Annotated in this window: 42 protein-coding genes and 1 tRNA gene (1 of these 43 running past the window's edge); 15 read left to right on the top strand and 28 right to left on the bottom strand. The window is 63.6% G+C overall.

Annotated features, from left to right (window positions below; all coding sequences use genetic code 11):
• Nucleotides 1–157 precede the first annotated feature (157 nt).
• The 7 genes from Q0877_RS01450 to Q0877_RS01420 all read right to left on the bottom strand — a co-directional run bounded on the left by Q0877_RS01450 (nt 158) and on the right by Q0877_RS01420 (nt 7069).
• A complete protein-coding gene (locus Q0877_RS01450) occupies nt 158–409 on the bottom strand; it encodes a hypothetical protein (protein WP_299165242.1) in 252 nt (83 codons plus the stop codon).
• A gap of 417 nt (nt 410–826) precedes the next feature.
• Nucleotides 827–910: transfer RNA gene (locus Q0877_RS01445), tRNA-Leu, on the bottom strand.
• A 72-nt stretch (nt 911–982) separates the two neighbouring features.
• Nucleotides 983–2221 (bottom strand): kynureninase, encoded by a 1239-nt coding sequence (locus Q0877_RS01440; protein ID WP_299165241.1) that lies wholly within the window; start codon nt 2219–2221, stop codon nt 983–985.
• A gap of 104 nt (nt 2222–2325) precedes the next feature.
• Nucleotides 2326–3291, bottom strand: a complete 966-nt coding sequence (locus tag Q0877_RS01435) for a serine protease (RefSeq protein ID WP_299165239.1) — start codon at nt 3289–3291, stop codon at nt 2326–2328.
• A 156-nt stretch (nt 3292–3447) separates the two neighbouring features.
• Complete coding sequence (locus Q0877_RS01430) at nt 3448–4383, bottom strand: MaoC/PaaZ C-terminal domain-containing protein (protein WP_299165237.1); 936 nt, start codon at nt 4381–4383, stop codon at nt 3448–3450.
• Nucleotides 4383–5723, bottom strand: coding sequence for a 3-oxoacyl-ACP reductase (locus Q0877_RS01425; protein WP_299165235.1), 1341 nt, complete (start codon nt 5721–5723; stop codon nt 4383–4385). Before Q0877_RS01425 ends, Q0877_RS01430 begins: the two co-directional genes overlap by 1 nt.
• Nucleotides 5724–5725: 2 nt before the next feature.
• On the bottom strand, nt 5726–7069 hold the full coding sequence (locus Q0877_RS01420) for an acetyl-CoA C-acetyltransferase (protein ID WP_299165265.1): 1344 nt from the start codon (nt 7067–7069) through the stop codon (nt 5726–5728).
• Between the two features lie 170 nt (nt 7070–7239).
• On the opposite strand from Q0877_RS01420, the gene Q0877_RS01415 reads away from it, so the two are divergent.
• Nucleotides 7240–7962, top strand: a complete 723-nt coding sequence (locus tag Q0877_RS01415) for a TetR/AcrR family transcriptional regulator (RefSeq protein WP_299165234.1) — start codon at nt 7240–7242, stop codon at nt 7960–7962.
• On the top strand, nt 7959–10046 hold the full coding sequence (locus Q0877_RS01410; protein ID WP_299165233.1) for an acyl-CoA dehydrogenase: 2088 nt from the start codon (nt 7959–7961) through the stop codon (nt 10044–10046). The genes Q0877_RS01415 and Q0877_RS01410 overlap by 4 nt, the downstream gene beginning before the upstream one ends.
• Here Q0877_RS01410 and glgA read toward each other — a convergent pair.
• On the bottom strand, nt 10043–11236 hold the full coding sequence (gene glgA / locus Q0877_RS01405; protein WP_299165232.1) for a glycogen synthase: 1194 nt from the start codon (nt 11234–11236) through the stop codon (nt 10043–10045). The two genes, Q0877_RS01410 and glgA, sit on opposite strands and share 4 nt — an antisense overlap.
• 85 nt (nt 11237–11321) lie before the next feature.
• Between glgA and glgC the strand changes: the two genes are divergently transcribed.
• Complete coding sequence (gene glgC / locus Q0877_RS01400; protein WP_299165231.1) at nt 11322–12563, top strand: glucose-1-phosphate adenylyltransferase; 1242 nt, start codon at nt 11322–11324, stop codon at nt 12561–12563.
• 54 nt (nt 12564–12617) lie between these two features.
• On the opposite strand, the gene Q0877_RS01395 is transcribed toward glgC, so the two are convergent.
• The 3 genes from Q0877_RS01395 to Q0877_RS01385 are packed head-to-tail and all read right to left on the bottom strand — an operon-like array spanning nt 12618 to nt 15971.
• Nucleotides 12618–13469 carry a transglutaminase family protein gene (locus tag Q0877_RS01395; protein WP_299165230.1) on the bottom strand — a complete coding sequence of 284 codons (852 nt, stop codon included), beginning with the start codon at nt 13467–13469 and terminating at the stop codon, nt 12618–12620.
• A complete protein-coding gene (locus Q0877_RS01390; RefSeq protein ID WP_299165229.1) occupies nt 13466–14392 on the bottom strand; it encodes an alpha-E domain-containing protein in 927 nt (308 codons plus the stop codon). Before Q0877_RS01390 ends, Q0877_RS01395 begins: the two co-directional genes overlap by 4 nt.
• Nucleotides 14385–15971 carry a circularly permuted type 2 ATP-grasp protein gene (locus Q0877_RS01385; protein WP_299165228.1) on the bottom strand — a complete coding sequence of 529 codons (1587 nt, stop codon included), beginning with the start codon at nt 15969–15971 and terminating at the stop codon, nt 14385–14387. The genes Q0877_RS01390 and Q0877_RS01385 overlap by 8 nt, the downstream gene beginning before the upstream one ends.
• Nucleotides 15972–16031: 60 nt before the next feature.
• Here Q0877_RS01385 and pepN point away from each other — a divergent pair, with 60 nt between their 5' ends.
• The gene (gene pepN / locus Q0877_RS01380) at nt 16032–18704 is read left to right on the top strand and encodes an aminopeptidase N (RefSeq protein WP_299165226.1); all 2673 of its coding nucleotides are present in this window, start codon (nt 16032–16034) and stop codon (nt 18702–18704) included.
• Here pepN and Q0877_RS01375 read toward each other — a convergent pair.
• The 5 genes from Q0877_RS01375 to Q0877_RS01355 form a co-directional block, all read right to left on the bottom strand.
• Nucleotides 18639–19712 (bottom strand): biotin/lipoate A/B protein ligase family protein, encoded by a 1074-nt coding sequence (locus Q0877_RS01375; protein WP_299165225.1) that lies wholly within the window; start codon nt 19710–19712, stop codon nt 18639–18641. The two genes, pepN and Q0877_RS01375, sit on opposite strands and share 66 nt — an antisense overlap.
• Before the next feature lie 121 nt (nt 19713–19833).
• Nucleotides 19834–20088, bottom strand: coding sequence for a type B 50S ribosomal protein L31 (locus Q0877_RS01370; protein WP_299165224.1), 255 nt, complete (start codon nt 20086–20088; stop codon nt 19834–19836).
• Between the two features lie 122 nt (nt 20089–20210).
• Nucleotides 20211–21023 (bottom strand): RNA methyltransferase, encoded by an 813-nt coding sequence (locus Q0877_RS01365; protein WP_299165223.1) that lies wholly within the window; start codon nt 21021–21023, stop codon nt 20211–20213.
• A 1-nt stretch (nt 21024) separates the two neighbouring features.
• Nucleotides 21025–21801, bottom strand: coding sequence for a sulfite exporter TauE/SafE family protein (locus Q0877_RS01360; RefSeq protein ID WP_299165222.1), 777 nt, complete (start codon nt 21799–21801; stop codon nt 21025–21027).
• An 18-nt stretch (nt 21802–21819) separates the two neighbouring features.
• Nucleotides 21820–22605, bottom strand: a complete 786-nt coding sequence (locus Q0877_RS01355; protein ID WP_299165220.1) for an ABC transporter ATP-binding protein — start codon at nt 22603–22605, stop codon at nt 21820–21822.
• A 125-nt stretch (nt 22606–22730) separates the two neighbouring features.
• Between Q0877_RS01355 and serB the strand changes: the two genes are divergently transcribed.
• Entirely contained in the window at nt 22731–23654 is a 924-nt protein-coding gene (serB, locus tag Q0877_RS01350; protein WP_299165218.1) for a phosphoserine phosphatase SerB, read from the top strand.
• Nucleotides 23655–23728: 74 nt separating this feature from the next.
• On the opposite strand, the gene Q0877_RS01345 is transcribed toward serB, so the two are convergent.
• Both Q0877_RS01345 and Q0877_RS01340 read right to left on the bottom strand, forming a co-directional pair.
• Nucleotides 23729–24472, bottom strand: coding sequence for an SDR family oxidoreductase (locus tag Q0877_RS01345; RefSeq protein WP_299165217.1), 744 nt, complete (start codon nt 24470–24472; stop codon nt 23729–23731).
• Between the two features lie 88 nt (nt 24473–24560).
• Nucleotides 24561–25304 carry a beta-ketoacyl-ACP reductase gene (locus Q0877_RS01340; RefSeq protein ID WP_299165216.1) on the bottom strand — a complete coding sequence of 248 codons (744 nt, stop codon included), beginning with the start codon at nt 25302–25304 and terminating at the stop codon, nt 24561–24563.
• A 116-nt stretch (nt 25305–25420) separates the two neighbouring features.
• On the opposite strand from Q0877_RS01340, the gene Q0877_RS01335 reads away from it, so the two are divergent.
• From Q0877_RS01335 to Q0877_RS01325, 3 genes are read left to right on the top strand one after another with little or no spacing between them, the layout of a single operon-like run.
• Entirely contained in the window at nt 25421–25867 is a 447-nt protein-coding gene (locus Q0877_RS01335; protein WP_299165214.1) for a DUF3099 domain-containing protein, read from the top strand.
• A complete protein-coding gene (locus tag Q0877_RS01330; protein WP_299165213.1) occupies nt 25864–26118 on the top strand; it encodes a hypothetical protein in 255 nt (84 codons plus the stop codon). Before Q0877_RS01335 ends, Q0877_RS01330 begins: the two co-directional genes overlap by 4 nt.
• A 14-nt stretch (nt 26119–26132) precedes the next feature.
• The gene (locus Q0877_RS01325) at nt 26133–26948 is read left to right on the top strand and encodes an SURF1 family protein (protein WP_299165264.1); all 816 of its coding nucleotides are present in this window, start codon (nt 26133–26135) and stop codon (nt 26946–26948) included.
• Here the strand turns inward: Q0877_RS01325 and Q0877_RS01320 are convergent.
• Nucleotides 26945–28543 carry an ABC-F family ATP-binding cassette domain-containing protein gene (locus tag Q0877_RS01320; RefSeq protein WP_299165212.1) on the bottom strand — a complete coding sequence of 533 codons (1599 nt, stop codon included), beginning with the start codon at nt 28541–28543 and terminating at the stop codon, nt 26945–26947. The genes Q0877_RS01325 and Q0877_RS01320 overlap by 4 nt on opposite strands.
• Nucleotides 28544–28683: 140 nt before the next feature.
• Between Q0877_RS01320 and Q0877_RS01315 the strand changes: the two genes are divergently transcribed.
• Genes Q0877_RS01315 through Q0877_RS01305 form a run of 3 tightly spaced genes read left to right on the top strand, consistent with a single transcriptional unit; the run spans nt 28684 to nt 30684 of the window.
• The gene (locus tag Q0877_RS01315) at nt 28684–29328 is read left to right on the top strand and encodes a biotin transporter BioY (RefSeq protein WP_299165211.1); all 645 of its coding nucleotides are present in this window, start codon (nt 28684–28686) and stop codon (nt 29326–29328) included.
• Nucleotides 29329–29335: 7 nt separating this feature from the next.
• Nucleotides 29336–30046, top strand: a complete 711-nt coding sequence (locus Q0877_RS01310) for an energy-coupling factor ABC transporter ATP-binding protein (RefSeq protein ID WP_299165209.1) — start codon at nt 29336–29338, stop codon at nt 30044–30046.
• A complete protein-coding gene (locus Q0877_RS01305) occupies nt 30043–30684 on the top strand; it encodes an energy-coupling factor transporter transmembrane protein EcfT (protein ID WP_299165208.1) in 642 nt (213 codons plus the stop codon). The genes Q0877_RS01310 and Q0877_RS01305 overlap by 4 nt, the downstream gene beginning before the upstream one ends.
• A gap of 5 nt (nt 30685–30689) precedes the next feature.
• Here the strand turns inward: Q0877_RS01305 and Q0877_RS01300 are convergent, their stop codons facing one another.
• Together Q0877_RS01300 and Q0877_RS01295 are read right to left on the bottom strand one after the other, a co-directional pair.
• A complete protein-coding gene (locus tag Q0877_RS01300; protein WP_299165207.1) occupies nt 30690–31877 on the bottom strand; it encodes a thiolase family protein in 1188 nt (395 codons plus the stop codon).
• Nucleotides 31855–33282: a class I adenylate-forming enzyme family protein gene (locus Q0877_RS01295; RefSeq protein WP_299165206.1), complete on the bottom strand. Its 1428-nt coding sequence runs from the start codon at nt 33280–33282 to the stop codon at nt 31855–31857. The genes Q0877_RS01300 and Q0877_RS01295 overlap by 23 nt, the downstream gene beginning before the upstream one ends.
• Nucleotides 33283–33391: 109 nt before the next feature.
• On the opposite strand from Q0877_RS01295, the gene Q0877_RS01290 reads away from it, so the two are divergent.
• A complete protein-coding gene (locus Q0877_RS01290) occupies nt 33392–33931 on the top strand; it encodes an O-acetyl-ADP-ribose deacetylase (protein WP_299165205.1) in 540 nt (179 codons plus the stop codon).
• 63 nt (nt 33932–33994) lie between these two features.
• Here the strand turns inward: Q0877_RS01290 and Q0877_RS01285 are convergent, their stop codons facing one another.
• The 6 genes from Q0877_RS01285 to Q0877_RS01260 all read right to left on the bottom strand — a co-directional run bounded on the left by Q0877_RS01285 (nt 33995) and on the right by Q0877_RS01260 (nt 39170).
• Nucleotides 33995–34324, bottom strand: coding sequence for a metal-sulfur cluster assembly factor (locus tag Q0877_RS01285; protein ID WP_026543625.1), 330 nt, complete (start codon nt 34322–34324; stop codon nt 33995–33997).
• Nucleotides 34325–34355: 31 nt separating this feature from the next.
• Nucleotides 34356–35129 carry a Fe-S cluster assembly ATPase SufC gene (sufC, locus tag Q0877_RS01280; protein WP_299165203.1) on the bottom strand — a complete coding sequence of 258 codons (774 nt, stop codon included), beginning with the start codon at nt 35127–35129 and terminating at the stop codon, nt 34356–34358.
• Between the two features lie 72 nt (nt 35130–35201).
• Nucleotides 35202–35579, bottom strand: a complete 378-nt coding sequence (locus Q0877_RS01275) for a non-heme iron oxygenase ferredoxin subunit (RefSeq protein ID WP_299165202.1) — start codon at nt 35577–35579, stop codon at nt 35202–35204.
• Entirely contained in the window at nt 35579–36859 is a 1281-nt protein-coding gene (gene sufD / locus Q0877_RS01270) for a Fe-S cluster assembly protein SufD (protein ID WP_299165201.1), read from the bottom strand. The genes Q0877_RS01275 and sufD overlap by 1 nt, the downstream gene beginning before the upstream one ends.
• Nucleotides 36859–38334 (bottom strand): Fe-S cluster assembly protein SufB, encoded by a 1476-nt coding sequence (gene sufB / locus Q0877_RS01265; protein WP_299165200.1) that lies wholly within the window; start codon nt 38332–38334, stop codon nt 36859–36861. The genes sufD and sufB overlap by 1 nt, the downstream gene beginning before the upstream one ends.
• Nucleotides 38334–39170: a metalloregulator ArsR/SmtB family transcription factor gene (locus Q0877_RS01260; protein WP_299165199.1), complete on the bottom strand. Its 837-nt coding sequence runs from the start codon at nt 39168–39170 to the stop codon at nt 38334–38336. The genes sufB and Q0877_RS01260 overlap by 1 nt, the downstream gene beginning before the upstream one ends.
• A 177-nt stretch (nt 39171–39347) precedes the next feature.
• On the opposite strand from Q0877_RS01260, the gene Q0877_RS01255 reads away from it, so the two are divergent.
• From Q0877_RS01255 to Q0877_RS01245, 3 genes are read left to right on the top strand one after another with little or no spacing between them, the layout of a single operon-like run.
• Nucleotides 39348–40295 (top strand): ABC transporter ATP-binding protein, encoded by a 948-nt coding sequence (locus tag Q0877_RS01255; RefSeq protein ID WP_299165198.1) that lies wholly within the window; start codon nt 39348–39350, stop codon nt 40293–40295.
• A complete protein-coding gene (locus Q0877_RS01250; protein ID WP_299165197.1) occupies nt 40292–41032 on the top strand; it encodes an ABC transporter permease in 741 nt (246 codons plus the stop codon). Before Q0877_RS01255 ends, Q0877_RS01250 begins: the two co-directional genes overlap by 4 nt.
• Before the next feature lie 4 nt (nt 41033–41036).
• A complete protein-coding gene (locus Q0877_RS01245; protein ID WP_299165196.1) occupies nt 41037–41993 on the top strand; it encodes a heme A synthase in 957 nt (318 codons plus the stop codon).
• Between the two features lie 3 nt (nt 41994–41996).
• On the opposite strand, the gene Q0877_RS01240 is transcribed toward Q0877_RS01245, so the two are convergent.
• Nucleotides 41997–42194, bottom strand: the final stretch of a protein-coding gene (locus Q0877_RS01240; RefSeq protein WP_299165195.1) for a dihydrodipicolinate synthase family protein. The gene runs 708 nt beyond the window's last position; 198 of the gene's 906 nt are visible here — the last part of the coding sequence; the start codon falls outside the window, past its right edge; its stop codon occupies nt 41997–41999.

Below are 42194 nucleotides of genomic sequence, written 5' to 3'. Positions count from 1 at the left end.
AACACGCCGGCGTCAACGCCGGCCTACTAACTACGATTTCCAACTAAAAATCTCTCCACCAAACCCGGGGCTTGACAATGCTTGCCGCCGTTGGTCAAAACCACTGCCGCGAACGGTCAATCAGTTTTGCCGTCTCCGGTCAGTTTAAAGTTGCCGCTTACACGCAGTCGAACACTCCTCGTTCCAGGTCAGAAGCGAGGCGCTTGGATCGTTCCTCCCGAGCTGGTCGTAGGAGGAGGTAAGCGGTTGTGAGGAAGATCAGCAGAGCGATACCTATGCTTCCCCAGAATCCGCAGCCAAGGCTTCGCAAGATGCTTGTGACGATGTAGCTGGGGAAGATGACACCGAGGAAGGGCCAATACCCAATCTTCTCCCACCTGCTGACCTTGGCCCGCTCGATGTCCCCCATCTGCTCAGCTTATCCAGACTCGGACAGCCTGATGAGACTATCCCTGTTCGCATCCTTTCACCGGTGCAATACTGACACTCCATACCGAAGTTGAATCAGAGCGCAGGGGGGGTCCTTGGTGGACCTGTTTCGCCGTGGCCGGAGCAGTATGGCAACGATGACTCCCGCCATTCCGAGTGCGAATAAGAAAATGGCTCCTGCGATGCGCCACCAGACGACCGGCTGCCTGGGCTGGCTTTGGGCAACAAACTGGTAGGCCACAAGAGGGCCAAGTGCACCCGGGCGACTGCCAAACAGACCCGGAATTTGTGCGAGCTGTTGCTGGCCAGCAGGTGCACCTCGGTGACCGCGTGGTCGAGAACGCATCCCGTGTGGCTGAGGGCACAAAAAAACCCCGGTCTCCCGGGGTTTTTGTTGTGCGCGGAGGGGGACTTGAACCCCCACCCTCAATAAGAGGACTAGCACCTCAAGCTAGCGCGTCTGCCATTCCGCCACCCGCGCAGGTGGTGATTTCGGGGTTCAAAACCCTCGAAAGCAGCGAGAAAAACTCTAACACGATCATGGCCCAAGAGTTTAATCGGGCGCTTTCGAGGGCAGCTTCTCGGCTATCGCTCGGATACCGATGAGGGTCTCCTCATATGAGGTGGACAGTGGCGACAGTCCGAGGCGCAGCCCGTCCGGATTCCGGAAGTCTGGAATGACACCGTCCTCCCAAAGATCCGGCAGAACGGTTCTGAACGACGGATGATCTATGGTGATGTGGCTTCCGCGCTGCTCGGAATCGCGGGGCGATGCGACCTTGACTCCGGCCGGACCCATCAGTTCATCGACGGTATCGATTGCGAATGAGGTCAGCTTCACCGACTTGGCTCGAACGGCCTCCATACCGACCTGCTCAAGGACATCAAGCATGTCCTGCAGGGCAAGCATTCCGAGGATCGGAGGCGTGCCGGAGACCATGCGTCGGATACCTTCCGCCGGTTGGTATCCAGAACCCATTCCGAAGGGATCGGCGCTTCCCAACCAGCCCTGTATGGGTTGCGCCAGGTCCGGTAGATGCCGCCGCGCGACGTATGCCCATGCCGGGGCACCCGGGCCGCCGTTGAGGTATTTGTAGCTGCAGCCCACCGCGAAATCCGCGCCGCTTGCGTCCAACTCCACCGGCACCGATCCTACGGAATGGCTAAGGTCCCATACCGCGAGCGCTCCGGCGTCGTGAACCAGCCGGGTGATTGTCTTCATGTCCGCAATGTGGGCGGAACGGTAGGCAACATGGCTGAGGACGACGACGGCGGTGTCCGGACCGAGTGCTCCGGCAACCTCGTCAGGGGTGGGACCGGCGTCGTACGCTGCCTCCACCCAGCGCACCGACAATCCGCGGTCCGCTGCAATTCCCTCCACTATGAAGCGGTCGGTAGGAAAGTTGTCGCGTTCGATGACAATTTCAGAGCGGTCGGGCCGCGCTGCCAGGGCGGCGCGGATGGCTTTGTACAGCAGGACGCTGGTGGAGTCGGCCACCACGCACTGACCGGCGCCCGCTCCGAGCGCGACAGCGCCGATCCTGTCCCCCACGCTTTGCGGGAGCTGCAGCCAGTCCTCATCCCAACCGCGGATCAGGCGGCCTCCCCATTGGTCGCGGACAAATTCGGTGAGGCGCCCGACGGTTGCCTTTAGCGGCCGTCCGAGGGAATTGCCGTCGAGGTAGGCCCTGATTGCAGCGTTGTCATGCGCTTCGAAGAGCAAGCGGTAGGACGCCAGAGGGTCCTCCGCGTCGAGGTCGCGGGCGAGGGCAAGCCGGGAGTCGGAATTCATGTGATCAGTGTAGGTCGGTCCGGCACCGGCGCTTCGAAGACGCGAAGGGCCGGCCCCCGCCCGATGCGGGGAAGCCGGCCCTCAAGGTTGACAGGCGTTGTGCGTCAGCGGTTCGACGCGTTGGTGTACGCGCTCTGGATGGAGCTGCCGAAGTAGGGGCCGTACATGACATTCTTCTGGATGTTGTACCCGAAGCTGTTCACTGAGTTCTGGGTGCCGCCTGAGCCGGATCCGATGAACCAGGGGCCGCCGGACGAGCCGCCGGTCATGTCACACGGGATCCCCTGGGACTGTGTGCCGCCGATGCGGTCCCGTGAGGCGGTGCCGTAGCAGTTCTTCAGGGTTTCCCCGTTGAACGGAGCGGCTGCCGGATAGCCGTAGGCGGTGTAGGTGAGTCCGCGGGCCAGGTTGAAGCCGATTTTCGATGCTCCCACTGTCGCGGCAAGGGTGCGGCCGTTCAGCGGCGCCACAACGGCAAAAGCGCCGTCGTAGCTGATGTCATTACGGGAGATCCATTCGCTGGTGGAGTGCAGTGACGTTGCCGACCACATGCCGTACGGAGCTGAACCGTTGTTGTAGGCGGGAACGAACACGAACTTGGTGGCCCAACCCGCGTTGATGTCATAGGTGCAATGCCCGGCTGTGGCAACCGTACTCTGGTTGGCGCTCTGGACGGAGTTGGCCGAGCACACGTAGTTTTGTCCGCCGAGCGTGAAGAAGACCTTCCCGATGTGCGACACCGGAGCAGGGCTCCCTGCTCGCTTGACCGGTGCTGCCTTCGGTTGTGGTGCAGCCAGGGCTTTCGCGCCGGCCTTCGGCATGATGGAGCGCCCTTGCTCCCCCCACCCCTGCGAGTTGATGGTGTTACCGGGCTTTGCGTTCTTCATCCGTTCCGGCGTCCAGTACGCCTCAAGCGCCGCCTGGGACTCGACCTGTGCGTGAGAGACGGTAGCTGCGGACGCCTTCATTGGCGCGTGCGGCGCTGCCTGGGCGGCTCCGCCGGTCATCAGTGCCGTAGCCATCAGCGTCGATGCTGCGAAAACGGCTGCCTTCAAACCTCGTGAGTTCACGAAATTCCTCATTTCGATCAGTGGTGAACCGTCAGCGGTAGCTGACAACTGGAGTCTGCACTGTTCGGAACGCCGATTACAGGTCAAGGGACCATCTGGGTTGAAACTGATGGTGAATCAGCAGGTGACTCTGGACTTTATGGAACGGTCGTGCAATTATTTCGCGCCCGCGTCAACAGTTAGCCTTTCCAGGCGTCCGGAGAAGTGCGTACGACGACGGCGCGGATCCCAGGCGACCACTTCTGCCCCGCGCCACTGGGCGGTGGAAGACGCGTCCACCTCGGCCGAGAGGAGCACCCTGGACGGCAGGAGGACGGGCGCCCGGAATTCAACGGTCCATTTGAACGGCGTCGACTCGTCCGGACCGGCTGCTGCAACCATCCGTGACGCGAGGTACATGCCGTGTGCGATGGGCCGCTTCATTCCCAGAGCCCGTGCGGACAGGACGCTTAGGTGAATGGGATTGTAGTCGCCGGACACCGCTGCGTAACGCCGCCCGGTGTCCCCGCCCAGCGACCATTCTGCCGTGGGGCAACCGGGCAGCTCCTCCGCCGCCGGGCTGGCATCAGCGGCTACTGCTGTTGCCACGTCGGCGTCGCTAGTGCCGGTCAGATGGATGCCCTTCGCGAGGTAGGTTGACCGGCCCATCCAAACCATCTCAGGACCGCTGTGGACGTGGACAACCACATCGACCTGGCTTCCGCTGCGGTGAGGCGTGAGGTTTTCCACCCAGGCGGTGACGGCCAAACGTTCATCCAGCCTTATCGGGCGCAGGTGATGGATTTCGTTGCGGAGATGGATCATGCCCAGCAGCGGCAGGGGGAAATCAGGACGGGAGAGCACGCTTACAGCCACCGGGAACACAAGGATATGGACATAGCCGGACGGCACGAAGTCCCCGCGCGCCCGGCCCATCAACCTCTGGAATCCTTCGACTTCGTCCGGGGCAGCCAGAAGACCGTCCAGCCGGTGCCGGTCCAGCGGCAGCGCGGAAGGTCGTTGTCTCCGACGCAGGCCGGCCCGGGCGGAAACCGCGAGCGCGCCGGCGTAAAGGCTCGTAAGCTCTGGCGGGTCTGCAAGCACGCGGTCCATCAGGCTCCGACCAGATTCTGTCCGCACACACGCAACGCCTGGCCGCTGATTCCAGCGGCGCCGGGAGAAGCGAGGAAGGAGACTACTTCGGCAACATCGAGCGGCAGCCCGCCCTGCTGCAGGCTGCTGAGACGACGTGCAACCTCACGAGTGGCGAAAGGCATCTTCGCCGTCATGTCTGTTTCGATGAAACCGGGCGCGACGGCGTTGATCGTGCGTCCTGAGCCTGCAAGGGCCTCGGCTGTTGCACGCACCATACCGATCACTCCGGCCTTGGAGGCCGCATAGTTCGTCTGCCCGCGATTGCCCGCGATGCCGCTGGTGGAGGCAAGGCACACGATGCTGCCGTCCGCACTGAAGTCGGGCGAGCCGAGCAGCTGCACGTTGATGCGCAACTGCGATTCGAGGTTCACAGCCATGACAGAGTTCCAGCGTGCAGCATCCATGTTGGCCAGTAGCCTGTCCCGGGTGATGCCGGCGTTGTGCACCATGATGTCCAGTCCCCCGTAGCGGGTGGCAGCGTGGTGGAGAATCCGCTCGGCGGCGTCAGGCGCCGTTACATCCACCTGTAGAGCAGTGCCACCGACGTCATTCGCCACGCGCGCGAGGTGTTCACCCGCCGCGGGCACATCGACGGCGATGATCTGTGCCCCGTCCCGTCGCAGCACCTGAACTATCTCCGCACCGATTCCGCGGGCGGCCCCGGTGACTACTGCGGTGCGGCCTGAGAGGGGTGTCGCCGAATCAGTTGGGCCGACCCCCTCCGAGTGCCCGACCGTAATGAACTGCCCATCCACGTAGGCGCTCTTCCCGGACAGCAAAAACTCAAGTGCAGCGCTCACACTGTGTCCAGTCACATCCACGCCGGCGTCGAGGAGGATCCCATTTGCCGTGGCACCCCCGCGAAGTTCCTTGGCCAGGCTGCGCAGCATCCCTTCAACGGCCCGCTGCGCCGCGGCAGTCTCCGGTGGTGTCCCGTGTGCAGGCGGCCGGGAGATTGTGACGACTCGCCCGCCGGGGAGGAGCTCCCGCAGCAGGCCGCCAAGCTCGAGGAAGATATCGGACAACTGAGCCGGGTGCGTAAGGTCATCGAGGATGACGACGGCGGCGCCGAGTTTTTCCTTGGGCCTCATATGACGGCGGACGTCGAGGTCCCATTGAAGCAGCGTCGACGAGACGGCCTGTGTGCCGGATGATCGGCCCAGTACGAGAACGGGGCCAGGAACGATCGGTTCGCCCTGCATGTATCGGCGAAGCGGAACAGGGCGTGGTAGGCCGGCGGCTTTCGCCACTCTGGTGAAAGGCTGGGCGTTGACGAACTTCAGGTAGGTGTCCGCCATGATCAGCGAGCCTCCAGAATCGCAACGACGCCTTGACCGCCAGCAGCGCACACCGAAATGAGGCCGCGTCCGGAACCCTTCTCAGCGAGCGACTTCGCCAGCGAGGCCACAATGCGCGCACCAGTTGCTGCGAACGGATGCCCCGCGGCCAGCGACGAGCCGTTGACATTGAGCTTGTTCCGGTGCACGGTTCCAAGCGCACCGGACAGGCCCAATTGCGTACGACAAAAATCCTCGTCTTCCCAGGCGGCGAGACTGGTCAGCACGGTGCTGGCGAAAGCTTCGTGGATCTCGAAGAAGTCGAAGTCCGCGAACGTCATGTTGTTGCGCTGCAGCAGGCGCGGCATGGCATAGACCGGAGCCATCAGAAGCCCTTCCTTTCCGTGCACGAAGTCGACTGCAGCTGCCTCAGCGTCCACGACATTCGCCAACATCGGCAGGCTGTGCTTTCGGGCATAGTCCTCGGAACCCAGCAGCACCACTGCTGCGCCGTCCGTCAGCGGAGTGGAATTGCCGGCGGTCATCGTGGCCTGGGCCGTCAGATCGCGCCCGAATACGGGTTTGAGCGATGCCAGCTTCTCGAGCGAGGTATCTGCGCGCAGATTCGCATCCCTTGACACCCCCCGGAAGGGCGTAACGAGATCGTCGAAGAATCCCCGGTCATATGCAGCCGCCATGTTGGTATGGCTGGCCAACGCCAGTTCGTCCTGTGCCTGACGGCTGATGTCCCAGCGCGCCGTCGTAATCGCCTGGTGCTCCCCCATTGACAGCCCTGTCCGCGGCTCAGCCGTGGTCGGGGCATTCGGTTTGAGATCGGCAGGCCGAAGGTTGCGGAGTGCGGCGAGCTTCTGCGGCGTTGTGCGCGCCCGTGAAAGATCGAGCAACACGCGCCGCAGGCCTTCACTGACTGCAACGGGAGCGTCTGACGCTGAGTCGGCTCCCCCTGCGATGCCCGAATCGATCTGGCCTAGCTTGATCTTGTTCGACAGCCCGACCACAGTTTCAAGGCCGGTGGCACAGGCCTGCTGTAGATCATACGCAGGCGTGTCCGCTGCGAGCGCGGACCCCAGCACTGCCTCCCGGGTCAGGTTGAAGTCCCGGGAGTGCTTGAGGACCGCACCGGCTGCAACTTCACCGATTCGCTCACCCTGCAGCCCGAACCGCGCGACAAGACCGTCGAGTGCCGCGGTCAGCATGTCCTGGTTCGATGCGTAGGCGTATGGTCCACCGGAGCGGGCAAACGGGATGCGGTTCCCTCCGATGACGACGGCGGCGCGCGGCTTGGCGCCGCCGCGGTAGCTCTCTGTGGTGCCGTCGCTCTCTGCGGTGCGGTTGCTCTCGGACATGCCATTGCTCTCTGACATGGAGTTCGGTTCGGTTGGAAGGTTGTTCATGCTGCTCCTTGGCTGGCGCGTACGCGTGGGATCGGCAGTTTGGATGCTCGGCCGCCCGCTGCCTCCGGCGCAGACCGATGCACTAGTTATCGATACCCAGCGTACCTGATACGCTGGGTATCGTGAATCAGCTCATCGCGCCACCGGTGCCCGCCGTTACCGACGGGCGCTCAAGCAGGTGGTCAAAACACCGTGAAGCCCGCCGGGCAGCACTGATAAAAACGGCTCGCAAGGCAGTGCACAGAATCGGTCCCGGTGCCTCAATGGAGGAAATTGCCTCCGCCGCGGATACCTCCAAATCGGTTTTTTACCGGTATTTCGGTGACAAAGCGGGGCTCCAGCGTGCAGTGGGCGAGGTCGTGATAGCCCGCATGCAGGAGCAACTGATCGAAGCCGCCAGGAAAGCCAGTACATCGCGGGAGGGGTTGCGGGCAATGGTGTCGGCATACCTGCAGATGGCCGAGTCCTCCCCCAACGTCTATGTCTTCGTTACCCAGCCTGCACCCGATTCCGGAGCCGCGTTGGAAGCATCTCCCTCGCTCAGCTCTTTCTTCGACGCCATCTCTGCGATGCTCGCCAGCCCCATGCAGGACTACCTGGCTGAAGAGCCGGCGAAGGTGACAGTTCCGCAGCCTCTCGCGCTCTGGCCGCGCGCCGCTATCGGCATGGTCCGCGCCGCCGGTGAGCAGTGGCTCAACATGCCTCCTGGCCCTGACCGCCCCAACGGTTCCGACCTTGCGGACTCCATTACCGCCTGGCTTTTCGATGGCATCGCAGCAGCAGTGCCGCAGAATTCACTCGCCCGTACATCCCTCCGCATCCCCCGTTCGAAGGACGAATCATGACCCAGACCGCCACCCGTCCCGAATTTTCGGTACCCGCGACCCTCCCGATTCACGACGACGATGCCGCCGTTGTGAACGTTGCCATCCTGGGCGAGCAGCTGCTTGGCCGCTGGGCCGACTCCCGCCGCGCTGCCCGTGCGTTGGCCGCCGATCCTGCCCTTCACAAGGTCGAGGGCGCGCCCTTCGCCGAGCAGCGCGCCCGCTGCCTTGACCAGCTTCACCATCTGGTGCAGAGCAAAGCGGTACACCGCGCGTTCCCCACTGAGCTGGGTGGTTCAGATGACCACGGCGGCAATGTAGCCGGCTTCGAGGAACTGGTCGTCGCCGACCCTTCGCTCCAGATCAAGGCAGGTGTGCAGTGGGGGCTGTTCGGAGCCGCCGTGCTGCATCTGGGCACCGCGGAACACCACCGCGAATGGCTCCCGGGCATCATGAACATGGAAATTCCCGGCTGTTTTGCAATGACCGAAACCGGACACGGGTCAGACGTCTCCAGTATTGCAACGACTGCGACCTTCGACCCTGAAAGGGACGAATTCGTCCTTCACACGCCGTTCCGCGCCGCCTGGAAGGACTACATCGGCAACGCTGCCAACGATGGGAAGGCCGCGGTCGTATTTGCCCAGCTGATCACGCGCGGCGTCAATCATGGCGTTCACGCGCTCTATGTGCCGCTGCGGAATGAGCAGGGGGACTTCCTCGAGGGAATCGGCGGCGAGGATGACGGGCACAAGGGCGGGCTGAACGGCATTGACAATGGCCGCCTGCATTTCACGCAGGTGCGGGTCCCACGGTCAAACCTGCTCAACCGTTACGGACACGTCAGCGAAGACGGAACCTACACCTCACCGATCGAGTCCCCCGGCCGGCGCTTCTTCACGATGCTCGGAACTCTCGTGCAGGGTCGCGTGTCCCTTGACGGTGCGGCCGTCGCAGCGAGCAAGCTGGCTCTGAAGGCCGCGATCCAGTATTCCGTGGAGCGCCGACAGTTCACAACTTCCTCCGAATTGTCCGAAGAGGTACTGCTCGACTATCAACTCCATCAGCGCCGGCTCCTTCCCCGCCTCGCAACCACGTACGCGGCCTCGTTCGCGCATGAGGAGCTGCTTGAGAAGTTCGATGGGGTGTTCTCCGGTGACCGTGACACCGACGAGGACCGTCAGGACCTCGAGACCCTCGCGGCGGCGCTGAAGCCGCTGTCCACCTGGCACGCTCTCGATACCCTTCAGGAGTGCCGTGAAGCCAGCGGAGGCGCCGGCTTCCTCACAGAGAACCGTTACACCAGCCTGCGCGCCGACCTTGACGTCTACACCACCTTCGAGGGCGATAACAACGTCCTGCTCCAACTGGTGGCCAAGCGGCTCCTCGCCGACTACGCCAAGGAATTCCAGGGCGTTGATTTCGGGGTCCTCGCTCGCTTCGTTGCCACCCAGGCCGCGGACCGCACCCTCCACCGGACGGGGTTGCGGCGGGTGCTGCAGACCGTCGTTGACACAGGGTCTGAACGCAAATCGGCGATAGCGCTGCGGGATGAGGGAACCCAGCACGAACTTTTGTGCGGCCGCGTCGACACCATGGTGGGCGAGTTGGCGGGAGCGCTGCGCGGCGCACGCCGGCTGCCGCCGGCCCAGGCGGCAGCAGTGTTCAACCAACATCAGCAGGAACTGATCCAGGCGGCCCGCGCCCACGCCGAACTGCTGCAGTGGGAGGCATTCACGGCAGCACTGGCCAAGACCGAGGACGCCGGTACGCGTCAGGTTCTTACCTGGCTCCGGGATCTGTTCGGGCTGTGCCTGATCGAGGACAATTTGGGGTGGTACCTGATGAACGGCAGGCTTTCAGCCCAGCGCGCCCGTACCCTTGGCCCATACATCAACCGTCTGCTCCTGAAACTGCGGCCGCACGCCGTCGACCTGGTCGACGCGTTCGGCTACGGTCCGGAGCACGTGCGTGCGGCCATTGCAACCGGCGCGGAGTGGAAGCGCCAGGAGGAGTCCCGCGAGTACGCCCGGATTCTGCGGGCCAGCCCTGACGCACCGCTGGACGAGAAGATCCTCATCGCACGCAAAGCTGGAAAACGCTAGAGCACCGAACGATAGACATCCAGAGTGGACTCCGCAATGGAGTCCCAGGAGAAGTGCTGCTCCGCCCGGATGCGCCCGCGCTCGCCCATAGCGCGGGCGCGTGCGGGGTCAGCAACCAGCGCATTGAGGGCCGCTGAGAAGTCATTCACGAACTTTTCCGGGTCGAGTGGGGTGCCCGTTCCATCCTGGACCTGTTCGAGCGGTACCAGGGTGCCGGTGACACCGTCGTCGATTACTTCCGGGATGCCGCCGGTGGCACTTGCAACCACCGCAGCTCCGCATGCCATGGCTTCAAGGTTAACAATTCCGAGCGGCTCATAGATCGAGGGGCAGGCGAAGACAGTGGCGTGGCTGAGTACCTGAATGACTTCGTTGCGTGGGAGCATTCGTTCGATCAGGATCACTGAGCCGCGCTGCGCCCGCAGATCGTCGATCAGTCGCGCTGTCTCCGCTGCGAGCTCCGGGGTATCTGCAGCTCCCAGGCACAGGACCAGCTGAACGTCCGAAGGGAGTTTCGCCGCTGCTCGCAACAGATACGGCACGCCCTTCTGGCGGGTGTTCCTGCCCACGAAGACCACGCTGGGGCGATCCGGATCGATTCCCAGGGTACGGACGGCGTCGTCATTGCGGTCCGCAGCCCAGGCCTCGGTGTCGATACCGTTGTGGACAACCTGCACGCGAGCCGGATCAACGTCCGGGTAGCACCGCAGGATGTCCTGCCGCATGCCGTCCGAGACTGCAATGACCGCCGCAGCAGCCTCATACGCCGTCTTCTCAACCCAGGACGAGAGGGCATAACCTCCGCCGAGCTGCTCGGCCTTCCAGGGACGCAGCGGCTCCAGGCTGTGCGCGCTCAGCACATGCGGTATGCCGTGCAGAAGCGAAGCCAGGTGGCCGGCCATATTGGCGTACCACGTGTGCGAATGCACCAGGTCCGACCCGCTGATGCCCTGCAGGATGGACAGGTCCGTTCCCAGGGTCTGGACCGCGGCATTCGCAGCAGCCAGTCCATCAGGAACGCCGTAGGTGCTCACGCGGGCGCCGTGATAGTCCGCGGGGCGTTCTCCGCCGAAACAGTGCACTGCGAGATCGACGCGCCCGGCGAGCACACGGGTCAGTTCCGCCACATGAACGCCTGCGCCGCCGTAGATCTCGGGCGGGAACTCTTTAGTCACAATGTCTATTCGCACGTTCCCAACGTAGTGCAGGCCGGGCGGGTCCTCTAGTGTGAGTCGAACGAGGTCATACTCAAGGACGAGCGGAAGGGGTTTAACCGTGGCAGTCAAAAAAGTGCTCGCGGTGGTACTGGCAGGCGGCGAAGGAAAACGGCTCATGCCGCTTACAGCGGACCGCGCAAAGCCTGCGGTTCCATTCGCGGGAAGCTACCGGCTGATCGATTTCGCGCTGTCCAACGTGGTCAATTCCGGGTACCTCCAGATCGTGGTGCTCACCCAGTACAAGTCCCACAGCCTGGACAGGCATATCTCCGAGACCTGGCGGATGTCCACCCAGCTGCAGCAGTACATCGCTTCGGTGCCCGCCCAGCAGCGACGGGGCAAGAGCTGGTTCCTGGGCAGCGCCAACGCCATCTACCAATCCCTGAACCTGATCCATGATGCGCGGCCGGACATCGTCGTCGTCATCGGGGCGGACCACGTCTATCGCATGGACTTCGAGCAGATGGTTCACGCGCATCAGCAAAGCGGGGCGTCAGTCAGCGTAGCGGCGGTGCGGCAGCCGCTGCATCTCGCCGACCAGTTCGGCGTCATCGAGGTCGATTCCAGCGATCCCGGGCGAATTTCGGCCTTCGTCGAGAAACCCGCAACCACGCCGGGGCTTCCGGATGACCCCGACAACTTCCTGGCCTCCATGGGCAATTACGTTTTCAACACAGATGCGCTGATCGAAGCGCTCGAAATCGACGCCGCACGGCTGAACACAAAACACGACATGGGCGGGGACATCATTCCGCACTTCGTGGAGCGCGGAGACGCGGCAGTGTATGACTTCACCACCAACGAGATTCCCGGCTCCACCGATCGGGACAACCAGTACTGGCGCGACGTCGGCACGCTCGACTCCTATTACGACGCCAACATGGACCTCATCACCCCGCTGCCGCTGTTCAACCTGTACAACCTTGAGTGGCCGATCTACACCCGGCAGAGCATCTCCCCGCCCGCCAAGTTCGTGCGCAGCGCCACCGGCGTTTCAGGTGTGGCCCACGACTCCATCGTGTCCAACGGCGTCGTGATTTCCGGCGGTGCGGTTCAGGGATCGGTGCTGGCAACGGACGTTTTCGTCGACGAAGGCGCCGACGTGACGGGCTCTGTCCTGCTCGACCACGTCACGATCGGTTCCGGAGCGGTGGTCCGGAAGGCGATCATCGACAAGAACGTTCACATTCCGCCAGGTGCGAAGATCGGCGTGGACCGGGAACTGGACCTCAGCCGTGGGTTCACCGTCACGGACTCGGGACTGACGATCCTCAGCAAGGGTCAAACAGTCGAGGGTTAGCGGGAATCTTTCAATCTGCGCGCTGGGCAGGGGGCCGTGGCTGCCTGCCCAGCGTCAGGCGACGCGGGTGATCTCGACCGTCACATTGAGCGTCGATCCGCCGCCGCCGGAAAGAATTCCCTTAAGCGGCGAGACGTCCCGATAGTCTCTGCCACGCGCTACGGAGACGTGGAAGTCGCTCACCGGGCCACTGTTGGTCGGGTCCCACCCTCGCCATTCGCCGTCCCACCACTCAACCCAGGCGTGCGACTGACCGGCCACTGCCTCACCGACAGCCGCCGTCCTGCGCGGATGCAGGTAGCCGGAGATATACCGTGCTGGAATGCCGAGACTGCGCAGCGCTCCGATAGCTACGTGTGCCAGGTCCTGGCAGACGCCCTGGCGCTCCGCCCAGGCTTCCCGCGCGTTTGACTGCACCCCGGTTACCCCCTGGACGTACCGCATCTCATCCCGGAGCCAGTCAAAAATCAGGTGTGCGGCCGCGTGCGGATCCCGACCATCGGCCAGGTCCGTGACAAGCGCACGGATTTCGGCGTCCGGCTCCGTCAGATGAGTGTCCGGCAGCCAATCGGCGTAATCGTTCCGGACGTCGTCGGACTTCAACTCATCCCAGCTCACCACTTCTCCCGCAGAGGGAATGCGCTCGGTGCGGCTAACCTCCACGAGGGTCCGAGCCGACACTTCCAGCCGGTCGTGTGGAACCTGTACGTCGAACGAGGTCACACGCGTCCCCCAGTAGTCGCGGTAGGTTGCCATCGCGGCGGTGGACGGATTGAGAGTGATAGTGGATTCCAGGACCACCTGCTGGGAGTCGGTGAGGGGTGTCATGCGCGCTTCGTTATAGGACAGCGATACGCGGCGCAGGTAGTCGTAGCCGGTGCGGTGCTCGATCAGCAAGCGGGTCATGAGACCTCCCCAACCCAGGACAGCTCCGCTGCCTGCGAGAAGTAGGTGCGTGAGACGGCGTCGGAGGCCCGCGCGCACGCTTTCTGGACTCTTTCCATATGCTCCGGCAGCTCCAGCATGAGGTCGTCCGTCTGGTGGAATTCGAGGAAGGTGCGGGCCTGCCCTACGATCCGGCTGGCGTCATTGATGAAACCGACCCGCTGGTAGGCGGGGTTCAGGTTCGCCAGGCACTTCTCGGCGTCGCTCAGGGCATAGACGATCGAGCGCGGGAAAAGCCGGTCCAGGAGCAGGAACTGTGCCGCATGCTGCTCCCCGAAAGACGCGCGCCGGGTTCGGAGGAAGGACTCATACGCGCCTGCGCAGCGCAGCATGTTCACCCATGACAGACCGGATGCATGGACGTCGCGGGTCGAAAGCATCCGGGCAGTCATGTCTGCCCGTTCGAGGCTCCTTCCGAGCACCAGGAACTGCCAGCTCTCATCATGGCTCATGGTGGTGTCCGAGAGGCCACGAACCATGGCGGTGCGCTCGATGACCCAGTGACAGAAGCGATAGGTGCCGACGACGTCTTTCCGGTGCTGCGTCAGCCCGTACCAGGTGGTGTTCAGACCCTCCCATACGCTGCCCGACACGGTCTCCCTGGCCCGTCGGGCGTTCTCCCGTGCCGCGCCGAGAGCGCCGGCAATCGACGTGGCGCTGCTGCGGTCGAAGGCGAGCGCTTCGATGAGCTCCGGCAGACCGAAATCGTCCGATTCGGGCCTGCTGCCCATGACTCCGAGCAGCTGGCGGGAAACATCCCGCTGGACCGGGCGGGGCATCTGGTTCAGCCGTTCCAGGTGGACATCGAGGATTCTCGCTGTGCCGTCGGCCCGCTCGACGTACCGGCCTATCCAGAACAGGGATTCCGCTATCCGGCTAAGCATCGGCCTGCCCCTTCCCGTCATCACTTTGCTGTTGCTGTTGTTCCGGCTGCCTGTCGCGCCAACCGGTCTCGACGGGCCATACGCTGACGCGCTCCCGCAAGCGTGCCTCGTCGGGAAGGACAGGTGTGCTGTCCGACTGGCCGTCTACTACCCAGGTGTCCTTGGATCCACCGCCCTGGCTGGAGTTCACGATCAGAGAGCCCTCCTTCATGGCCACCCGCGTCAATCCGCCGGGCAGGACCCAGACATTCTCGCCGTCGTTCACCGCGAACGGACGCAGGTCGACGTGACGCGGGCCGAACTGGCCGCCGGACATGGTGGGCACCGTGGAAAGCTGCAGCACGGGCTGCGCGATCCAGCCACGCGGATCCGCGAGGATACGGCCGCGGAGAGCAGCCAGCTCAGCCGCCGACGCGTCAGGGCCGATCACCAGGCCTTTGCCGCCTGACCCGTCCACGGGCTTCACCACCAGTTCGTCCAACCGGTCCAGGACCTCTTCCCTCGCCTGGGGCTCCTCAAGGCGAAACGTATCGACATTGGCGATTATCGGTTCCTCGTTGAGGTAATAGCGGATCAGGTCCGGCACGTAGGTGTAGACCAGCTTGTCATCGGCGACGCCGTTGCCCACCGCATTCGCGATGGTCACCATCCCTGCACGGGCCGCATTGACGATCCCCGGACAACCAAGAACCGAATCGGCCCTGAACTGCAGGGGGTCAAGGAATTCATCATCGATGCGCTTATAGATCACATCGACGCGCTGCTCACCCGCCGTAGTGCGCATGTAGACCCGGTTGCCACGGCAAATGAGGTCACGCCCCTCGACCAACTCGACGCCCATCAGACCGGCCAACAGCGTGTGTTCGAAGTAAGCGGAGTTGAAGACCCCCGGAGTAAGGACGACTACGGTCGGATCCTCAACACCGGGCGGCGCAGTGTTCCTCAGGGCGGCGAGCAACCGGCGCGGGTACTCCTCGACCGGGCGGATGTGCTGCTGGCCGAAGGCCTCCGGCAGTCCTTTGGCCATGGCCCGACGGTTCTCCAGCACGTAGCTGACGCCGCTGGGGACCCTTACGTTGTCTTCGAGGACGCGGAAGGTTCCCTCGTCGTCGCGCACCACATCAATCCCCGAGATATGCACCCGTACCCCACCGGCGGGATCGAATCCTGCCACTTCCCGGTGAAAATGCGCCGAAGAGGTGATCAGCCGGCGGGGAATGACGCCGTCGCTGACCACGGTCATCCGGTCGTACACGTCGTTGAGGAAAGCTTCGAGGGCATGCACACGCTGCGCGACTCCGCGCTCGAGGACATCCCAGTCGGAACCGGCGATGACGCGCGGAACGATATCCAGCGGAAACGGCCGCTCCTCCCCCGCGAAGTCGAAGGTCACGCCACGGTCGAGGAACGTCCGCGCCATCGAGTCCGCCCTCGCCGTGACATCAGTCAGGTTGAGCTCCTCAAGGGCAGCTGCAACCGGCCCATACTCCGCGCGCGGCTGGTTAGCGCCGTCGAACATTTCGTCATAGGCGACGGTGCGTCGGGCGACAGTTGCGTAGTCTTCAAAGAGCTCGGACATGGCTACACACTGCCATGTCCAGTGCTCGTTCACCTACCGACACCGTGATTGAATGGGCCGGTGCATAACGAGAATCTGCGCCGCGATGAAGCGGCAGCCCGCTCAGCGATCCTCAACCTCTCCAGTTACGACATCACACTGGACCTGCGTACGGCCGAAGACAGCTCAAGCGCTGGGTTCCCCTCCCGGACGGTCGTTACATTTGCCTGTTCCGCTCCGGGCTCCGAGACTTTCCTCGATTTCATCTCCTCCGGAGTCGAGGCCGTCACCCTCAACGGGAAGAACCTGGATCCGACGCAAGTTGTTGACGGCGCCCGTGTCAAACTCCCCCAGCTCGCCGAACAAAACACCGTAATCGTTGAGGGCACTGCCCTCTACAGCCGCAGCGGCGAGGGACTGCACCGCTTCGAGGACCCGGCCGACGGCGCCACCTATCTGTACACCCAGTACGAACCGGCCGACGCCCGCCGCGTCTTCGCCTGCTTCGAACAACCCGATCTCAAGGCGCCCTTCCGCTTTCACGTCCGCGCGCCCGAATCCTGGACCGTCGCTTCCAACGGGGCCGAAAGCAACAGGGACCGGCACGACGACGACTCCGCCACCTGGCACTTCGAACCCACTGAGCGCATCTCCACCTACATCACCACCGTGCTGGCCGGCCCGTACGCGTCCGTTACGGATGAATGGACCGGAATCGTCGGTGAAGGACAGATGCTGAGTATTCCGATGTCCCTCTATTGCCGCCGATCGCTTGAGCAGCACCTCGACCCCGAGCGCATCTTCGACACCACCCGGCGCGGACTGACCTACTTCCACGATCTGTTTCGTTATCCCTACCCTTTCGGCAAGTACGACCAGGCGTTTGTGCCCGAGTACAACCTCGGCGCCATGGAGAATCCCGGCCTGGTCACCTTCACCGAATCCTATGTGTTTCAGTCGAGGGCGACGCACACTCAGTACGAGGCACGCGACAACACGATCATGCACGAAATGGCGCACATGTGGTTCGGCGATCTGGTGACCATGACCTGGTGGGACGATCTCTGGCTGAAGGAATCCTTCGCCGATTTCATGGGTGCGCTCGCCGTAGCCGAAGCCCTCGATTCGGCCACGTCGTGGGTCACCTTCGCCACACGCCGGAAGGCATGGGCCTATCTGCAGGACCAGCTGCCTTCCACCCACCCGATCGTCGCTGACATCGTTGACCTGGAGGCCGCAAAACTTAACTTCGACGGCATCACCTATGCCAAGGGTGCCTCGGTCCTGAAGCAGCTTGTGGCGTATGCAGGCTTCGACGCATTCACCTCAGCTGCGCGGTCCTATTTCCGCGAGCACGCTTTCTCGAATACAACCCTTGATGACCTGTTGGCCGCGTTGAGCACGGCGTCGGGCATGGACATGTCAGACTGGGCGCGGCGCTGGCTGCAGACCTCCGGAGTGCCCCAGTTGACCGCTGAGGTGGAAACCGACGACGACGGCGTCTACACCTCCGTTGTGATTTCCCAGCAGGCGCTTGATCCTGTTACATCCAAGCCGGCCCTTCGGCCCCACAGCGTCCGCTTGGGACTCTATTCGCTCGACTTGAACGGCAGGCTGCTTCGCACAGGCTCGCACAGTGCCTTGCTCGACGGAGAACACACCAACATCCCCGAGCTTGTCGGCGTTGAGCAGGCCGACCTGCTGCTCATCAACGATGACGACCTCACCTACGCAAAGCTGGTATTCGACGAGCGGTCCCTCGCAACGCTCCTGTCGTCCGCTGATCGCCTCGAGGAACCTCTGACGCGGGCGGTTTGTCTGGGTGCGCTCTGGTCCTCCACGCGCGATGCCCTTCTCAGTGCTGCCGATTACGTGCACGCCGTGGAACACACCGCGTCGGTCGAGGAGGGTGTTGGCATCCTCCAGCAACTCCTGCAGAACGCCCGACACGCGATCGAATACTTCGCTCCGGCAGCGATGCGCGCGGATTTGCGAGAGCGCTTCGCTGCCTTTCTCCTGGAGGGGCTGAGGGCTGCTGAGCCGGGCTCGGACCATCAGCTCGTCTGGGCACGCGCTGTGGCAGCGACCGCCCGGAAGACGCCCACCCACGCTTCCCTCCTGCGCGGTTTGCTGCAAGGAACGGAGCGTCTTGACGGCCTGATCATTGATGACGAACTGGCCTGGCAGCTGTGGCATGCGCTCGCGGCACAGAACCTGGCCACCGTCGATGAGCTCGAATCCGCGCTGCGCAAGGACCACACAGCGTCGGGACGGACCGGATTCACGACGGCATGCACGTCATTCCCAGACGCTTCTGTCAAGGCGAAGGCCTGGAACGAGATCGTTTTCGGAAACCGGCTGTCCAACGAGTTGCTCAGCGCGACCATCGCCGGCTTCCAGGAGGGACGCGCGGAGCTGCATGAGCCGTACACCGACACTTACTTCCGGGAGATCGACAGACTCTGGCGCGAGCTTCCGATCGAGATGTCAACCAGGATTGTGCGCGGACTGTACCCCGGCAACCAGGACCTCCCTGCGGGCAGCGCACCGGAAGATCACCCCGTAATCAGGCAGACAGACTCCTGGCTGGAACTGCACGAGAAGGCGCCGCAGTCGCTGCGACGGATTGTGCTGGAGGAACGGGACCATCTGTTGCGGGCACTGCGCGCCCAGGCGGCCGCCGACGTGTCAAGGCACCCGGTAGAGCCATTCATTAGTGCCGAACTTCTCTTCCACCAACGCCTGCGCGGCTGACAGCTCAGCCTCGCTGAGCGTCCCGTCCACCGCCTGATAACGCTCCCGGAACGTGTCGCTGAGAACCCGGATGATCTCCTCACGCGCCAGTCCGGTCTGTCTGCGGAGCGGGTCAACCCGCTTCTTTGCGCTCTTGATTCCCTTATCTGAGAGTTTCTCGCGTCCGATCCGCAGAACCTCGAGCATCTTGTCTGCGTCAATGTCGTACGACATCGTCACATGGTGAAGCATGCCGCCGTTACTCAGCCGCTTCTGCGCCGCGCCCCCGATTTTGCCGACGTCTGTAGCGATGTCGTTGAGCGGCTGGTACCAGGCGGATATTCCCAGTTTTTTCAATCCCTCCATCACCCAGTCGTCGAGAAAGGGATAGGAATCAGCAAAGCTCAGACCGTCCACCAGGGACTGCGGGATATAAAGGGAGTAGGTGATGGCATTGCCGTGTTCCATGAACATCGCTCCCCCGCCGCTGATGCGCCGGACTACGCTCACACCGTGCCGGCGGACGGCGTCGTCGTCGACCTCGTTGCGCATGGATTGAAAACTGCCGATGACCACCGAGGGGCTTTCCCACTCCCAGAACCGCAGGGTCGGATTCCTCGCACCGGAACCAACCCCGCGGGTGAGAACCTCGTCCATAGCTACGTGCATGGCCGTTGAGAGCGGGGTGGGGCCAATGATCTCCCACTGATGGTCAGCCCACGCCGACGCTTTTCCGAGGGCCCGACGGACGGCAGTGGCAACTGCCTCGGGCGAGAAGCCAAACAGCTCAGCGTCGGGGCGTAACTGCCGCCGGATGGCTGCCGCGAGATCACCATGGGAAGTCCCCGCGGGCAGGTCCTCGAGAGCCGCGTTGATGTCGCCGAGTGCCTCATCCGGCTCCAGGAAGAAATCCCCGTTGATCGACACATCGCTGAGCTTGCCTGCAAGAAGCCCGAGGTCGGCTACTACCAGCTTGCCCCGCGGCACCTTGTACTCGCCGTGGTATTCCCGCATTGCCGCCTGCTCCATGATTCTCCTACTGCCTCAGCGAGTTAAATCCGTACCTACGTTTGCAGCACTGGACCGATTAAAGCACTGGACCCGAACCGGAAATTCCGGTTCAGGTCCAGTGGCGAACGTCCAGGATGGACTACTTCTTGCCGAAGCCCTTGAAGCGCTGGTTGAAGCGCTCGACGCGGCCGGCGGAGTCCATGATGCGCTGCTTGCCCGTGTAGAACGGGTGGGACTCGGAGGAGATTTCCACCTCAACCAGCGGGTAGGTGTTGCCGTCTTCCCATTCGACCGTCTTGTCAGAGGTGACAGTGGAGCGGGTCAGGAAAGACTTCTCGGAAGCGAGGTCGCGGAAGACAACCGTTGAGTACTTGGGGTGAATATCAGACTTCATTGGGGTACCTTCTGTAGTTGCCTGGATTTTGCCAGACACCGGAGATGTGAAAGTTGATCGGCCCGTGGGCCAGCAACCAACTCTACCGCACGCACGCCCAATCGGAGAAAGGACCCGGCGCGTCAGTTGGTACGCGGCCGGCACTCCCAGAACGCGACGGCGCCCGCGGCCGCCACATTCAACGAGTCCACCGCTGGGCTCATCGGAATACGGACAGTAAGGTCGGCGTGTTCGAGGGTCGAGGGCGACAGACCCTCGCCCTCGGTCCCGAGGACAAGCGCCAGCCGGTCGGGGTTGCGCTGGGAAAGCGTCTGCAGTTCCACTGATTCCGGTCCGAGGGCGAGTGCTGCGACAAGGAAGCCGCATTCGCGGAGGGTTTCGATGCTATCCGGCCACGATTCCAGCCTCACCCACGGAACCTGGAAGACGGTGCCCATGCTCACCCGTACAGCCCTGCGGTACAGGGGATCAGCGCAGCGTGGCGTTACCAGGACAGCGTCCACTCCCAGCGCCGCAGCTGACCGGAAGACCGCGCCGAGATTGGTGTGGTCCACGATGTCCTCAAGGACGGCCACGCGGCGCGCGTTGTGCAGCACGTCCTTCAGGACAAGCGGCGCCGGCCGGTTCATAGCGGCAAGCGCTCCCCGGTGCAGATGGAACCCGGTGATGTCCTCCAGTACCGCCTCGGATCCGACATAGGCGGGTACATCCGGGAAGCGGGCGAGAATGTCCCCGAGATCCGGCAGCCACTTGTCAGTCAGGAAGAAGGAGCGCGGTGTATGGCCGGCGTCGATTGCCCGCCGAAGCACCTTTGTACTCTCGGCGATGTAAAGGCCCTCTGCCGGCTCGCGACGTCGACGCAATTGCGTGTCCGTCAGGCCGGTGTAATCCGTAATCCGGGGGTCTGTAGCATCGGTGAGCCGTTCCAGCGTCACGCTAGCTCACCAGGCGCGCAATCATCACGTAGAGCGCGACCAGACCGAGCACTACGATGACGCTTCTGAGGACAATCGGTGAGAGCCGCCGCCCGACCTTCGAACCGATGACGCCGCCGATCAGGGAACCTACGGCAATGAGCAGGACTACCCACCACTCGATGCGGTCGAAGGCAAAGATCATGTAGGAAACGGCGGCAATCAGATTCACGCCCAGCACCAGGACGTTCTTCATGGCATTCGCTGTCTGCATGGTGCCGGAAAGGAAGATACCGAGGATGCCCACCAGCAGGATTCCCTGGGCGGCGACGAAGTACCCTCCATAAACTCCGGCCAGGAAAACAAGAACTGTCAGCGCAAGCGGATGGGAGCGTGTCGGCGGTTTAGTCTCGGCCCGGCGGCGCACCCAACGCTGCAGCTTGGGCTGAAAGATCACGAAGCCGAGCGCCACCACGATGAGAACTGGCGCTACCAGTCCGAAGACGGTCTCGGGCAGGTTGAGCAGCAGCGCCGCACCAGTGATGCCGCCCAGCAGAGAAGCGGGCAACAGCTTTACCAGTGTGCGGCCGTTGCCCTTCAACTCTTCCCGGTAGCCCCACGCGCCGGACACGTTGCCCGCTACAAGGCCCATGGCATTGCTGATGGTGGCCGTAACGGGTGCGTATCCGAGGGCAACCAGAATGGGAAAGGTCACCAGCGTGCCGGAGCCGACGATGGTGTTGATAGTTCCGGCCCATAAGCCGCCGAGCAGGATCAGCGCATCGCGCAGCAGGTCCACGAAGTTGCTACCTTTGCGCTAGGTTCGCGCGACGGCGCTGTAGCGGCCATCCCGCTGGGTGACCTCTAGGGGCAGGTCGAACGCACGGCTGAGCTGTTCGGCCACCAGCACCTCGTCGATCGGCCCTGCCGCCACCACCGAGCCTTCGCGCAACAGCATCGCGTGAGTGAAACCGGGCGGCACTTCCTCCAGATGGTGGGTTACCAGGACGATCGCCGGGGAATCCTCGTCTGCGGCCAGTTCGCTGAGACGGGCGACCAGGTCCTCGCGCCCTGCGAGGTCCAGGCCGGCGGCAGGTTCATCGAGGAGCAAAAGCTCGGGGTCGGCCATGAGGGCCCGTGCAATCTGTACGCGCTTGCGTTCACCCTCGCTCAATGACGCGAAGGGGCGATTCATGAGGGTGGACACGCCCCAGGTGTCGAGCAGTCCAAAAGCCCGGCGCTCGTCGAGCCGCTCGTACTGTTCACGCCAGCGCCCAGTCACCCCGTAGGAGGCTGTGACGACGACGTTGAGAACCGTTTCGTGCTCCGGAATCTGCGCTGCGAGCGCAGCGGAAGCCAGGCCGATCCGCGGCCGCAGCTCGAACACGTCGACAGCGCCCAGGACCTCATCCAAAATTCCGGCCACTCCGCGGGTGGGATGGATCCGTGCCCCTGCAATCTGCAGCAGGGTGGTCTTGCCCGCGCCGTTGGGGCCCATGACCACCCAGCGCTCGCCTTCCCGTACCTGCCAGTCGACATCGTCCAGGAGCGCTTTTCCTCCGCGGACAAGGCTCACCCCGGAGAGTTCCAGAACATCACTCATGACAGTAGACACTAGGCCAAGAGGGGCCGCGGGCGTTAAACCAACCTCGAACAGATCCCGGACAGATGACGGCCCCGGGCGGGTGGCCACTTTCGTTTTTCACGCCTGCCGGGTCGGGCATCATAATGACAGGTGAGAGTCGGATCGACGAAAGGCCGTTGGCGCACGTGACGGAGATGTTCAGGGTGGTCAGCTTCGGCACCCGGCTGGAGGATTCACACCGTTCGAAGGTGCGCCGCGCCCTGCAGGAAAGCGGCGGCGTCGTTGTCGGTGAAAGCAGGAACGACGCCGGCAGCTACCAGGTGGCCTGCCTTACGGTCAGTTCCGACGATGGCATCGATGCATTGCGGACGGCAGTTGCGCCGCTGGTGTCGGACGAGACCGGCATCGCCGTAGTGCCCCCGGCGCTTCTGGGCGAGGGAGCGAAGCTGCTCATTATGGATGTGGATTCGACCCTCATTAAGCAGGAGGTCATTGAGCTCCTCGCGGCGCATGCCGGCCGTGAGGCGGAGGTTGCTGCCGTCACTGAATCCGCGATGCGTGGAGAACTTGATTTCGCGCAGAGCCTGCATGCGAGGGTAGCTGTACTGGCGGGTCTGCGTGAAGGCGTGATCGATGACGTCGGAACGCGCATCGAGCTGAGTGAGGGAGCTGAGCTGCTGGTGGAGGCGTTTGCGGATGCCGGTCACCTGGTGGCGGTTGTTTCCGGTGGATTCAGCCAGATCCTTGAACCGCTGGCCGCGCGGCTGAAGCTGACGCATGCCAAGGCCAACGAGCTCGGTGTGGATTCAGGGTCGCTGACGGGCTCGGTCATCGGGCCGGTCGTGGACCGGGCAGAAAAAGCTCGCTGCCTTCGGGCCTGGGCTGAGGCGGCCGGCATACCCCTTGAGCGCACGATTGCCGTGGGCGACGGTGCGAATGACCTGGACATGCTGGCCGCGGCCGGGCTTGGCGTTGCGTTCAACGCCAAGCCCGCGGTGCGGGCGGCCGCCGACGTTGCGGTGAACTTCCCCTACCTGGACGTGGTCCGCCACTTCGCGAGGCTGTAAGCCCGGGCTTCGTCCAGTGGGCCCTGCTGAAGTGGCGCGGTTTCTGCAGTGGTGCTGCAGAGGCGTGGAGAACGTCAGCGCGTGAAGTGCTCGGCTCCACCGACGTATTCGGTGTGACCGGTGGGAACGTCAGCGGTAGCCATGGCAGCAATTTCCGCCGCAAACTCCTCCACGCTGTAGAGACGCCCGGCCTCCTGCCTGCGGGCCTCGATGGCGCCGGGCGCTGCCCGGTCGAGCAGTGTGGCGGTGACTGTGCCCTCGATCATGTCGCCTGAGACTACGACGAAGCTGATGCCGCGTTCTGTCAGCGCGGGGACCATGTCCCGAAGGGCATCCTCACCGGCGCGCTTGCTGCGCGCAACCGGTTCGTAGGCATCCATGGTGTCGACGGAGTTGATGAAGTGCGCCTGGTGGCTCGTGACGAAGACCACCCGGGAATTTTCGGGCATGACGTCCAGGGCCGTGGTGAGCATGCTGACCTGGGCATCGCGGTTGAGCTTGAGCGCGTAATCCTCACCCAGCCCGGTCTCCATGCCTCCAGAGGCGTTCAGTACCAGCAGGTTGAGCCCGCCGTAGTTTTCCACGGCTGCGTCAACGAGCGCCTGCGCGCCTTCCGCGGACGTGAGATCTGCGCCGACTGCGACGGCACGACCACCGGCAGCTTCGATGCCCGCCACCACCTTGTTGGCGCGCGGGGCTTTCTGCCGGTAGTTCACGACGACGGCTGCGCCCTGCGCGGCGAGCAGCTTCGCCACCTCCGCGCCGATACCGCGGGACGATCCCGTGACGATTGCTGTTGTTCTCTCCAGTGCGCCCATGTGCGGGCCTCCTTGATTCGGGTTGTACCTGTAGCTTCAGTGCTTCCGGGGCTCTATCGGATTAGGTGCCGGTTCGACCGGGTGGACGTCAGTGGCCCATGCCGAGACCGCCGTCTACGGGAATCACGGCCCCGGAAATGTAGGCTGCTTCGTCGCTTGCGACCCAGCGCACAACGTTCGCAACCTCTTCTGCTTCTGCGAAGCGGCCGGCTGGAATGGAGGAAAGGTAGGTCTTTTGGGTATCGGCGGGAAGGGCGGCCGTCATGTCCGTGTTGATGAAGCCGGGGGCAACAACGTTGCAGGTGATGCCGCGGGATCCAAGCTCCCGGGTCAGCGAGCGTGCAATTCCGACCAGCCCGGCTTTGGACGCTGAGTAGTTGATCTGCCCGGGTGCACCATAGAGCCCGGAAACTGACGAGATGAGAACGATCCGTCCGGTGCGGAGGCGCAGCATTCCTCTGCTGGCCCGCTTGATCACCCTGAATGCACCCGTGAGATTGGTGTCCACGACGTCGGTGAAATCCGTCTCACTCATGCGAAGCAGCAGGGTGTCACGTGTGATGCCTGCATTGGCGATGAGCACCTCGACGGGACCGTGCGCGTCCTCGACCTCACGGAAGGCGGCATCGATCTGCCCGCTGTCCGTCACGTCTGCCTTCACCCCGAGCATGCCCTCGGGAACGTCACCGCTGCGGTAGGTGATGGCCACACTGTCGCCATTGGCGAGAAAAGATTGCGCTATCGCCAGTCCGATCCCGCGGTTGCCGCCCGTCACCAGGACGCTGCGTCCGGTCTTCTTTTCGGGCGTTCCAGCGGCGTTTTGTTCCTGCACAGAGGGTCCTTTCGGATGGAGCGGTGCTGAGCGTCCGTTCGATCCTAACGGCGATAGGAGGGAACTTTAACAACGGCTGAAGGAGTGAGACAATAGAAGAGTCCCCTTGGAGTGTGATGATCAAGCTGAGCCATCAGTCGAAGCGCCGCCCGGAAATCCATAACATCAGTGACGCCCGCGAGGCCCACAGCGATGAGATGCGCCAGCGAATGATCAAATATTCCATCTCCATGGGAATCCGCATGGTGTGCCTGATCCTCGTCTTTGTCGTGGAGGGCTGGCTGCAGTGGGTGATGATCGCGGGTGCGGTCTTCCTGCCCTACTTCGCGGTGATCATCGCGAACGGCGGAAGCGACACCAGCAATCTGGCCCACAGTGATTCACTGCTCGATCGGGCACCAGTAGCTGAACTGGACGCACCGGCTCCGGTCGTTGAGCACGAGGGGCCGGTCACGCTGCAGGGCGAGATTGTCCAGGAGGAGCCGGACACCGGTGAGGAATCCGGGGAAGCTCAGGAAACTCAGGGCAACAGGCAAAACGACGGAAAGGAAGGGGCTGCATGAGTATTTTCGACCAGCTGCCGGGTGCCAATCGCTCCACCGCGACGGCATCGACACAACACGGCGATCCCATCTGCTCCCGGAAGGCCTGCGGGCAAAGCGCCTCCTGGCAGCTCCTCTGGAACAATCCACGCATCCATACCCCGGAGCGAAGGAAAGTGTGGCTGGCCTGCGCCGGGCACCGCGGGTGGCTTGAGGAATACCTCATAACCCGGGGTCTCTGGAAGCAGACGCTGCCGTTGGAAGGCAGCTAGGCGTCGTCGTGAACATACTGAAATACCTGGCGACACCCCGCTGGTTCGGCTGGTTGGCGCTCGTTCTGGTTCTCGCCGCGGCCTGTACCGCGCTGGGCATGTGGCAATTGGACCGGAGGAATCAGGCAGCCGCTACCGTGAACACAGTTCAAGCCAATTATGACCAGCGCCCAGTTCCCTACTCCCCTTCGCTCTTCGAGTCCTTCGACGGCACGATGGAATGGACACCGGTCACACTCATCGGGGAATACGATCATGCCAACCAGCGAATTGTCCGTAACCGGCCGCTGAACGGCCGCCCGGGTTACGAGGTTCTGGTTCCGCTCAAGCTTGCAGACGGCACCGCCGTCGTCATCAACCGCGGGTGGCTGCCGATCGGCAACGACCGCGCCGGCCGCCCCGATACTGTCCCGCCTGCTCCGGATGGTGAGGTGAGTGTCGTCGCACGTATCCGCCCGGCAGAGCCTGCCCTGGACCGGTCGGCGCCGTCAGGCCAGCTGGCGTCCATCGACCTGACGGCCTACCAAGCGCAGCTGGAGTACCCTATCGCGACCGCCGCCTACGGGCTGGTGGCTAGCGAAACGCCTTCTCCGGCAACAGCGCCGGTCCCTCCCGCCAAACCCGCCATCGACCTTGGACCGCACCTGTCCTACTCGATGCAGTGGTTTGCTTTCGGGGTGCTGCTGTTCGTCGGGCTCGGCTATGCAGCGCGGCAGCAGTACCGCATTGATCACGAGGACGAGGACGCTGAGCCGGTGCCTGCACGTGCACGACGGCGCCCCTCGGCTGAGGAGGAAGAGGACGCCATCCTCGACGCCCAGGGACGCTAGGCGAGCGTCACCAGTTCGAGGTACTCGTCGTTCCAGAGGTCCTCGACACCGTCAGGCAGCAGCACAACCCGCTCCGGGTTGAGCGCATCAACAGCTCCCTCGTCGTGGCTGACAAGAACGACCGCGCCGGAGTAGTTCCGCAGCGCTCCGAGGATCTCCGCACGGCTCGCCGGATCGAGGTTGTTGGTCGGCTCATCCAGCAGCAGCACGTTGGCCGACGATGCGACGATGGTTGCAAGGGCCAGGCGGGTCTTTTCACCACCGGAGAGAACTCCTGCCGGTTTGTCGACATCGTCGCCCGAGAAAAGGAATGACCCGAGGATTCCCCGGACCTCGGCGTCCCGCATGTCGGGCGCCGAGGAGCGCATGTTCTCGAGGACGGTGCGCTCGGTGTCGAGCGTTTCATGTTCCTGGGCGTAATAGCCGACCTTCAGTCCGTGACCGGGAACGATCTTTCCGGTATCCGGCCGGTCCACGCCTGCGAGCATGCGCAGCAGGGTGGTTTTACCCGCACCGTTCAGGCCGAGGATCACGACTTTCGAGCCGCGGTCGATGGCAAGGTCAACGTCCGTGAAGATCTCGAGCGATCCGTAAGACTTGCTGAGACCCTCCGCCGTCATGGGCGTGCGGCCGCACGGCGCGGGCTCGGGGAAACGCAGCGCCGCGACGCGGTCCGAGGCCCGCACTTCGTCCAGACCTGAGAGCATCCGCTCAGCGCGCTTGGCCATGTTCTGGGCAGCGACCGCCTTGGTGGCCTTGGCCCGCATCTTGTTGGCCTGGTCGATCAGCACCTGCGCCTTCTTTTCGGTGTTGGCCCGCTCCCGTTTCCGCGCGCGCTCATCGGTCTCGCGCTGCTGGACGTACCGCTTCCAGCCCATGTTGTACAGATCGATGGTGGACCGGTTGGCATCGAGGTGGAAGACCTTGTTCACTGTCGCCTCAAGCAGGTCGACGTCGTGGCTGATCACGATCAGCCCACCCTGGTGATTCTTCAGGAAGTCCCGCAGCCAGGTGATCGAATCCGCATCCAGGTGGTTGGTCGGTTCGTCCAGGAGCATGGTGTCCGCACCGGAGTAGAGGATCCGGGCGAGCTCCACGCGTCGGCGCTGGCCGCCGGAAAGAGTCTTCAGCGGCTGGTTGAGGATCCGCTCGGGGAGTGCGAGGTTCGACGAGATGGCGGCAGCCTCCGCCTCGGCGGCGTATCCGCCGTGAGCCAGGAACTCGGATTCCAGGCGGTCATAACGGGCCATGGCCTTGTCCCGGACCGTGGGATCATCGCTGGCCATCTGGTCCTGGGTGTCGCGGAGTTTACCCACAACCACGTCGAGGTTGCGGGCAGAGAGAATCCGGTCGCGTGCCAACTGTTCCATGTTGGGCGTACGCGGGTCCTGAGGCAGGTAGCCGATCTCTCCATTGCGGGTGACTGCGCCGGCCGCCGGGAGGCTCTCGCCCGCGAGCACGCGGGTCAGGGTGGTCTTGCCGGCACCGTTGCGCCCGACCAACCCGATCTTGTCTCCCCGGTCCACCCGGAAGGAGACCTGGTCCATCAGCAGCCTTGCGCCCGCGCGCAGCTCAAGATTCGACACGGTAATCACGGTGGCTGAACCTTTCCTGTTCCGGCGTCGCACGCCGGACGTCGTTTTTGTAGGAATCCTACAAAAGTGTTTGCTTCTCTCCGCACTAATCTCGGTAAGTAACAGCTCACCGTTGTGTAGATCTCACAGAAAGCTTCACGATGCAAAATACGAACCCGGCCACGCACTCCACACCCGCCGCTACTTCGGCACGGGCTCGTTTTTCCTGGAATGCCACCGATCTTTCGCTGATCGCGGTCTTTGCAGCCGTTGTAGCCGTCAGTGCCATCCTACCCGCTATCCCGGTGGGTCAGGTGGGCGTGCCCATCACACTGCAGACCCTGGCCATCATGGTGACCGGAATCGTCCTCGGGCCTTGGCGGGGGGCAGCAGCGCTCAGCCTGTATGTCGCCGTCGCGCTTGCCGGCCTGCCGATCTTCAGCCAGTTCCGTGGCGGCATCGGCGTCCTCTTCGGCCCGTCTGCCGGCTACATTATTGCCTTTCCGGTCGTAGCCTTCGTTGTCGGGTTCCTCGCGCGGATTGTCTTCCGCCGGATCAACCGCTTCCGCTTCCTTGCGCTGTTCGGTGCGTGCACCATCTCCAGCCTCCTGATTACGCACCCCTTCGGGATCATCGGCATGATGCTCACTGCGAAGCTGGATCTTGCTGCTGCCATTGCGGCCGACGTCGTATTCCTCCCGGGAGACATCCTGAAGAACCTTGCCGCTGCCGCGATCGGGCTCAGCGTGGTCAAGGCCTTCCCCCGCCTCCAATCCCGTCCGGGCAGCCGCCTGGTCCGGGGATGATTCCGCGATGATTCAGTTCGACGGCGCAGCAGTGCAGGCTGAACATCCTGCACCTCGGCAGATTCTGGCGCCGCTGCACCTGTCCCTGGTCGAAAAACGTATCAGCGTCATCGGCGCGAACGGCTCAGGCAAGTCCACCCTGCTCAAGCTGATCAACTCGCTGGTGCTGCCGACCTCCGGCCGGGTACTCGTTGACGGCCTCGACACCTCGGCCAGGGGCTCCGCCGTCCGACGCACCGTGGGCTTCATGTTCACGGACCCGCTTTCCCAGCTGGTAATGCCTACAGGCCGGGAGGACGTCGAGTTGTCCCTGCGACGCCGCTACCGAAACCGGGAGGAACGGCGTGCGGCGGGTGAGCGGGTTCTTGACCGGTTCGGTCTCGGTCCGCTGGCGGATCAAAGCGTGTATGACCTTTCGGGCGGCGAACGTCAACTCCTTGCCCTTGCGACAGTGCTGGCGTGCGATCCGAAGATCCTCGTTGCAGATGAACCGACCACTCTCCTCGACCTTCGGAACGAAGGGCGGGTGCGTAGCCTGTTCAGGGGCCTCGGCCAGCAGGTAGTTTTCACCACCCACTCCCTGGACTTTGCTCTCGAAGCGGACCGCACGCTGGTGGTGGACTCGGGCAGGGTAGTGTTCGACGGCGCACCTGCCGACGCCGTAGTGGCCTACCGGGAGCTCAGCCTGCATGACACGGGCGCAGCAGGTTCTCTGTGAGGGGCCACGCAAGCTTGCTCGGTGCCTACATTGAGCGGGATTCGATGCTGCATGCTGCCCCACTGGTCGCGAAGTTCATCCCGGTAGCTGCACTGTCCGTGCTGGTTCTGGCCCTGAATTCGGCGTGGGCGACCCTCGCCGCAGCTGGTCTGGTGTCCCTGGCCTACCTGGTCGGCGCCCGTCTGACCGTCCGCGAGCTGGTACAGCCCCTGACGCGGATGTGGCCGCTCATCCTGATCCTCGGCGCATTCCAGTGGTTCAACGCAGGACCGCTGACGGCTTTCATCGTCGTCGGGAACATCGTGGTCTGTGTGCTGGCCGCACTGCTTGTGACCCTGACTACCGAGAGCCAGCGCCTCCTCGATGGCCTTGTCTCTCTCGCCCGTCCATTGCGTCCGCTTGGTGCGGACCCTGATCGGTTAGGCCTGACCGTTGCGCTAATGCTGCGGAGCATTCCCTATTTGGTTGGGGCTGCGGAGGATTCCCGCGACGCCGCCCGTGCCCGTGGCCTTGAACGCAATGTGCGGGCCCTCATTCTTCCGGTCTTCATCGGTGCTGTCGCCTATGCGCACCAGACGGGTGAGGCTCTGGCTGCCCGCGGACTCATGGATGCAGAGAACGACGCCGACGCGTCATGAGTTCACTACAGCATGGCCGGGCGGAAAGCTGCTGCCGTCCCGACGCCGCCGGCAGCGCTGACTGCCGCGACTGACCAGCCGTCGTCGCGCCCATGTGCGCCCGGTATGGTGACCTGCCGGAGCAGGTTGGCCACGAGCATCGCCCCGGAGGCCCCGTAAGGGTGACCATAGGTCAGGGCCCCGCCGTGCAGGTTCAGTTTGCCGGGATCGACACCAATCAGTTGCGCGGAGGCGAGCACCTGAGCGGCAAAGGCCTCGTTGTACTCCCAGCTGGAGACAGCATCCGGGCCCAGGCGCAGGCGCTGCAGGAGCTGCCGCACAGCGTACGCGCCTGCAGTCCCGAACATGGCAGGCGGCCCGCCAGCGGAAACGGAGTCATGAAATTCAAGCACCGTACCGAAGCCTGCTTTCCTTGCACGTTCGATGCTCGTGACGACCGCGATGACCGCGCCGTCTGCGTCAGCACAGGAGTTGCCCGCTGTCACGCTTCCGCCTGCCTTGAACGCCGCCGGAAACCGCGACAAAAGAGCGGCTGTCATTCCACGGCGCGGTGTCTCGTCACTGTCACAACCCGCAAGGGGGACTATTTCCGCAGCCATCCCATCGAGCGATGCCATGGTACGGGTGTAGCTGAGCAGCGCATACCGGTCCTGCTGCTCGCGCCCGATACCGAAAGAGGAAGCGACGTTTTCGGCCGCCTCGCCGGCGTCGGGATCACCGTAGGCGTCGGGCGCAAACCGTACGCGGGAGTAGAAGTCGGGCGCTCCGGGCAACGAGGTGAGCCGATGCGCACGCAGTGGTGCGGTGCTGCAGCTCTCGACTCCCCCGGCGATGAACCAGCTGCCGGCTCCCGACTCCACCAATCTGCAGGCAAGCACGATCGCCTCCAGTCCGGAGGCGCACTGACGGTCGATGGTGAGGCCGGGCACTGCGGCCGGCAACCCCGCCGTGAGCGCCGCAAGGCGCGCCACGTTACCTCCTCCACCCGTGGCGTTGCCGATGATGACGTCGTCGATATCCTCCGCGGCCAGGCGCGCATCCTCCTGCGCTGCAGGCAGGACAGCAGCGAGCAGGTCATGAGCCTCGATCGTTGAGAATACTCCGCGGAGGCGTCCGAAGGGCGTGCGGCGGCAGAGGACGATTGCGGCGCGTCGTCCGGCCGGCCGGCCCTCAGCAAAAAGGTTCAATGACACCACCACCGCCCCCTGCCCGGACCGCTGCTTCCAGCGCCATCCGATCCGGTTTCCCGGCCGCGGTCAACGGCAGGCAGACGGTCCGGAACAGCCGTTGCGGCACCTTCACCGCCGGCAGGAGCTGCTTCAGCCGGAACCGCAGTCCAACCGCATCAAGAACAGTTTCCGGCGGCGCCTCAATCACCGCGGCGAGGACGTATCCCCGGTGCACATCCGGAATTCCCAGTACGACGGCTGCTGGATAACCCGCCCGCGCCAGTATTGTTTCGATTTCTGAGGGATAGACGTTGGTGCCTGCGACCACCACCATGTCGCCGTGGCGGCCGGTGAGGTGGAGCGCACCGTCGTCGTCAATCCAGCCCCGGTCCTGGACAGTAACCCAGTTCCCGTGCCGCTGGAAAGCGCGGCCGTCGTCACCGAAAAGGTATCCCTCGATGGCTGTATCGGTTAGAACCTGGATGGTGCCCGTCCCGCCGGGCTTGTTTGTCAAGTCGTCGGCATCGATGCGGATTTCGACCCCTGGAAACGGATGACCGACGTCGTCGCCGGCGGCACCGTCCGCGCGGCGCACGGTGACCAGGCTCAGCTCCGAAGCACCGTAATACTCGAAGACCCGGGCCGCTGGGGCCCGGCGCCGAATAATCGCTGTTTCCGCTGCGGACAGTTTGGATCCGCCGGACACGACGGTGCGCAGGTAGGGCAGCTCCCCCAGGAGGCGTCCCAGCGCGAGGCGCAAAGCGGACGGGACGCCGATGAAATGTTCGATCCGTTCGGAGCGGAGGACCTGCGCCATGGCCGGTCCCCTCGCCATTGGCGTGCCGGGCGGCGCTGAGTGGAAGGTGGCCCCGGAGTAGAGGCTTTCGGCCAGCGCATAGAGGGTCAGGCTTGCTGCCAGTGGGCCCGGGGCGAAAACACGCAGGCCGGGAGTCAGGCCGAACCAGTCGACGCTGCGCTCCAGCGACTTTGACCAGGACCCGACAGTGCGTACGAACCCTTTCGGTACCCCCGACGTCCCGGAGGTGAAGCCGCAGTAGAAGCGGGCGTCGGCGGGCGCGTCCGAGAGTGCTGTCCCGGCCACGTATGCGCCGGCTGATGTCTGGGCCAAACGTGTTGATGTGAGCACGGCATCGGGCTCAAGTGCGTCCAGGATCCGGTACTGCAGGTCATTCGGCCAGCCGGAATCGAGGACGGCAGCGCACCTGCCGCGGCCGACAACCGCTGTGAAGGCGACTACAAAATCCGCTGGATGATCGATGAGCAGACCGATCATTTCGCCCGCCGGCAGTTGCAGGCGGGCCGCGCGGTCGGCCAACTCGCCATAGGTGATTCGGATGTCGCCGACGACGACGGCGTCACGGTCCGGTTCAGTTCGGGCCCAATGCAGCAGGCGGTCGATGAAGGGCATGGGTAGGGCGCTTCCCTCTTCTGGCGGTCCGGCAAACGTTAGTACATTGTGTGCACACGTAAGACCGTCAGAGCGCTTCATTGCGTCAGTTCATGAAAGGTGGGTCTCGGTGCAGTCAGTAGACGTTCGGATCATCCAGGGTGACATCACGACCCAGGAGGTGGACGCCGTCGTCAATGCGGCCAATTCAGCGCTGCTTGGCGGTGGCGGAGTGGACGGCGCGATTCACGCGGCAGCGGGCCCGGAACTTCTCGTGGCCTGCAGGGCGATCCGGGCGGACTCGCTGCACGACGGGCTGCCCGTGGGACAGGCGGTCGCGACCCCGGGCTTTCAGCTTCCCGCCCGTTGGATTATTCACACGGTCGGCCCGAACCGTCATGCGGGGCAGACAGACCCGGCGCTCCTTGAATCGTGCTTCCGGCGCAGCCTCGAGGTCGCCGACGATCTTCAAGCGCGCTCTGTTGCTTTTCCTGCCATCAGCGCCGGCATCTATGGCTGGGATCCGGAAGCAGTGGCCCGGATTGCTTTCAGGACCATTGCGGAGTTCGACGGCGGCGTCCGGGAAGTCAGGTTCGTGCTGTTTTCGGAGAGGGTCGCCGGTGTGTTCCGACAAGTCGACCGGTTAACTCGATCGAGCCAGCAGGAATGACTGTGAATGCTCGTCAATCCTGCTGACTCGATGCTGGTTTTGGTATCTCCTGCCGAGGAGTCCCTAGATGTTGAAGCCGAGCGCCCGCATCTGGTCACGGCCGTCCTCGGTGATCCGCTCCGGACCCCATGGCGGCATCCACACCCAGTTCAGCCTCCAGTCGTCGACTACCCCGTCAAGCGCCTGTCCGACCTGCTCCTCGATTACATCGGTGAGCGGGCAGGCAGCGGTGGTGAGGGTCATGTCGATGAGCAGGGCACCGTCGTCGGCGTACTTCAACCCGTACAGCAGGCCGAGGTCAACGATGTTGACGCCGAGCTCAGGGTCAATGACGTCCTTCAACGACTCTTCGACGTCTTCAAGGGATGTCTGTGCTGCATTCACATCGCTCATTTGCCAGGAGCCTTTCTCTGGGAGGCAGGTGTTAGGCGCCGGTGGTGGCAGTACCGGGAACAAGGAAGCGGTCGTAGCCCTCTTCCTCCAGGCGGTCGGCAAGCTCGTGGCCGCCCTGCTCGGCGATCCTGCCGTCCACGAAGACGTGTACGAAGTCCGGCTTGATGTACCGGAGGATGCGGGTGTAGTGGGTGATGAGCAGCGTGCCCATCTCACCCTTGCCGTGCTCGCGGTTGACGCCCTCGGAAACCACCTTCAACGCATCGACGTCCAGGCCCGAGTCGGTTTCATCGAGGATGGCGAACTTCGGCTTGAACAGTTCGAGCTGAAGGATCTCAACACGCTTCTTCTCGCCGCCGGAGAAGCCCTCGTTGACGTTGCGCTGTGCGAAGTCGGCGTCGATGCGCAGTTGCGTCATCGCTTCCTTGACATCCTTCGTCCAGTGCCGGAGGCTCGGGGCTTCGCCGTCGAGCGCCGTCTTGGCGGTACGCAAAAAGTTCGTCATGGTTACGCCGGGAACCTCGACGGGATACTGCATGGCAAGGAAGAGACCGGCGCGGGCACGCTCGTCGACGCTCATCGCCAGCACGTCCTCGCCGTCGAGCGTGATTGAGCCGCTGTCCACGGTGTACCGGGGATGGCCGGCGATCGTGGAGGCAAGAGTGGATTTGCCCGAGCCGTTCGGGCCCATAATGGCGTGGGTTTCACCGGTGTTGATGGTCAGGCTGACGCCTTTGAGGATGGGCTTGGTGCCCTGCTCCGTCTCGATGCTGACGTGCAGATCCTTGATTTCAAGGGTGGACATCTGTGGGTTCTCCTTTGCATCCTGCATCGCAGGGTTGCTCAAATTGTCGAAAGTTCTAGCTGCGCGGACGTTCTAGCCGCGATCAGGCACGGCGGCGGAGTTGGTCACCGTGGTGATGTCCACATAGACCTCATCGCCGTGTATCTCGAGGGCGAACACCGGCACGGGTTCATAGGCGGGGAGCTGGAGCGGCATGCCGCTACGCAGATCGAACTGGGAACCGTGTCCCCAGCATTCGATCCTGCAACCCTCGATATCGCCCTCGGAAAGGGAGATATCGGCGTGCGAGCAGGTGTCGCCGATGGCGTGAATACCGCCGTCGGAATCCTTCACGATAGCTACCGGGTAATCATCGATCAGGATGCGCAGAGCCTGCTTGACCTCAATATCGTCGATGTTGCAGACGAGTTCGCCTTTCGGCGCCGTTCCATTCGTTGCTGCTTCAGTCATCAGTAGTTCCCTGCAGCCAGTTCGCGCTCCACGGCTTCCGTGAGGCGCTCTTCCAGTACCGGAACCTTGATCTGCTGGATGACCTCGTTGAGGAAGCCGCGAACCACGAGCCGCCGTGCGGTCTTCTCATCAATCCCGCGGGCCATCAGGTAGAACAGGTGCTCGTCGTCGAACCTGCCGGTGGCGCTGGCGTGGCCGGCACCTTCGATCAGGCCGGTCTCAATTTCGAGGTTCGGCACCGAGTCTGACCGCGCTCCGTCAGTGAGTACAAGGTTGCGGTTGACCTCGTAAGTGTCGGTTCCTTCGGCTTCCTTGCGGATGAGGACATCGCCTACCCAGACGGTGTGGGCGTCCTTCCCCTGCAAGGCGCCCTTGTAGGTCACGCGGGATTTGCAGTTCGGCACGGCGTGGTCAACGAGCAGCCGCTGCTCGAGGTGCTGACCGGCATCCGCGAAGTAGAGGCCGTACATTTCAACCTCTGAGCCCGGTGCTGTGAAGAACGACGACGGGGTCAGGCGCACGAGGTCGCCGCCAAGGCTGACCACCACGTGCTTGAAGCGCGCGTCGCGGCCCAACTTTGCCTGCTGGGAGGAGACGTGGACGGCGTCGTCATCCCATTCCTGAACGCTCACCACGGTTAGTTCAGCGCCGTCGCCTACTACGATTTCGACGTTCTGGGCCAACACTGCGCTGCCGTGATGGTCAAGGACCACTACTGCCCGGGAAAACCGGCGCGCATCAATGATGATGTGCTGCGCGGCGACGGTGTTGTCAGTGCCCCGTACGCTCACGGTGACTTCGCAGTCAGCGACGGTTTCCTCCGGGATTGTCACCACGGTTGCTGTTGAGACAGCTTCCCAGGCGGCAGCCGAAACCCTGTCTTCCGGAACGGCGGCCGAGCCGAAACGAGAGTCAGTCCTGTCCACGGTTTCCACCTGGACATTGGATGCTCCCGTCACAGTAACGGTGGGGCCCTGGCCGGTCAGCGGCTTGCTGTCCAGCCCGCGGAGGCGCTTGAGCGGGGTGAACCGCCAGTCCTCTTCACGACCGGTCAGCGGTGCGAAATCAGCAAGGCGATAGGACTTGAGGCGCTCACCGCGGGAAGCCTCGGGCACAACCGGCTCGTCGCCGTGGCTGTGACGGCGTGCGCCATGCTGCTCGGTGCCGGTGTTCAGCGGGGAGAGATTTTCACCTTCCTCGGTGAAGCCATCGATGGCCACCTTTGCTTCGCTCGAGGGGCTTTCAGCAATTTCAGTGCTCAACTGTGAAGTTTCGGCCATTAGCCTACGGCTCCTTCCATCTGGAGTTCGATCAAGCGGTTCAGTTCGAGGGCGTACTCCATTGGGAGCTCCCGGGCAATCGGCTCGATGAATCCGCGCACGATCATCGCCATTGCCTCATCTTCGGGCATTCCTCGGGACATCAGGTAGAACAGCTGCTCTTCACTGACACGCGAAACCGTAGCCTCGTGACCCATTGTGACGTCGTCTTCCCGGATGTCCACATAGGGGTACGTATCTGACCGGGAGATAGTGTCCACCAGCAGGGCATCGCAACGGACGGTATTCGCCGAGTGCGATGCACCCTCACGGACCTGAACGAGCCCACGGTAAGCGGCTCGTCCGCCTCCTCGGGCAACCGACTTGGAGATGATCGACGACTTGGTGTTCGGCGCAATGTGGACCATTTTCGACCCGGTGTCCTGGTGCTGGCCCTCGCCCGCGAACGCGATCGAGAGTGTCTCGCCCTTGGCGTGCTCGCCGACCAGGTAGACGGCCGGGTACTTCATGGTGACCTTCGAACCGATGTTGCCGTCGATCCACTCCATGGTGGCGCCCTCATGCGCAATGGCACGCTTGGTCACGAGGTTGTAGACGTTATTGGACCAGTTCTGGATGGTCGTGTAGCGAACGCGCGCGTTCTTCTTCACAACGATCTCGACCACGGCAGAGTGCAGCGAGTCCGACGTGTAGATGGGCGCGGTGCAACCCTCGATGTAGTGAACGTAGGAGCCCTCGTCCGCGATGATCAACGTGCGCTCGAACTGGCCCATGTTCTCGGTGTTGATCCGGAAGTAGGCCTGCAGCGGAATCTCCACGTGGACGCCCGGCGGTACGTAGACAAAAGATCCACCGGACCATACCGCGGTGTTCAGCGAACCGAATTTGTTGTCGCCCACCGGTATCACAGAGCCGAAGTACTCCTCGAAGAACTCCGGGTGCTCGCGCAGGGCAGTGTCAGTGTCCATGAAGATGACACCCTGGCGCTCGAGTTCCTCATTGATCTGGTGGTACACGACCTCGGACTCGTACTGCGCCGCGACGCCCGCAACCAGACGGTTGCGCTCAGCTTCGGGGATGCCGAGCTTCTCGTACGTGTTCTTGATGTCCTCGGGCAGCTCTTCCCAGCTGGTTGCCTGCTTCTCGGTGGAACGGACGAAGTACTTGATGTTGTCGAAGTCAATACCCGACAGGTCAGCACCCCACGTCGGCATCGGCTTGCGGTCGAAGTACTTCAGACCCTTGAGCCGCATGTCGAGCATCCATTCGGGCTCGCCCTTCTTGGCGGAGATGTCACGAACGACATCCTCATTTAGACCGCGCCGGGCGTTTGCGCCGACGTCGTTCTTGTCGGCCCAGCCGTACTCGTAGGTTCCGATGCCCTGAAGCTCCGGGTTCCTCTCGAGGATGTCGCTGACCACTGAAGCGGGCACGGCGTCGGGAACCAATGCCTTCTGATCTGTCTGATCCGTCATCACGGCCTTCCTTGCTGATGTTTGGGGACGTTTGTTGCGTAGGTGTGCAGTGCCGGAGTGCGGCTGTCGGATAGTTCACTGCCGGTTCCGGAGCGCGCCACCCGGCCTATCGGTATGTGTGTAGTGCAGACGTGACCGCCTCCTGCCAATGTGGAGAGCCTGCGGACGTCGACGCCGAGTAGACGGGCGAACACTTCAGTCTCCTGCTCGCAGAAGTCCGGGAAGCTGGCTGCGAGCTCCTGGATGGGGCAGTGGCCCTGACAGAGTTGGACGCTCAGCATGGACGCGTTCGGTGCATTCCGGCCGATCTCCCGGGTGGAGCCGACGAAGCCGTCAGTGCTCAGTGCCTCGGCCAGCGCTGCGGCCTTGTCCTCAAGACGCTCGCCGGCTGACTCGATGATGGGGCGGTACCGCTCCTCCATGTCGGCGAACCTGCCGGCCGCAAACTGACGGACGGCGTCGGGCCCCGCCAGATCGCCAAGCTGGCCCAGCGCTGCCTGCGCTATATGCAGGTAATCGTTGCCGAGCCGGGTCTGGCCGCGCTGACTGAGAACGTAGCGGCGAGCCGGACGTCCGGCGCCCGGCGATCGGCTGCCCACTACTTTGACCTCGATCAGACCATCACGCGACAACGCGTCGAGGTGGCGGCGGACGGCCGCGGAGGTGTAACCCAGCCGGTCACCCAGTTCAGCCGCGCTCACGGGACCATGCTCAAGCACAGCGGAAAGGACCTTGTCTCTCGTCCGCTCGTCAACCGCGCGGCGCGAATCCGCATCGTCAGTTCCTTCGAACCCGCTGCTTACCCTGGCGTGGCCGGACGCGACTGAATGTGACAATGCCTGGCCTCCTCAAGGTGCGCTGGGAACAGGCCGGAATGACCCAACCAATTAAGACAACATAACCGTGTCCTAATGTATTCCAGATCGCTACCCGCCTCCAGTAAGGCGAGGCTACCTACCAGGGTGCCGGGGAGAGGTAGGCGAAGCAGTTACTACGTGACGTAGAATTATGCGGTGCGTTCCTCCTCTCCCGCCGTCGAAGTGAGCGGGCTCGTCAAGGACTTCGGCCCGGTCTCCTCCCTTGACGGCAAGAAGATCCGTGTGCTCGACGGCGTCAGCCTCTGCGCTGAAAAAGGACAGGTCACCGCGCTGCTGGGCGCGAATGGAGCAGGCAAGACCACTACGCTTGAATGCGCGCAAGGCCTCCAAAAGGCCAGCGCGGGCAGCGTCCGCCTCCTCGGAGAGGACCCGTGGCGGGCCGGCGCCGACTTGCGCAGCCGCGTCGGGATCATGCTGCAGGAGGGCGGATTGCCGCCGGCAGTCCGCCCCGTACCCCTGCTGAGGCATGTCGCAGGCATGTTCGCGTCGCCCCTGAAGGTGGACGACCTGGCCGGCAGGCTCGGAATCGACTCGTTCGCCCGGACCTCGGTGAGGCGGCTTTCCGGCGGGCAGAAGCAGCGTCTGGCTCTGGCCTGCGCCCTCGTGGGGGATCCGGAAGTACTCTTTCTCGATGAACCAAGCGCAGGGCTCGACCCGCAGTCCCGGAACATCGTTTTCGAGCTGATCAGTGAGCTCCGTACCGAGGGAATGGCAATCATCCTGACCACCCACCTCCTCGACGACGCCCAGAAGCTCGCCGACTACGTATACATCCTTGACCAGGGCCGGACGGTCAGGCAGGGCACCGTTCCGGAACTCACTGCTCACGCCGCGGACGCGACACGGGAGCTTCAGTTTGAGGCGCGGGCGGGCCTTACCCTGCCATTCGCGCGTGTTCCACATCTCCAATTGACCGAAAGATCGCCCGGACACTACGGGGTCAGCGGTGCGCTCACACCGAAAGACCTCGCCGTCCTCGCGGCCTGGTGGGAGGAAGAGGGAGTTCTGCCGGCTTCGCTTTCCCTGACTTCCCGCTCACTCGAGGACGTTTTCCTTGACATTTCCGGACGGGGCATCCGATGACCGCATCCCCTCTGCCCGTGCGTGTCCTGCAGCACGGCAGGTATGAGACCGTTGCCATGCTCCGCAACGGCGAACAGCTTGTCCTTGCCATTGTGCTGCCGCTTCTTGCCCTCACCGCGATCGCTTTCACACCCTTCTTCGATGTCCTCGAAGTGCCGCGGCTTGAAGCTGGAACCCCCGGTGTGATTGCGCTGTGTGTACTCTCCACAGCCTTCACCGGGCAAGGCATCGCCACAGGATTCGACCGCCGGTACGGCGTGCTTCGGTTCCTCTCCACCACGCCGCTTGGGCGTAGCGGACTCATCCTCGGCAAGGTTCTCGCTGTTGGTGCGGTGCTTGGTATCCAGGTCACGGTCATCTGCACGACGGCGATCCTCTTCGGGTGGCAGCTTCCGCTCGGCGGGCTTGTTCCAGCGCTTGCGATGCTGGTCCCGGGAATCGCAGCGTTTACTGCCCTGGGCCTGCTTATCGCCGGCACCCTCCGGCCGGAAGCCACCCTCGCGGTAACGAACCTGGTATGGGTGCTCCTTGCCGCAGTCGGAGGCATAATCATTCCCCGCAGCAGCCTCCCGGAAGCCATCCAGCCCATCATTGCGCTGTTGCCGTCCGCTGCGCTCGGAGACGGGCTGCGCGCGGCCCTGACCTCGGGCGCATTCGATCTCCCGTCCTTCGCGCTGCTCTGCGGCTGGGCCGCCGTCGTAGGAGTGGCCGCCGTCCGCTGGTTCAAATGGAGTTAGGAACATGACTCAGCTCTCCCCCATTCGCATGGCCGATCGCCTGCCCCGGACGGTAACACCGTCAGTCCGCATGCTCGCCCTTGCCTCGCTCATCTCCCAGATCCTCATCGTCGTCACCGGCGGGGCAGTGCGCCTGACCGCGTCAGGTCTCGGCTGCCCCGAGTGGCCCCGATGCACCGCCGACTCCATGGTCACCACAGCGGAGATGGGCATTCATGGCGTGATCGAGTTCGGCAACCGTCTTCTCACGTTCGTGCTCACCGCGATAGCTGTTGCCATGCTGGTTTCGCTCTGGAACATGCGGAAGACACGCCGCGATCTCTTTGTACCCGCCGTCGTCCTCCTCGCAGGCATACCGGCGCAGGCGGTGGTGGGCGGGATCACCGTCCTGACCCAGCTCAATCCCTGGGTGGTCGGCTGGCACTTCATCATCTCGATGATTCTCATCGCGGTGGCGACAGTGCTGGTGAACCGGACGCGGCTCTCCGCCGCGGAAGCCGCTGCCGAAACCCAACCGCGTGCAGCGCGCATCCTCCGGCAGCTGCTTGTCATTGCCGCAGTGCTGGTGACAATCGCGGTGCTGCTCGGCGTCGTCGTCACCGGGTCCGGCCCGCATGCGGGAGACGCGGGCGCGGCACGGAACAATCTCAATCCGGACCTGATGACCCGTATCCATGCAGCGCCGGTATACCTGCTCGTGCTGACGGTACTGGTCCTGGTGGTTGCCGCCTATCGCCTGAACGTTGCGCAGCGGCTGCGCGGCGCGCTGGTCATGCTCACTGTCGTTGTCTTCGCCCAGGGCGCGATCGGCTACCTCCAACACTTCCTCCACCTCCCCGTGGCTCTGGTTGCGCTGCACATGCTGGGCGCCTCCGTGCTCACTGCGGCGATGGCGCATGCGCTTTACGTCGGGTTCACGCGGCGGAGGGTCGATTCCGTGACGAGGACGAGCGGGAAGTAAGCTTCAGCGCGAAACGCTGTCCTCGGCGCCGTCGAAGGCCTCGGCGAGCCGTGCCAGTTCCCGCTGGTCGCTACCGGCGATCGGGAGCAGCGGGCGGCGGGGATCTCCCGCGTCCACCCCGCACGCCCTGCCCAGAGCGTGCAGGCCACTGAGTTTGCGAAGCCGGTTCACCAGCTGGACCACAGGCACCAACCGGGACCG

The sequence above is a fragment of the uncultured Arthrobacter sp. genome (genome assembly GCF_947495145.1).
Lineage (GTDB): Bacteria > Actinomycetota > Actinomycetes > Actinomycetales > Micrococcaceae > Arthrobacter_D.
This window is presented reverse-complemented; position numbering and strand designations above follow the sequence as displayed.

Coding starts and splice junctions, on each gene's coding strand:
- Q0877_RS01450 (WP_299165242.1), bottom strand. CDS start 409: ATGGGGGACATCGAGCGGGCCAAGGTCAGCAGGTGGGAGAAGATTGGG.
- Q0877_RS01440 (WP_299165241.1), bottom strand. CDS start 2,221: ATGAATTCCGACTCCCGGCTTGCCCTCGCCCGCGACCTCGACGCGGAG.
- Q0877_RS01430 (WP_299165237.1), bottom strand. CDS start 4,383: ATGGACCGCGTGCTTGCAGACCCGCCAGAGCTTACGAGCCTTTACGCC.
- Q0877_RS01425 (WP_299165235.1), bottom strand. CDS start 5,723: ATGGCGGACACCTACCTGAAGTTCGTCAACGCCCAGCCTTTCACCAGA.
- Q0877_RS01420 (WP_299165265.1), bottom strand. CDS start 7,069: ATGTCCGAGAGCAACCGCACCGCAGAGAGCGACGGCACCACAGAGAGC.
- Q0877_RS01410 (WP_299165233.1), top strand. CDS start 7,959: ATGACCCAGACCGCCACCCGTCCCGAATTTTCGGTACCCGCGACCCTC.
- Q0877_RS01395 (WP_299165230.1), bottom strand. CDS start 13,469: ATGACCCGCTTGCTGATCGAGCACCGCACCGGCTACGACTACCTGCGC.
- Q0877_RS01390 (WP_299165229.1), bottom strand. CDS start 14,392: ATGCTTAGCCGGATAGCGGAATCCCTGTTCTGGATAGGCCGGTACGTC.
- Q0877_RS01385 (WP_299165228.1), bottom strand. CDS start 15,971: ATGTCCGAGCTCTTTGAAGACTACGCAACTGTCGCCCGACGCACCGTC.
- Q0877_RS01375 (WP_299165225.1), bottom strand. CDS start 19,712: ATGGAGCAGGCGGCAATGCGGGAATACCACGGCGAGTACAAGGTGCCG.
- Q0877_RS01370 (WP_299165224.1), bottom strand. CDS start 20,088: ATGAAGTCTGATATTCACCCCAAGTACTCAACGGTTGTCTTCCGCGAC.
- Q0877_RS01355 (WP_299165220.1), bottom strand. CDS start 22,605: ATGAGTGATGTTCTGGAACTCTCCGGGGTGAGCCTTGTCCGCGGAGGA.
- serB (WP_299165218.1), top strand. CDS start 22,731: ATGACAGGTGAGAGTCGGATCGACGAAAGGCCGTTGGCGCACGTGACG.
- Q0877_RS01345 (WP_299165217.1), bottom strand. CDS start 24,472: ATGGGCGCACTGGAGAGAACAACAGCAATCGTCACGGGATCGTCCCGC.
- Q0877_RS01335 (WP_299165214.1), top strand. CDS start 25,421: ATGATCAAGCTGAGCCATCAGTCGAAGCGCCGCCCGGAAATCCATAAC.
- Q0877_RS01330 (WP_299165213.1), top strand. CDS start 25,864: ATGAGTATTTTCGACCAGCTGCCGGGTGCCAATCGCTCCACCGCGACG.
- Q0877_RS01315 (WP_299165211.1), top strand. CDS start 28,684: ATGCAAAATACGAACCCGGCCACGCACTCCACACCCGCCGCTACTTCG.
- Q0877_RS01310 (WP_299165209.1), top strand. CDS start 29,336: ATGATTCAGTTCGACGGCGCAGCAGTGCAGGCTGAACATCCTGCACCT.
- Q0877_RS01295 (WP_299165206.1), bottom strand. CDS start 33,282: ATGCCCTTCATCGACCGCCTGCTGCATTGGGCCCGAACTGAACCGGAC.
- Q0877_RS01285 (WP_026543625.1), bottom strand. CDS start 34,324: ATGAGCGATGTGAATGCAGCACAGACATCCCTTGAAGACGTCGAAGAG.
- sufC (WP_299165203.1), bottom strand. CDS start 35,129: ATGTCCACCCTTGAAATCAAGGATCTGCACGTCAGCATCGAGACGGAG.
- Q0877_RS01275 (WP_299165202.1), bottom strand. CDS start 35,579: ATGACTGAAGCAGCAACGAATGGAACGGCGCCGAAAGGCGAACTCGTC.
- sufD (WP_299165201.1), bottom strand. CDS start 36,859: ATGGCCGAAACTTCACAGTTGAGCACTGAAATTGCTGAAAGCCCCTCG.
- sufB (WP_299165200.1), bottom strand. CDS start 38,334: ATGACGGATCAGACAGATCAGAAGGCATTGGTTCCCGACGCCGTGCCC.
- Q0877_RS01250 (WP_299165197.1), top strand. CDS start 40,292: ATGACCGCATCCCCTCTGCCCGTGCGTGTCCTGCAGCACGGCAGGTAT.
- Q0877_RS01245 (WP_299165196.1), top strand. CDS start 41,037: ATGACTCAGCTCTCCCCCATTCGCATGGCCGATCGCCTGCCCCGGACG.